The 47723-nt window shown below is 73.3% G+C and carries 42 protein-coding genes; 19 read left to right on the plus strand and 23 right to left on the minus strand.

Annotated features, from left to right (window positions below; translation table 11 throughout):
- Nucleotides 1-21 precede the first annotated feature (21 nt).
- From ABD841_RS26765 to ABD841_RS26800, 8 genes are all read right to left on the minus strand, one after another.
- A complete protein-coding gene (locus tag ABD841_RS26765; RefSeq protein WP_344977550.1) occupies nucleotides 22-1278 on the minus strand; it encodes a glycerate kinase in 1257 nt (418 codons plus the stop codon).
- Between the two features lie 270 nt (nucleotides 1279-1548).
- Nucleotides 1549-3888: a xanthine dehydrogenase subunit D gene (gene pucD / locus ABD841_RS26770; RefSeq protein ID WP_344977715.1), complete on the minus strand. Its 2340-nt coding sequence runs from the start codon at nucleotides 3886-3888 to the stop codon at nucleotides 1549-1551.
- Nucleotides 3888-5276 (minus strand): 8-oxoguanine deaminase, encoded by a 1389-nt coding sequence (locus tag ABD841_RS26775; protein ID WP_344977553.1) that lies wholly within the window; start codon nucleotides 5274-5276, stop codon nucleotides 3888-3890. The genes pucD and ABD841_RS26775 overlap by 1 nt, the downstream gene beginning before the upstream one ends.
- A gap of 124 nt (nucleotides 5277-5400) precedes the next feature.
- The gene (locus ABD841_RS26780) at nucleotides 5401-5874 is read right to left on the minus strand and encodes a (2Fe-2S)-binding protein (protein ID WP_344977556.1); all 474 of its coding nucleotides are present in this window, start codon (nucleotides 5872-5874) and stop codon (nucleotides 5401-5403) included.
- Nucleotides 5874-6749 carry an FAD binding domain-containing protein gene (locus ABD841_RS26785; RefSeq protein WP_344977559.1) on the minus strand — a complete coding sequence of 292 codons (876 nt, stop codon included), beginning with the start codon at nucleotides 6747-6749 and terminating at the stop codon, nucleotides 5874-5876. The genes ABD841_RS26780 and ABD841_RS26785 overlap by 1 nt, the downstream gene beginning before the upstream one ends.
- 2 nt (nucleotides 6750-6751) lie before the next feature.
- A complete protein-coding gene (pucL, locus tag ABD841_RS26790) occupies nucleotides 6752-7648 on the minus strand; it encodes a factor-independent urate hydroxylase (RefSeq protein ID WP_344977562.1) in 897 nt (298 codons plus the stop codon).
- Between the two features lies 1 nt (nucleotide 7649).
- Nucleotides 7650-7994 (minus strand): hydroxyisourate hydrolase, encoded by a 345-nt coding sequence (gene uraH, locus ABD841_RS26795; RefSeq protein ID WP_344977565.1) that lies wholly within the window; start codon nucleotides 7992-7994, stop codon nucleotides 7650-7652.
- Nucleotides 7991-8728 (minus strand): 2-oxo-4-hydroxy-4-carboxy-5-ureidoimidazoline decarboxylase, encoded by a 738-nt coding sequence (locus ABD841_RS26800; RefSeq protein WP_344977568.1) that lies wholly within the window; start codon nucleotides 8726-8728, stop codon nucleotides 7991-7993. The genes uraH and ABD841_RS26800 overlap by 4 nt, the downstream gene beginning before the upstream one ends.
- A 131-nt stretch (nucleotides 8729-8859) precedes the next feature.
- Here ABD841_RS26800 and ABD841_RS26805 point away from each other — a divergent pair, with 131 nt between their 5' ends.
- Both ABD841_RS26805 and ABD841_RS26810 read left to right on the plus strand, forming a co-directional pair.
- Nucleotides 8860-10386, plus strand: coding sequence for a PucR family transcriptional regulator (locus tag ABD841_RS26805; RefSeq protein ID WP_344977571.1), 1527 nt, complete (start codon nucleotides 8860-8862; stop codon nucleotides 10384-10386).
- A gap of 114 nt (nucleotides 10387-10500) precedes the next feature.
- Nucleotides 10501-11340 (plus strand): deoxyribonuclease IV, encoded by an 840-nt coding sequence (locus tag ABD841_RS26810; RefSeq protein ID WP_344977574.1) that lies wholly within the window; start codon nucleotides 10501-10503, stop codon nucleotides 11338-11340.
- 808 nt (nucleotides 11341-12148) lie between these two features.
- Here the strand turns inward: ABD841_RS26810 and ABD841_RS26815 are convergent.
- The 3 genes from ABD841_RS26815 to ABD841_RS26825 all read right to left on the minus strand — a co-directional run bounded on the left by ABD841_RS26815 (nucleotide 12149) and on the right by ABD841_RS26825 (nucleotide 14867).
- On the minus strand, nucleotides 12149-12937 hold the full coding sequence (locus ABD841_RS26815; RefSeq protein WP_344977576.1) for a LytR/AlgR family response regulator transcription factor: 789 nt from the start codon (nucleotides 12935-12937) through the stop codon (nucleotides 12149-12151).
- 79 nt (nucleotides 12938-13016) lie between these two features.
- Entirely contained in the window at nucleotides 13017-14198 is a 1182-nt protein-coding gene (locus ABD841_RS26820) for a histidine kinase (RefSeq protein ID WP_344977579.1), read from the minus strand.
- Nucleotides 14199-14246: 48 nt separating this feature from the next.
- The gene (locus ABD841_RS26825; RefSeq protein WP_344977582.1) at nucleotides 14247-14867 is read right to left on the minus strand and encodes a molybdopterin-dependent oxidoreductase; all 621 of its coding nucleotides are present in this window, start codon (nucleotides 14865-14867) and stop codon (nucleotides 14247-14249) included.
- Between the two features lie 512 nt (nucleotides 14868-15379).
- On the opposite strand from ABD841_RS26825, the gene aroF reads away from it, so the two are divergent.
- Nucleotides 15380-16417, plus strand: coding sequence for a 3-deoxy-7-phosphoheptulonate synthase (gene aroF, locus ABD841_RS26830; protein WP_344977585.1), 1038 nt, complete (start codon nucleotides 15380-15382; stop codon nucleotides 16415-16417).
- A gap of 214 nt (nucleotides 16418-16631) precedes the next feature.
- On the opposite strand, the gene thiI is transcribed toward aroF, so the two are convergent.
- The 5 genes from thiI to ABD841_RS26855 form a co-directional block, all read right to left on the minus strand.
- Complete coding sequence (thiI, locus tag ABD841_RS26835; protein WP_344977588.1) at nucleotides 16632-17834, minus strand: tRNA uracil 4-sulfurtransferase ThiI; 1203 nt, start codon at nucleotides 17832-17834, stop codon at nucleotides 16632-16634.
- 102 nt (nucleotides 17835-17936) lie between these two features.
- Nucleotides 17937-18566, minus strand: a complete 630-nt coding sequence (locus tag ABD841_RS26840) for a response regulator (protein ID WP_344977717.1) — start codon at nucleotides 18564-18566, stop codon at nucleotides 17937-17939.
- A gap of 30 nt (nucleotides 18567-18596) precedes the next feature.
- A complete protein-coding gene (macS, locus tag ABD841_RS26845) occupies nucleotides 18597-19724 on the minus strand; it encodes a MacS family sensor histidine kinase (RefSeq protein WP_344977591.1) in 1128 nt (375 codons plus the stop codon).
- A gap of 122 nt (nucleotides 19725-19846) precedes the next feature.
- Entirely contained in the window at nucleotides 19847-20872 is a 1026-nt protein-coding gene (locus ABD841_RS26850) for a 6-phosphofructokinase (RefSeq protein WP_344977594.1), read from the minus strand.
- 335 nt (nucleotides 20873-21207) lie between these two features.
- A complete protein-coding gene (locus ABD841_RS26855) occupies nucleotides 21208-22176 on the minus strand; it encodes a lactonase family protein (protein WP_344977597.1) in 969 nt (322 codons plus the stop codon).
- 167 nt (nucleotides 22177-22343) lie between these two features.
- On the opposite strand from ABD841_RS26855, the gene ABD841_RS26860 reads away from it, so the two are divergent.
- From ABD841_RS26860 to ABD841_RS26870, 3 genes are read left to right on the plus strand one after another with little or no spacing between them, the layout of a single operon-like run.
- Nucleotides 22344-23246 (plus strand): bifunctional helix-turn-helix transcriptional regulator/GNAT family N-acetyltransferase, encoded by a 903-nt coding sequence (locus ABD841_RS26860; RefSeq protein WP_344977600.1) that lies wholly within the window; start codon nucleotides 22344-22346, stop codon nucleotides 23244-23246.
- Between the two features lie 42 nt (nucleotides 23247-23288).
- Nucleotides 23289-23678 (plus strand): helix-turn-helix domain-containing protein, encoded by a 390-nt coding sequence (locus ABD841_RS26865; RefSeq protein WP_344977603.1) that lies wholly within the window; start codon nucleotides 23289-23291, stop codon nucleotides 23676-23678.
- 7 nt (nucleotides 23679-23685) lie between these two features.
- Complete coding sequence (locus ABD841_RS26870) at nucleotides 23686-24768, plus strand: LLM class flavin-dependent oxidoreductase (RefSeq protein WP_344977606.1); 1083 nt, start codon at nucleotides 23686-23688, stop codon at nucleotides 24766-24768.
- Between the two features lie 138 nt (nucleotides 24769-24906).
- On the opposite strand, the gene ABD841_RS26875 is transcribed toward ABD841_RS26870, so the two are convergent.
- Nucleotides 24907-26040: an alkaline phosphatase PhoX gene (locus ABD841_RS26875; RefSeq protein ID WP_344977609.1), complete on the minus strand. Its 1134-nt coding sequence runs from the start codon at nucleotides 26038-26040 to the stop codon at nucleotides 24907-24909.
- 198 nt (nucleotides 26041-26238) lie between these two features.
- Here ABD841_RS26875 and ABD841_RS26880 point away from each other — a divergent pair, with 198 nt between their 5' ends.
- Nucleotides 26239-29418, plus strand: a complete 3180-nt coding sequence (locus ABD841_RS26880; protein ID WP_344977612.1) for a P-loop NTPase fold protein — start codon at nucleotides 26239-26241, stop codon at nucleotides 29416-29418.
- A 71-nt stretch (nucleotides 29419-29489) separates the two neighbouring features.
- Here ABD841_RS26880 and ABD841_RS26885 read toward each other — a convergent pair whose 3' ends face one another.
- A complete protein-coding gene (locus tag ABD841_RS26885) occupies nucleotides 29490-29957 on the minus strand; it encodes a Dps family protein (protein ID WP_344977615.1) in 468 nt (155 codons plus the stop codon).
- 136 nt (nucleotides 29958-30093) lie between these two features.
- Here ABD841_RS26885 and ABD841_RS26890 point away from each other — a divergent pair, with 136 nt between their 5' ends.
- The 7 genes from ABD841_RS26890 to ABD841_RS26920 all read left to right on the plus strand — a co-directional run bounded on the left by ABD841_RS26890 (nucleotide 30094) and on the right by ABD841_RS26920 (nucleotide 38954).
- A complete protein-coding gene (locus ABD841_RS26890; protein WP_344977618.1) occupies nucleotides 30094-30945 on the plus strand; it encodes a MerR family transcriptional regulator in 852 nt (283 codons plus the stop codon).
- Entirely contained in the window at nucleotides 30939-33320 is a 2382-nt protein-coding gene (locus ABD841_RS26895) for a VIT domain-containing protein (RefSeq protein WP_344977621.1), read from the plus strand. The genes ABD841_RS26890 and ABD841_RS26895 overlap by 7 nt, the downstream gene beginning before the upstream one ends.
- A gap of 141 nt (nucleotides 33321-33461) precedes the next feature.
- On the plus strand, nucleotides 33462-34334 hold the full coding sequence (gene mmuM, locus ABD841_RS26900) for a homocysteine S-methyltransferase (RefSeq protein ID WP_344977623.1): 873 nt from the start codon (nucleotides 33462-33464) through the stop codon (nucleotides 34332-34334).
- Between the two features lie 420 nt (nucleotides 34335-34754).
- A complete protein-coding gene (locus ABD841_RS26905) occupies nucleotides 34755-35723 on the plus strand; it encodes an acetylxylan esterase (RefSeq protein WP_344977626.1) in 969 nt (322 codons plus the stop codon).
- 173 nt (nucleotides 35724-35896) lie between these two features.
- A complete protein-coding gene (locus ABD841_RS26910; protein WP_344977629.1) occupies nucleotides 35897-36904 on the plus strand; it encodes a LacI family DNA-binding transcriptional regulator in 1008 nt (335 codons plus the stop codon).
- 94 nt (nucleotides 36905-36998) lie between these two features.
- Nucleotides 36999-38489 (plus strand): RtcB family protein, encoded by a 1491-nt coding sequence (locus ABD841_RS26915; protein WP_344977632.1) that lies wholly within the window; start codon nucleotides 36999-37001, stop codon nucleotides 38487-38489.
- 45 nt (nucleotides 38490-38534) lie between these two features.
- The gene (locus tag ABD841_RS26920) at nucleotides 38535-38954 is read left to right on the plus strand and encodes an archease (RefSeq protein WP_344977635.1); all 420 of its coding nucleotides are present in this window, start codon (nucleotides 38535-38537) and stop codon (nucleotides 38952-38954) included.
- 404 nt (nucleotides 38955-39358) lie between these two features.
- Here ABD841_RS26920 and ABD841_RS26925 read toward each other — a convergent pair whose 3' ends face one another.
- Nucleotides 39359-40087, minus strand: coding sequence for a lysophospholipid acyltransferase family protein (locus tag ABD841_RS26925; protein ID WP_344977638.1), 729 nt, complete (start codon nucleotides 40085-40087; stop codon nucleotides 39359-39361).
- 149 nt (nucleotides 40088-40236) lie between these two features.
- Here ABD841_RS26925 and ABD841_RS26930 point away from each other — a divergent pair, with 149 nt between their 5' ends.
- Both ABD841_RS26930 and ABD841_RS26935 read left to right on the plus strand, forming a co-directional pair.
- Nucleotides 40237-41001: an alpha/beta hydrolase gene (locus ABD841_RS26930; protein ID WP_344977641.1), complete on the plus strand. Its 765-nt coding sequence runs from the start codon at nucleotides 40237-40239 to the stop codon at nucleotides 40999-41001.
- A 66-nt stretch (nucleotides 41002-41067) separates the two neighbouring features.
- Nucleotides 41068-41544 carry a hypothetical protein gene (locus tag ABD841_RS26935; RefSeq protein WP_344977644.1) on the plus strand — a complete coding sequence of 159 codons (477 nt, stop codon included), beginning with the start codon at nucleotides 41068-41070 and terminating at the stop codon, nucleotides 41542-41544.
- 244 nt (nucleotides 41545-41788) lie between these two features.
- Here the strand turns inward: ABD841_RS26935 and ABD841_RS26940 are convergent, their stop codons facing one another.
- Nucleotides 41789-42907: a hypothetical protein gene (locus ABD841_RS26940; protein WP_344977646.1), complete on the minus strand. Its 1119-nt coding sequence runs from the start codon at nucleotides 42905-42907 to the stop codon at nucleotides 41789-41791.
- A gap of 356 nt (nucleotides 42908-43263) precedes the next feature.
- On the opposite strand from ABD841_RS26940, the gene ABD841_RS26945 reads away from it, so the two are divergent.
- The 3 genes from ABD841_RS26945 to ABD841_RS26955 are packed head-to-tail and all read left to right on the plus strand — an operon-like array spanning nucleotide 43264 to nucleotide 45001.
- Nucleotides 43264-43605, plus strand: a complete 342-nt coding sequence (locus ABD841_RS26945; protein WP_344977649.1) for an ArsR/SmtB family transcription factor — start codon at nucleotides 43264-43266, stop codon at nucleotides 43603-43605.
- Nucleotides 43605-44348, plus strand: a complete 744-nt coding sequence (locus ABD841_RS26950) for a cation efflux transmembrane domain-containing protein (RefSeq protein ID WP_344977652.1) — start codon at nucleotides 43605-43607, stop codon at nucleotides 44346-44348. The genes ABD841_RS26945 and ABD841_RS26950 overlap by 1 nt, the downstream gene beginning before the upstream one ends.
- Nucleotides 44349-44350: 2 nt before the next feature.
- Nucleotides 44351-45001, plus strand: a complete 651-nt coding sequence (locus ABD841_RS26955) for a methyltransferase family protein (protein ID WP_344977655.1) — start codon at nucleotides 44351-44353, stop codon at nucleotides 44999-45001.
- Nucleotides 45002-45139: 138 nt separating this feature from the next.
- Here ABD841_RS26955 and ABD841_RS26960 read toward each other — a convergent pair whose 3' ends face one another.
- From ABD841_RS26960 to ABD841_RS26970, 3 genes are all read right to left on the minus strand, one after another.
- Entirely contained in the window at nucleotides 45140-45829 is a 690-nt protein-coding gene (locus ABD841_RS26960) for an endonuclease/exonuclease/phosphatase family protein (protein ID WP_344977658.1), read from the minus strand.
- 257 nt (nucleotides 45830-46086) lie between these two features.
- Nucleotides 46087-47031, minus strand: coding sequence for an ROK family glucokinase (locus ABD841_RS26965; RefSeq protein ID WP_344977661.1), 945 nt, complete (start codon nucleotides 47029-47031; stop codon nucleotides 46087-46089).
- A 26-nt stretch (nucleotides 47032-47057) separates the two neighbouring features.
- Nucleotides 47058-47723: DUF5304 family protein (locus tag ABD841_RS26970; protein WP_344977664.1), on the minus strand; the 666-nt coding region annotated here is incomplete at its 5' end.

Below are 47723 nucleotides of genomic sequence, written 5' to 3' on the forward strand. Positions count from 1 at the left end.
GGCGCGGCCAGGGGGCGCCGGTCACGGGTGGTTCTCCGCCCGCGGGTGGTCCCCCGCGCCCAGGTGGTTCTCCGCGACCGTGCGGGCGAGCCGTTCGAGCAGCGGGCCCGCCTGGGCCATGCACACGGCGGGGTCGGGCTCGATGTCGGTGAGCGCGTACGCCGCCGTGATGCCCGCGGCGGCGAGCTCGGCGTCGCCGAGGGTGCGCCGCCCGCAGACCGCGACGACCGGGACGCCGGCCTCGGCGGCGGCGCGGGCGACCCCGGCCGGGGCCTTGCCGCGCAGCGTCTGCTCGTCCAGCGAGCCCTCGCCGGTGATGACGAGGCGGGCGCCGGCCAGTCGGTCGCGGAAGCCGAGGAGGTCGAGCAGGTAGTCGATCCCGGGCCGGAACTCGGCCGCCAGGAAGGCCAGCGCGGCGAAGCCGACCCCGCCCGCGGCGCCCGCGCCGGGCTGCCCGGCCACGCCCATCGCCCGCACGACGCCGTCGTGCTCCACGGCGCCGACCAGGCCGTGGGTGTGGGCGGCGACGGCGGCGAGCCGGGCCAGGGCGGTGTCGAGCAGCTTCACGTCCTGCGGGCTCGCGCCCTTCTGCGGCCCGTAGACGGCGGCGGCGCCGTTCGGGCCGAGCAGCGGATTGTCCACGTCGCCCGCGACGACGAACTCGATCCCGTCGAGCGGGATGAGCCCGGAGGTGTCGATCTTCTCCAGGTCGCGCAGGGCGGCTCCGCCGAACGGGAGCTCCTGCCCGGCGGCGTCCAGGAAACGGACGCCGAGCGCCCGCATCATGCCCGAACCGCCGTCGGTGCAGGCGCTGCCCCCGAGGCCTAGCACGACGCGCCGGGCACCGCGCCGTACGGCGTGGGCGATGAGCTCGCCGGTGCCGTGGCTGGTCGCGGTGAGCGGGGCGAGCGCGACGCCCCGGTGCGCGGGCGAGCCCGCGTCCCCGGCGGCCGGGTCGGCGGCCGGGAGCCGTCGCAGACCCGAGGCCTCGGCCAGCTCGACGACCGCCGTCGGGACGTCCCCCTCGGCGCCGGCGTCGCGCCAGGCGTAGGCGGCCGTGACCGGCTTCCCGACGGGGCCGGTGACCTCGACCTCGACCCGGGTGAACCCGCAGGCCACGACCGCGTCCACGGTGCCGTCACCGCCGTCGGCGACCGGCAGCGCGACCGTGGCGGCCCCGGGTCCGAGGCCCGCGGCCACCCGCGCGGCGACCTCCGCGCCGGTCAGCGACCCCTTGAACTTGTCCGGAGCGATCACGACATGTCCCGACTCAAACAACCCTGCTCCCTGGTGAAGGATCGGCGGGCACGCCTCCCCCGCCGGTGTGGGCGGTCCGGGACGCGTGCCGGAACCCGGTGCGATGGACGACCATCATCACATCCGCCCGCGATCCTCCCGGACGGCCGGGCCCCCTGCCGGGCCGTCCCGCGCGACGGCCCGCGGCGGGACGGCCGGGAACCCGGCGACGGGACGGCCGGGCGGAGTAGGGCGGGGCGACCGGACGAGGCGGGCGAGCCCCTCCGCCGGGACCGCCGGACGGGGAACCGGTCATGCGATTCCGGTGACGTGCTCGGGACGGAGCGGCACCCGGGTCAGCGGCAGGCCCGTGGCGGCGCGGACGGCCGCGACGACGGCCGGGGTCGAGGAGAGCGTGGGCGGCTCCCCGGCGCCGCGGAGCCCGTACGGGGCGCGCGGGTCGGCGTTCTCCAGGATGTCCAGGCGCATCGGCGGCATGTCGAGGATCGTGGGGATGAGGTAGTCGGTGAACGACGGGTTGCGCACCCGGCCGTCGGTGATCACGATCTCCTCCATCAGCGCCAGGCCGAGCCCCTGGGCGCTGCCGCCGTGGATCTGCCCCTCCAGCGACAGGCGGTTGAGGATCCTCCCCACGTCCTGGACGGCCGCCAGCTCGACCACCTTGACCAGGCCCAGCTCGACGTCGACGTCCACGACGGCCCGGTGCACGCACAAAGCGAGCTGGGTGTGCGAGTTCCCCCTCCCGGTGACCGGGTCCATGCGCTCGGTCGGCGCGTGGTGGTACTCGCGGACCTCCTCGACGACGGCGTCGCCGAGCACCTCCTCGATGGCCGCGAGCGCGCCCTCGCTCGCGGAGACGACCTTGCCGCCGCTCAGCGAGAGATCGTCGTACGCGCGGCCGAACCGCGCGGCGGCCAGCGCGAACACCCGCTCCCGCACGGCCCGGCAGGCCGTCATCACCGCACCGCCCGTCATGTAGGACTGGCGGGAGGCCGAGCTGGAGCCCGCGTCGCCGACCCCGTTGTCCGCCGGGTGGATGACGACCTGCTCGACGCCCAGCTCGGTGCGGGCGATCTGCGCCTGGAGGGTGACGAGCCCCTGGCCGACCTCGGCGGCCGCGGTGTGCACCAGCGCGGTGGCCCGCCCGCCGACGACCTCCAGGCGGACCCGGGCGGTGGAGTAGTCGTCGAAGCCCTCCGAGAAGCAGATGTTCTTCAGCCCCACCGCGTACCCGACACCGCGCCGCACGCCCTCGCCCCGGGTGGTCTGCGACACGCCGCCGGGCAGGTCGCGGATGTCGGAGGCGTCCAGCGGGAGGGGCATCGGCAGGTCGGCGGCCCGCTGGAGCATCTCGGCCATCGGCAGCGGGGCGGCGACCACCTGCCCGGTGGCCAGCGCGCTGCCCTGGGAGACGGCGTTGATCTGCCGGACCGTGATCGGGTCCAGCCCGCAGGCCTCGGCCAGCCGGTCCATCATCGACTCGTAGGCGAAGCACGCCTGGACCGCGCCGAAGCCGCGCATCGCGCCGCACGGCGGGTTGTTGGTGTAGACGCCGTACGCGTCGATCCTGATGTTGGGGATGACGTACGGCCCCACGCCGAGCGAGGCGGCGTTGGCGACCACGTTCATGGTCGAGGAGGTGTAGGCGCCGCCGTCCAGGAGGATCTCCACGTCGGCGTAGAGGAGCCTGCCCCCGCGCGTCGCGCCGTACTCGTAGCGCATCTCGGCGGGGTGCCGGTGCACGTGGCCGAAGAACGACTCCTGCCGGTTGTAGACCATCTTGACGGGTCTGCCGGTGCGCAGCGCGAGCATGGCCGCGTGGATCTGCATGGACAGGTCCTCGCGCCCGCCGAAGGCGCCGCCCACGCCGGACAGCGTCATGCGGATCCTCTCCTCGGGCAGGCCGAGGCAGGGCGCGATCTGCTTGAGGTCGTTGTGCACCCACTGGGTGGCCACGTACAGGTCGACGCCGCCGTCCTCGGCCGGTACGGCCAGGCCGGACTCCGGGCCGAGGAACGCCTGGTCCTGGACGCCGACCCGGTACTCGCCGGAGACGACCACCTCTGCAGCCTCCTTGGCCGCGTCCACGTCGCCCACCCGGACCGGCTGGTGGCGGACGAGGTTGCCGCGCGGCTGGACCGGCGGGCAGGACGGGTCGAAGGCCGCGCGGCGGGCGTCGGTCAGCGGCTCCAGCACCTCGTACTCGACCCGGATCCGCTCCATCGCCCGGCGTGCCGTCTCCGGGTGGTCGGCCGCGACCAGCGCGACCGGCTCGCCCTGGTGGCGCACCTCACCGAAGGCCAGCACCGGCTGGTCCGCGGTGTGGTCCAGGCCGAAGTGCCTGCGGCCGGGCACGTCCTCGTGGGTGAGGACGGCCGCCACCCCCGGATGGGCGAGGGCCGCGGCGACGTCGATCGAGACGATGCGGGCCCGGGGGTGCGGGCTGCGCAGGGTGGCGCCCCACAGCATGCCGTCCGCCCACAGGTCGGAGGAGTACGCGAACTCGCCCCTGACCTTGAGCGTCCCGTCCGGCCGCGGCGGGCTGTCGCCCACTCCCCCGGTGCCGGGCGCCGTGATCTCCCGCGGTGCCCGGTCCGGTACGGTGCCCTGCCGGAGCGTGTTCCGCTCGATCAATGTCCGACCTCCTTGGCCGCGGTGAATCCCTGCTCCTCGGCCAGGCGTACGAGGCGGCGGTGGGCCTCGCCGCCCGCGCGGCCGAGCTCGTCCTGGGCGATCGTGCGCAGCTCGTCGTCCTCGACGACGGTCTCGCCGCCGACCAGCAGCCGGGCCAGCGGCGGCTGCCGGGTGCCGAAGACCAGGGCGCAGACCGGGTCGGCGACCGCGGAGGCGAAGGCCTCACCGGTCCGCCACAGGGCGATGTCGGCGAGCTTGCCGGGCTCCAGGGAGCCGAGCTCGTCCTGGCGGCCCAGGTTCCGTGCCCCGCCGAGGGTGGCCATCCGGAGGGCCTGGCGGGCGGTGAGCGCGGTGGGCCCGTACCTCGCCCGCTGGAACAGCAGCGCCTGCCGCATCTCGCCGGAGAGCGAGGTCAGCTCGGCCGAGGCGCTGCCGTCCACGCCGAGCCCGACGGTCGCGCCCCGGCGGAGCATCTCGGAGACACGGGCGATGCCGGCGCCGAGGCGGCCGTTGGAGCTGGGGCAGTGCGCGGAGCCGGTGCCGGTCTGGGCGAAGACGTCGATGTCGGCGTCGCTCAGGTGGACCGCGTGGGCGAACCACACGTCCGGGCCGAGCCAGCCGAGTTTCTCCATGTAGTCGACCGGCCGCAGGCCGAACTGCGCCAGGCAGTGCTCCTCCTCGTCGACGGTCTCGGCGAGGTGGGTGTGCAGGCGCACGCCCTTGGACCTGGCCAGGGCCGCCGCCTCGGTCATCAGGTCGGCGCTGACGGAGAACGGCGAGCACGGGGCGACGGCGACGCGCAGCTTCGAGGAGAAGGACGGGTCGTGGTAGGCGTCGACGGCCTGGGCCGTCGCCTCCAGGATCTCGTCGAGCCGCTCCACCACGACGTCCGGCGGCAGGCCGCCCTGGGAGGCGCCCCGGTCCATCGAGCCGCGGGCGGGGTGGAAGCGGATGCCGACCTCGCGGGCCGCCTCGATCTCCGCGGCGAACAGGTCGCCGCGCCCGGAGGGGAAGATGTAGTGGTGGTCGCTGGAGGTGGTGCAGCCCGACAGGGCCAGGTAGCCCAGGCCCGCGCCCGCCGCGCCCCTGACGACCTCGGCGTCCATGGCCGCCCAGACCTCGTACAGCGCCACCAGCCACTCGAAGAGGGTGGCGTCCTGGGCCAGCCCCTGGGAGGCCCACTGGTAGAGGTGGTGGTGGGTGTTGACCAGGCCGGGGGTGGCCAGGCAGCCGGTGCCGTCGACCCGGACGGCACCGGGCACGTCCGGGGCCGGGCCCTGGCCGACCGCGGCGATCCTGTCGCCCTCGACGTGGATGTGCCCGGAGGGTATCTCGGGCCCCGAGACCGGGGCGATGTAGACGTTCTCGATCAGGATGGCGCTCATCCGTTCTCCTCTCCGGGGATGCCGCGGCCGGTCCGGGAAGTGCCGCGACCGGCCACGGAGGCGACACGGCCGGTCCGGGAAGCGTCACGACCGGCGGCCGGGGCGGCGCGGGCGGCTCTCTCGCTCACGGGGCCGCGGCCTTGCGCGCCGCGGCGAGCCGCACGGCGTCGAGGATCTTCTCGTAGCCGGTGCATCGGCACAGGTTGCCCGCCAGCGCCTCACGGATCTCCGCGTCGGAGGGCTGCGGAACCCGTTCGACCAGGTCGTGGGCCTGGACGACGAGGCCGGGCGTGCAGAAGCCGCACTGGACGGCCCCGCACTCCACGAACGCCTCCTGGACCGGGTGGAGCCGGTCCCCGTCCGCCAGGCCCTCGACGGTGCGGACCTGCCGGCCCTCGACCTGCCCCGCCGCGACCAGGCAGGCGCACACGGGGACGCCGTCGAGGTAGACCGTGCAGGAGCCGCACTCGCCCTGCTCGCACGCGTTCTTGGAACCCGGCAGGCCCACCCGCTCGCGCAGGACGTACAGCAGGCTCTCGCCCTCCCAGACGTCGTCGGCGGTCTCCTGCCGGCCGTTGACGGTGAAGGTGACGCGCATCAGCTGGCCCTCCTTTCGAAGCGCCCGGAGCGCAGGTCGTTCCACGCCCAGGTGAGGGTGCGCCGCGCCATCACGGCGATGGCGTGGCGCCGGTAGTCGGCGGTGCCGCGGACGTCGTCGATCGGCGAGGCGGCCCCGGCGGCCAGTTCGCCGAAGCGCGCGAGGACCGCGGGGTCGAGCCGCGCGTCCCAGTCGAGTTCGGCGGCGAGGAACTCCTCGGCCGCGACGGCGCGGCGGGGCGTCGGCGCGGCCGAGCCGATGCCGGTGCCCACCCGGCGCTCGCCGGGGTGGAGCGCGACGGCGAACGAGCAGACGGCGATCACCATGGCGTTGCGGGTGCCGACCTTGGAGAAGTACTGCGGGCCGCTCGCCGGGCTCATCCAGAACGCCCGGATCAGCTCGTCGGGCTCCAGCGCGCTGCGCTTGACCCCGAGGTAGAACTCTGCGGCGGGGATCATCCGCACCCCCCGGGCCGCGGACTCGACCTCGACGACCGCGTCCCCGGCGAGCAGCGGCGGGTGACTGTCTCCGGCGGGCGAGGCCGCGCCGAGGTTGCCGCCCACCGTGCCCCGGTTGCGGATCTGCGGCGAGCCGACCGTGCGTGCGGCCTGGGCGAGACCGGGCAGCCGGTCGCCGAGTTCGGCGATCAACCGGGCGTACGTCACGCCCGCGCCGACCCGGAGCCTGCCGTCCGGCTCGGCGGTCCACGCGGCGAGCTCGGCGACCCGGTTGAGGTCGAGCAGCGCGGCGGGGCGGCGGGTGTCGAAGTTGAGTTCGACCATCACGTCGGTGCCGCCCTGGACGGGCAGCGCCTCCGGCCGGTCGGCCTTGGCCGCCAGGGCCTCCGCCCAGATGCCGGGCCGTAGGAAATCCATCGTCACTCCCAGGCGAAGCGGGCGGCGGGGGCGTCGTCGCGGAGCACGGTGCCCTCGATCAGCCCGTAGGGACGGTCGGCGGCGTAGAACACCTCGTTCGGGTTGTCCAGCCCGAACGGTGTCAGGTCCACCGGGAAGTGGTGCTTGTTCGGCATCGCCAGGCGCACCTCGCAGACCTCCTCGCGGGTGTTCAGCACCCGCTCGCCCATCGCGTAGAGCGTCTGCTGCAGCGACAGGCTGTGGGTCTCGGCGAACGCGCCGAGCAGGCAGCGCCGCACCTCCCCGTACGACTCCCGGTACGGGGACGCCGCGGAGAGGTGCCGCCAGCGGGCGGTGACGGCGGTGGCCAGGACGCGGTCCTTGGTGGGCCGGAGGGTGGTGTACTCGTCCTGGATGAAGCCGGAGAACTCCGAGCCGGTGGAGTTGAGCACCACCAGGTCCGTCAGCCCGGAGACCACGGTGGTGGTGCCGTCGCGGTCGTGGTGGACGGCGCAGGTGCGCACCTCCCGGCCGGAGCGCACGAACGAGTGCTGCCGCTCCTCGGCCCCGGGGGCAGGGTCGGCGCCCGCCGGGATCCGATCCCAGAAGTACTCCTCGATCTCCACGCGGGCGTGGTGGATCGTGGGCTGCGACTCCACGAAGTGGCGGGCCAGCAGGATCGCGAAGTCCTCGATCTCCGCCACCCCGTGTTTCCTGGCGAAGGCGTAGACGGTGTTCTTCTGCGTGTCCGTCGGCAGGACGGCGGCGTTGTCGCCGGTCAGGTGGACGTCGTCCATCTGACCGGACAGCGCGGTGCTGACGGTCACGTCCTTGATGTGGTGGACGCCGCCGTCCCTGACGACGCGGACCAGGCGGGTCTCCGCCTTGCCGTAACGGTTGGGGCCGAGAACGACGGGCATGTTAGCTCCCTCGGTACGTCGAGTAGGCGAACGGGCTCAGGAGCAGCGGGACGTGGTGGTGCTCTCCCGGATCCCGCACCGTGAAGTCGATCGAGACGCGCGGGTAGAAGGCGTCCACCTCCCGGGCGGCGAAGTAGGCCCCCGTGTCGAAGACCAGCCGGTGGACACCCGGGCCGCAGCTCCAGCCCTTGATCCGGCCGTCGGCGTCGGTGACGCCCTCGGCGAGCACCCGGCCGTCCTTCTCCAGCCGTACGGCGACGCCCGCCGCGGGCCTGCCCAGGGCGGCGTCGAGCACGTGGGTGGACAGGCTGCTGCGCTCGTCGGCTCGCTCGCCCCGCTCGCTCACGCCTCCTCCCCCGCCGGACGCGCTCGCCGGGCCGCCGAGCCCACCGGTTCCCCCGCCCCGTCCGGCCGCTCGGCGCCTCCCAGCAGCTTGGCCAGCCGCAAGCGGGTGATCCTGGCGAGCTCGGCCCTGACGACGCCGCGCTCGGTCTCCTCGTCGTTGCCGAGCCGCTCCCGGAGGCGGGCCAGCATCTCCTCGGCCGACAGGCCGGTGGCGCAGACCAGGTAGACGTGGCCGAAGCGCTCCTCGTAGGCCCGGTTGCCCTCGGCCAGCCGGTCGAGGACGTCCTGACCGGCCGCGCCGACCCCGGCCTGCTCCTGGCTTGACCAGGCGGCTTCCCGCGCGGAGAGTCCCGGCGGACCCTCCACGCCGTCCGCACCGTCCGCACCGGACGCACCGGACGCACCGGACGCACCGGACGAGTCCACCGGGTTCGGCGAGTCCGACGGACCGGCCGCGCCGGGGACGGCGGAGGGCGGGGACGGGCGGGGACGCTCACCGATCCGGGGGTGGGCGGCCAGCGCCTCGCTCACGTCGGGCCACCCCAGACCACGTACGACGGCCTCCGCCGTCTCGGCCAGCCGGCCGGGATCGGGGAAGGGGCGCAGCGCGGCCACCTCGCGGGCGAAGGTCCGGGACGCGCAGCAGGTCAGCAGCTCGGCTTCGGCCGCACCGGCACCCAGCGCGTTGAAGGCGGCCAGCCCTTCCTCCGGCGCCACGGAGTTCACGTTCGGCATGGGAGCAGTACACACAGCGCCGCCGTACGCGGTCCAGCAACAGGAACTCCGAACTGGGCCAAGGGTTTGCCATGGTTTTTCGTAACATGCTCCAAACCCGCAGGTATTCATGGCTCGGTTACCCTCACGGCATGCGGCTGAGGGCACTGCTGGAGATGACGGAGCTGGGCCTGACACTGCTCACCGGTGGCGAGAAGGCGGATCGGACGGTCCGCTGGGTCGTCACCACCGATCTGCTCGATCCCGGCCGCTACCTCAGCGGCGGCGAGCTGGTGCTCACCGGGCTGGTCTGGCGGCAGGACTCGGGCGACAGCGAGCGGTTCGTCGGCTGCCTGGCCGCGGCGGGAGTGTCGGCGCTGGGCGCGGGGGACCCGGAGCAGGGCGGGCTCCCGTCCGACCTCGTCGAGGCCTGCGAGCGGCACGGCATCCCGCTGTTCCACGTACCGGCCGCGGTGTCCTTCGCCGAGCTCACCGAGCTGGTCGTGCGCCGGCTCTCGACCGCCAGGGCCTCCGACATGGCGGCCGTCCTCGACCGGCACCGGCGGCTCGTCGCCGGGGCCACCGCGGGCGCCGGCCTCGACCCGGTGCTCCACCTGATAGGCCACGACCTGGGCATGCCCTGCTGGGTGCTGACCCCGGCCGGGCGGGTGGTCGCCGGTTCGCACCCGCTGCCCGCGGAGACCGCCCCGCTGCTGGCCCGCGGCTTCCTGACCGCCAAGCGGATGCCGTGCGCCCCGCCGGGCGCGGAACGCTACTCCGTGCTGCCGGTGGACGAGCAGACGACCTCGCGGGTCGCCGACTGGTTCCTCGCCTTCGAGGGCGCGTGGGACGACTGGTCTCGGGAGCGGCGGGCGCTGGCCGCCGAGCTGGCCGCCGTGGTCGCGCTGGAGCGCGCCCGCATGGACGACCGGCTGAGCCCGGAGGGACGCGTCTCCCAGGAACTGGTCCGGCTCGTGCTCTCCGACGGCAGACCCGGCGACATCCTGCCCCGGCTCCAGGTCACCGGCCTGCTGTCCGAACGCGGTTACGTGGCGGTCGCCGCGACCTCGCACGGAGGGCTGCGCCCCGGCGAGCTGCGCGTGGTGGTCAAGGAGCTCCTGAACGGGTCGTGCGCCTCGCCCGCGGTCGGCGTGGCCGGAGAGGAGGTCATCGCGCTCATCCCGGCCCCGGAGACCGACATCACCGGTGAGGTCCGCGAAGCCGCCCGGGCGCTGGCCCCCGGGCTGGGCCGCGGCAGGCTCACCGTCGGGGTCAGCGGCGTCGCCCCGGTGGAGGGGCTGCGCGGCGCGGTCGAGGAGGCCCGCCACGCCCGTCGGATGGCCGAGGGACGCTCCGGGCCCGACGCCGTCGTGGGCCACGACGAGCTGGCCACCCACCTGCTGCTGCTCGCCTCGGTCCCCGACGACGTGCGGCAGGTGTTCCGGGCCCGGCTGCTGGACCCGCTGCGCGGCTACGACCGCGAGCACCGGGCCGACCTGGTCGGGACCCTGGAGGCGTTCCTGCGGGTGTCCGGGTCGTGGACCCGGTGCGCCGAGATCCTCCACGTCCACGTCAACACGCTGCGCTACCGGATCCAGCGGATCGAGGACCTGACCGGCCGGGACCTGTCCCGCCTGGAGGACCGCGTGGACTTCTTCCTGGCGCTGCGGCTCGGCTAGGCCCCGGCGCCGGGGCCTGCGGAAAGGGCCTGCCGGGGCCCGCGGAAAGGGCTCCCGGGCCGCCGCGCGCGGCGTCGGGAAACGGTCGTGCGCAGCGCCTACACTGGCGTCACCATGACTTCTCTCTCCCCCATCGGCGGACACGTCTCCGTCACCGGTGGCCTGGCCAAGGGCGGGCTGCAGTACGCCTCGGACATCGGTGCCGAGATGATCCAGGTCTTCGTCACCAACCCCCGCGGCTGGGCACTCGCCGCGGGCAACCCCGCGCAGGACACCAAGCTGCTCGAATCGGGCGTGCTGTCCTTCGTGCACGCGCCGTACCTGGTCAACATGGGCTCGCCCAGCGCCGACACGCTGGAGAAGTCGGTGGCCACCGTGCGGCACAACCTGCTGCGCGGCCACGCGATCGGCGCCAGGGGAGTGGTGGTCCACACCGGGTCGGCGGTCAGCCAGTCCCGCGACGACGCCCTGCGCCAGCTCCACGAGCACCTCCTGCCGCTGCTGGAGGAGATCCCCGACGACGGCCCCGACCTGCTGCTGGAGCCGATGGCGGGCCAGGGCGGCATGCTCTGCGCGACCGTTCAGGACCTGGAGCCCTACCTGGAGGCTCTGGAGTGGCACCCCAAGGCGGGTGTCTGCCTCGACACCTGCCACGCCTTCGCCGCCGGGCACGACCTGTCGACCCCCGAGGGGATCGTGGAGACCCTCGACGCCCTGCACGCGATCGCGCCGGGGCGCCTGAAGCTGATCCACGCCAACGACTCCAAGGACGTGTGCGACTCCAGGAAGGACCGGCACGAGAACATCGGCGCGGGTCACATCGGCGCGCAGTCCTTCGCCGACCTGATGCGCCATCCGGTGGTCGCGGGAATCCCGCTCTGCATCGAGACGCCGGGCGGCGCCGAAAAACACCGTGAGGACATCGAGCTGCTCAAGAAGCTCCGTGACGCCTGACCCCTCGGTTCGGTGACACCCGGCGCGTCTCCGAGGCGCGCCCCGGCCGCGCGGCCCGGATGGCGGACGGGACGCCCGCCCTCGTGATCCGACCGCCCCCGTGTGGCCGGATCACGGTCTGGCCTCGCGGGCTGACGCGGGCGTCCCGTCACATCGGAGATCGCCGGGCCCTACCCCCCGGTCAGGGCCCGACGGTGGGGCGGCCACGTGTCGACGGCCACCCGGTCCCCGCGCACCAGGTCATATGCGAGCCTTCCGGCTCTGTCCCCCCCGATGCGGTGGGTCTCGCTCTCCGATGAAGGAACACTAAAGGCGCGCCCGGACGCATGAGCGCCGCTTTCGGAGCAGCGCGATTAACGGTCCGTAGTTGTCGATGTGCGGAGAGTGCTCGCGCGACGAGCGGCGTCCACCGGACGACGAACGGTCCCGCGGGGGGCTCGAAGCCCGCGAATGTCTTCCACCCGAGATCGGAAAGCGGGGTTACGCCGGTTCGGGGGTCAGGCCGGCCCGGGTGTCGAAGCCTTCCGGGCAGCCGAGGCGGCACCGCGCCCGCTTCCCGGTCGCACGGGCACGCAAGAAGATCACCGAGGCTCAGCGGTGTCCGAGCTCGAACCGGCGGGTTCCGGTGCCGTCCCCGCGCCCGGCGACGACAAACCGACATACACCGGTTTCCGGGAGAACAACCGGCCCCCGATCAGCAGGCTCGGCGAAGGAGCCGAGCGTACCGACCCCACCGGAAACCGCCGCCCGGCCCCGACCCCGGTCGCGGTGCCCGTCCGGCCGGGCCCGAGAGCGAGCCGCGCCGGGCCTACCTGGAGGCGCCCGAGGGCACGGGGCGGCCCTTGGCCGGGCCCGGAACGGCCGTACGGTCGCGGAACTGGCGGACGAGCTGCTCGCGGACCTGCCGGGTGTGGCGCCGGCTGACCGGGAGGGTCTCGGTGCCGACCTGGAGCGTCACCCGGCCGCCGTCGAAACGGAGTTCGCTGACGTGCCGCACCGAGACCAGGGTGCTGCGGTGCACCCGGATGAAGCCGGAGCCGGCCCAGCGCTTCTCCAGCGCGGCCAGGGGCATCCGCACCAGATAGCTGCCCTCGACGGTGTGCAGGCGGACGTAGTCGCCCTTCGCCTCGGCGAACCAGACGGCCTGCTGGGGCACGAACCTGGTGCGGCCGGCCAGCTCGACCGGGATGACGTCCTCCGGAGCGGGATCGGCGGCGGCGGGGATCGCGGCCTCCAGGCGGCGCACCGCCTCGGCCAGCCGACCGGCCCTGACCGGCTTGAGGAGGTAGTCGACCGCCTCCAGTTCGAAGGCCTGCACCGCGCAGTCCTCGTGGGCGGTGACGAACACCAGCCGGGGCGGGTGGGGAAAGCCCGCGACGAGCCTGGCCAGGTCGAGACCGTCCAGGCCGGGCATGCGGATGTCGAGGAACACCCCGTCGAGCCGCTCGCCCCTGCCGATCATCTGGACCATGTCCTGGAGCGCGGTGACGCCGCCGACGGCGGTGGCGACGTGCTCGATGCGGGGGTCCTGGCGGAGGAGATAGGCGATCTCCTCCAGCGCGGGGACCTCGTCGTCAACGGCCAGGACTCGCAACATGACCCCACGCTGCCTCGCGAACCACACCCGCCGCAAGCGTCATGGCAACTTCAGGTAATAGTTTGACTACAAATAGCTATTACCAGGGGGGAGCCTTGGGCACCCGGAGCCGCACCGTGGTGCCCTCGTCCGGCGCCGTCTCCACGACGAGGCCGTAGTCCTCCCCGTAGATCTGGCGCAGCCGCACGTCCACGTTGGCCAGGCCGAACCCGCCCTCGTCGCGTCCCTGGCGAGGATCGCCGTCGAGCAGTCCCCTGGCCCGTTCGGGTGGCATGCCGAGCCCGTCGTCCTCCACACTGATGTGGGCCTCGGGCCCGGCGTCCCGGACGACCACGCGAACCTCGCCGCGGCGGCCGGCACCGGCCACGCCGTGCTTGACGGCGTTCTCGACCAGCGGCTGCAGGCACAGGAACGGCACGGGGACGGAGAGCACCTCCGGCGCGGCCCGGACGGTGAAGCGCAGCCGCTCACCGAACCTGGCGCGTTCCAGCAGCAGGTAGCGGTCGACGCAGTGGAGCTCCTCGGCGAGGGTGGTGAAGTCCCTGGCCCGGCGCAGCGCGTACCGGTTGAGGTCGGCGAAGTCCACCAGCAGTTCCCTGGCCCGCTCGGGATCGGTGCGGACGAGCGAGGCGATGGTGGTCAGCGCGTTGTAGACGAAGTGCGGGGACATCTGGGCCCGCAGCGCCCGCATCTCCGCCTCCATGGCGCGCCTCCGGGAGGAGTCGAGCTCGGCCAGCTCCAGCTGGCTGGAGACCCAGCGGGCGACCTCGGTGACGGTCCGCACCAGCGCCGCGCTGACCACGGCGTCGTACGCGGCGAGCGCGCCGACCACCCGCCCGTCGACGGTGAGCGGCACGACGACCCCGCCCCGGATCGCGCAGCCCGGCCGGTCGCAGGGGAACGCGTCGCCGGCGACCACGTGGGGGCGCGCCGTGGCGAGAGCGGTCCGGGCGTGCTCGGGCGCGTCGTCGCGGTGGCAGCCGGCGGCGCCGTCCCAGGCCAGCACCTCGTCGGCGTCGGCCAGGGCGAGGGCGCTGGTGCCCAGCAGCGTGCGCAGGTGACGGACCGCCTTGCGGGCGGAGTCGCGGGTGAGCCCGGCCCGGAGCGAGGGAGCCGCCATCGCCGCGATGTGCAGGGTGACGAAGGTGGCCTCGTCCGGTGGGCCGCCCGAATCCCGGTGGCGGCCCTGCCGCCGCCGGGGCAGAACGAAGCCGATGAGGGTGCTGAATGCGCAGAGCAGCGCCCATCCGCTGGTCGACATGCGGGAAACCGTAGTCAACCGTCCGGCGAGATCAGGGGAGAACGCCGATCACGGCGGGCCGTCGCCCGGTTCCTCCTGGTAGGAGTAGCGCTGCTCGCGCCAGGGGTCGGCGATGTTGTGGTAGCCGCGCTCCTCCCAGAAGCCGCGCCGGTCCTCCAGCATGTACTCCACGGCACGCACCCACTTGACGCTCTTCCAGGCGTACAGGTGCGGGACGATCATCCGGACGGGGAAGCCCCGTTCCGGAGAGATGGGCTTCTCATCCAGTTCCAGGGCGAAGAGCGTGTGCGGGCGGGCGAAGTCGCTCATGCGCATGTTGGCGCTGTATCCGTACTCGCCCCAGATCATCACGTGCTGCACGCCCGGGGCGGGCGGGGCGAGCTCCATCAGCGTCGCCGTGGACACCCCGCCCCACTCGTTGCCCATGATCGAGAACTTGGTGACGCAGTGGAAGTCGGCCACGACCGTGGTGCGCGGCAGCGCGGAGAACTCGGGCCAGGTGAAACGGTGCTGCCCGCCCGAGGCGGTCGCCCCCATGACGTGCAGCTCCCAGGTGGCCGGGCGGAACGTGGGCACCCGGCCGTAGTGGATGACCGGACGTCCACGAGGGACGTACTGGCCCGGAGGCAGGCGGTTCTCCTCCCCCGCAGGTTCGGGCTGCTCCACCATCACTCCCCTCGCCGGCTGGCCGATGGCACGGGGCAATCCTGCCATCGCGCATCTGCCGCCGTGGCAGCGGCCACCGGATAACGCCCCGGACAGCGCCTTCGCCGCCCCACCGTACGCCGCCCGGCCGTACCGGGGTCCACCCCCACCGCCCGGCCGTACCGGGTCCACCCCGCGCCACCCCCCGCCACCCGGCCGCACCGGAACCCACCCCCACCGCCGGGCCGTACCGGGTCCGCCCCCACCGCCCGGCCGCGCCGGGACCCCGCGCCGTACCGGGATCCCGCGCCGCCGGGGCGGACGCGCCCCGGCGGTGCGCTACTATTTGCGCCATGCGTACTGCGTTCTGGTTTTGGTATGGCGACGGACCCTCGGGTGGGACCGTTCGCCACCAGATGCTGCGCTGACAGCCTGGCGAACGCAAAGGCCCCGGGTCCGGTTTTCGGACCCGGGGCCTTCTGCATTTGCGGGCACTTTCCATCCGGACCGTCGAAGTCATCGAAAGAAGGAGAGACATGGTCATCGTCATGAGTCCCCACGCCACGCGGGCGGACGTCGAAGCGATCGTGGAGACCATCGGCGCGGCAGGTGGTGACGCGTTCGTCAGCCGGGGCGTGAGCCGCACGATCATCGGCGTGATCGGCGACGTCGAGCAGTTCGCGACGCTCGACCTGCGCGGGATGACAGGCGTGGCCGACGTGATGCGGGTGAGCGCCCCGTACAAGCTGGTGAGCCGTGACAACCACCCGGAGCGGTCGACCGTGCGGGTCGGCGGCGTGCCGATCGGACCGGAGACGGTCACGCTGATCGCCGGTCCGTGCGCGGTGGAGACGCCGCAGCAGACCCTTCAGGCCGCCCTGATGGCCAAGGCCGCCGGGGCCACCCTGCTGCGCGGCGGCGCCTACAAGCCCCGCACCTCCCCGTACGCCTTCCAGGGCCTGGGCGAGGCGGGCCTGCGCATCCTGGCCGACGTGCGTGAGGAGACGGGACTCCCGGTCGTCACCGAGGTCGTCGACGCCCACGACGTGGACCTGGTCGCCTCCTACGCCGACATGCTGCAGATCGGCACCCGCAACGCGCAGAACTTCGCGCTGCTGCAGGCCGTCGGCGGCGTCGGCAAGCCGGTCATGCTCAAGCGCGGCATGAACGCCACCATCGAGGAGTGGCTGATGGCCGCCGAGTACATCGCCCAGCGCGGCAACCTCGACATCGTGCTGTGCGAGCGCGGCATCCGCACCTTCGAGACCGCCACCCGCAACACGCTGGACGTCTCCGCGGTCCCGGTCGCCCAGCGGCTCTCGCACCTGCCGGTGATCATCGACCCGTCGCACTCGGGTGGCAAGCGCGACCTGGTGCTCCCGCTGACCCGCGCGGCCATCGCCGTCGGCGCCGACGGTGTGATCATCGACGTCCACCCGCACCCCGAGCAGGCTCTCTGTGACGGCCCCCAGGCACTGGTCGACGGCGACCTGGAGGAGCTGGCCCGGGTGATGGCCCAGTTCCCGCCGCTGCTGGGCAAGACCGCGGCCGGCGACGTCCTGGCCCCCGCCTGAGCTCTCCGCCCCCGCGGGGCGGGGCCGCCCGCACCGCTCCGGGGACGTCCTCTCGGTGCTCGTCACCGGGCGCCGGTGAGGGCTCCCCGCCATGACCGGCCGGCGGGCGAGGAGGCCCGACGGTTCCCCGCCGCGGCGGGCGCGGGTGATCCGGACCCCGCGCCCGTGGCGCTCCCGGACGATCGGTCGTCCGGCCGCGGCCGGTCGCCAGCGGTCAGGCGTCGAACCGGTACTCCTGCAGGGAGCCGGCCAGCTGCACGGCGAGTTCCTCGGCGTCCAGGCGGCGCTCGATCTGCTTCAGATCTGCGATCTTGGCGGCGGTCTCGGCGCGGCGCGGGGCCAGGAGGGTGCAGCAGTCCTCGTCGGGGAGCTCGGAGATCTCCAGGGTGCCGATGCGGCGGGCCTCGGCCATGATCTCGGTCTTGTCGAGGCCGATGAGCGGGCGCAGGATCGGCATGTCGACCGCGTCGTCCTGGGCGGTGATGTTCTGCAGCGTCTGCGAGGAGACCTGGCCCAGCGAGTCGCCGGTGACCAGGGCTCCGGCGCGCAGGCGGCGGGCGACCTCCTCGGCCGTCTTGAGCATCAGGCGGCGCTGGGCGATGACCGCGAGGCGGTCCTGGCCCGAGGCCTTGATGGACTGCTGCGCCTTGCCGAAGGGGACCACCCACAGCCGGGACTTGCCCTGGAACCTGTCGAGCGCCCTGACCAGCGCGTACGCCTTGTAGATCGACTCGGAGGTGGTGAAGGGGATGCCGGAGAAGTGCAGGAAGTCGACCCGCAGGCCGCGGCGCATCATCCGGTAGGCCGCCACCGGCGAGTCGATGCCGCCGGACATCAGCACCAGGCCCCGGCCGCTGGAGCCGACCGGCAGCCCGCCCTGGCCCGGCTGCCCGCCGGTGAAGACGAACACCTCGTCGCGGTCGACCTCGATGGAGACCACCAGCTCGGGGTTCTTCAGGTCGACCGGCAGGCCGTAGATGTCGTTGAGCTCCCCGCCGACCGAGCGGTCCAGTTGCGTCGAGGTGAGGGGGAAACGCTTGTCGCGGCGGCGCGAACGGACCGCGAAGGAGACGCCGCGCCGGACGTCGTCACGGTCGGCCAGCAGCTCGATCGCCGCCTTGGTGATGGCCGAGGGGTCCTTGGCCACCCGCCAGGCGCGGTGGATCCAGACGAGCCCGGGAACGTACGAGACCCGCTCGGCCACGGCGTCGGCGACCTCGGCCCCGGTGCCGTCCGGCAGGAGGAGCGCGATGACGCCGTGGCGCTGCCGCAGGTCGACCTTGACGCCGACGTCCTTCAGGGCGGCCTTGATGTTGCCCTGAAGCCTCCGTTCAAAAAGCTCCCGGTTGTTTCCCTTGAGGACGACCTCGCCCAGTTTGAGCAGAACGCATGGCTCGCCCAGGGCGGACATGGTCATGGTGCAACCTCCGGTGGAGCTTCGAGGAGAACGTAGGGGTACGTCAAGTGTCGCGCGCGGCCGCACAAAGACAACGTCTCGACCTTGTCACTTTAGTCGGGCCTATGACTCGTCGAGTCCTTGCTCGATGGCGTAGCGGACCAGCTCGACGCGGTTGTGGAGCTGAAGCTTGTTCAACGTGTTCTGGACATGATTCTGCACGGTGCGGTGGGACAGCGTGAGACGCTCGGCGATCTGCTTGTACGACAGGCCCTTGGCGACCAGGCGTAGCACCTCCGTCTCCCGCTCGGTCAGGCGCGGCGTCGCCTCGGGGGCGGGCTGGGCCGCCAGCCTGCGGTACTCCCCCAGCACGAGCCCGGCCAGGCCGGGGGTGAAGACGGCGTCGCCCGCCCCGGTGCGGCGGACCGCGTCGAGGAACTCCTCCTTGCTCGCCGATTTCAGCAGGTATCCGGACGCGCCCGCCTTGACGGCCTCCAGCACGTCGTCCTGCTCGCCGCTGGCCGACAGCACCAGCACCCGGGGCGGCGGCTGCGCCGCGGCCAGCCTCCGGGCCACCTCCACACCGGACAGATCAGGCAGCTGCAGATCGAGCACGACCACCTCGGGCCGGACCGCGGGGGCCACCCGGACCGCCTGCCGCCCCTCCCCGAGCGTCGCCACGACCTCGTACCCCGCCTCGGCCAGGTCCCTGGCCACCGCGTCCCGCCACATCGGGTGGTCGTCCACCACCATCACACGCACGCGCCAACTTTAGGCGTTTTACTAAGGAACGTCCGCGTTTCTCGCGGCGGGGACGGACATCTCGACCTCGGTGCCCCGGCCGGGAGCGGAGACCACCGTGACCGTACCGCCCAGGTCGGCGATGCGGCCCCGGATCGACTGGGCGACGCCGAGGCGCCCGTCGGCGGCGGCCTGCTCCAGGCGGCCCGGCGGGATGCCCGGCCCCTCGTCCCTGACGGTCACGGTGACCGTCCCGTCGTCGCTCTCGGCGAAGACCCACGCGGGAGCCTGCGCCCCGCAGTGCCGGGTGACGTTGTCCAGTGCGGCGCCGACCGCGGCGGCCATCTCCCACGCGACGGCGACCGGCAGGGTCAGCGGGGTCGCCGGGACCGAGACGGTGACCGTGGTCGAGCCGTACCTCTGGAGCAGGGCGCGCAGGTCGGCGGTGCCCGCGGCGGGCGTCACGGGACGGAGCCTGATCAGCTCGCGCAGCGCCGCCTCCTGCTCGCCCGCGAGCCTGCCCAGCTCGGCCGCCTCCCCGCCGATCTCCTGCCCGCGCCGCTGGACCAGGGCGAGCACCTGGAGCACCGAGTCGTGGATGCCCCGGGCGAGCCGCTCCCGCTCCCGGCCGGCGGCCTCCATCTCGATCGCCTGCTGCATGCGCTCCTCGGCCTTCTTCGCCAGCCGGGCGGTGTGCCCGACCAGCACTCCGGCGAGGAAGAGCAGGACGGTCCCGTTGATCGGGAGCGTCTCCACGTCCATCTCGCCGAGGCCGCGCAGCCACAGGTCGGCCAGCGAGACGATCAGAGCGGCCAGGGCGCCCAGCCGCCGCCCGCCGTGGACGCCCCACGCGAGCACCGCGCCGCCCATCCAGGTTCCGGTGACGGGGAGGCTGCCCTCCTGGTAGGGGCCCTGGACGAACGGCGTGGCGAGCAGGCAGCCCACGGTCACGAGCATGTCGGCGGCGAGCAGCGGGCGCCCGCGGAGCTCCTCGACGGAGTAGGCGAAGACCGTCACCACGGTCCACAGCGCCATGACGCCGATCACCAGCCAGCCGGCCACCGGGTGGGCGTACCCTCCGGCGCGGATGAGCAGGGCCACCGCGTAGACGACGGAGGCGACACGGAAGACCGCGATCGCCCGCCAGAACGGGCCCTCGATTCCCGTCACCGGACGACCTTACCGTCCGGTGAAGCCCGCGGGCCGCGCACCGGGAAGCACCGGAACCATCGGGAACCACCGGGAACACGGTGAGGACGCGACGGGGCCGTGACCCCGCCGCGTCCTCGCCGTCAGCCGAAGAAGACCTCGGCCTCCTCGTAGCGTCCGGCCGGCACGGTCTTGATTTCCTCGGTCGCCTCGTCGAGGCCGACCCGGACGATCTCGGTGCCCCGCAGGGAGACCATCGTGCCGAAGTCGCCGGAGTGGACGGCGTCGATGGCCTGCAGGCCGAAGCGGGTGGCCAGCACCCGGTCGAAGGCCGTGGGTGTGCCGCCGCGCTGGATGTGGCCCAGTACGGTAGTGCGGGCCTCCTTGCCGGTGCGCTTCTCGATCTCCTTGGCGAGCGTCTCGCCGATGCCGCCCAGCCGGACGTGCCCGAAGGCGTCCAGCTCGCCCGTCTGCAGCGCCATCTGCCCCTCGATCGGGTGCGCGCCCTCGGCCACCACGATGATGGGCGCGTACCTGGTCTTGAAGCGGGACTCCACATAGGCGCAGACGCGGTCGATGTCGAAGGGCTTCTCCGGGATGAGGATGACGTTGGCGCCGCCGGCCATGCCCGCGTGCAGCGCGATCCAGCCCGCGTGACGGCCCATGACCTCGCAGATCAGCGCGCGGTGGTGCGACTCGGCGGTGGTGTGCAGCCGGTCGATCGCCTCGACGGCGATGTTGACGGCCGTGTCGAAGCCGAAGGTGTAGTCGGTCGCGTTGAGGTCGTTGTCGATCGTCTTGGGCACGCCGACGACGTGCACGCCCCTGTCGAAGAGCTGCTTGGCCACCCCGAGAGTGTCTTCGCCGCCGATCGCGATCAGCGCGTCGATCCCGCCCGACGCCAGATTGTCCTTGATCTTCTCGACGCCACCGTCGATCTTCATGGGGTTGGTCCGCGACGAGCCCAGGATCGTCCCGCCCCGGGGCAGGATGCCGCGCACGGCCTCGACGTCGAGGGGCATGGTGTCGCCCTCCAGGGGCCCGCGCCAGCCGTCGCGGAATCCGACGAATTCATGTCCGTAGACGGTCACGCCCTTGCGCACGACGGCGCGGATCACAGCGTTCAAGCCGGGGCAGTCTCCGCCCCCTGTCAGCACTCCGATACGCATGGCATCCTCCGGTGGTGGTTCCGAGGCAAGATGGCCAGACTAAGTGGGGTAGTGCGGCCGGCGACGGATTTCCACCGCCGACGCAACGCATTCTGCCTCCCGATCGGGCCAATGGTCTAGACCAAGCAAAAGGAGTCCTCACATCTCATTTTCGGCGGTTGACGGGAAATTTTCACGGGTAAAAACAAAGGTCGCGGCGGGGGTTAAGGCCGCCGCGGGCGAGCCGGAGGCTCGGCCCGCGGGACCGGGCGCGATACGCCGGAACGGACGCGCGGCGCTCACGACGGGCGCGGTACGCCGGAACGGACGCGGTGCGTCACGACGGGCGCGGCGGGTCAGGCCGGGGCGGTCCGGGACCGCTCCCGGAGGGGCAGCACGCAGGAGGGCGTGCCGACGGTGAAGCGCTCACCCTCGGCGTGGGGGATCCCGTCCTTCAACCGCAGGACGGCGACCTCTCCCGAACGCTGGTTGGCCACGTACATGCGGCCGCCCGCGATGGCGAAGTGGCGCGGCCAGGCGCCGCCGCAGGGGACCTCCGCGATCCGTTCCAGGCCGGGCAGGGAGAAGACCGAGATGGTGTCGGGGCCCCGGTTGGCGACGTAGCCGAACCCGTCCCGCACCTCCAGGTGGGAGGGGTGGTTCTCACCCGCCGCGTCGCTGGCGGGGACGGCCAGCAGCTCGCGCCAGCCGGCGTCGTAGGCGCGGACCGTGCCGTCCAGTTCACCGGCCACGTACCAGCGGTCGCCCGCGTGGGCCATGTGCCGGGGGCCCATGCCGGGGGCGAGCCGGACCGGGCCGTCGGGGTGCGGGACCACCCGGTCCCCGACCAGGTAGCGGCGGACCTCGTCGGCGCCCAGGTCGGTCACGTACAGCACGCCGTCGGGCCCGAAGACCGCCTGGTGGGCGTGGGCGCCCTCGCGGTAGGGGAAGATCCACACGTCGGTGAGGAGACCGGCGGCGTCGATGCCGTGGACGCTGACCGTGCCGTCGCCGTAGTTGGCGACCGCCAGCCACGTGCCGGTGGGGTCGACGGCCAGGTGGCAGGGGGACGAGCCCTCGCTGGAGCGCCGCGCGAGCGGGCTGAGCGCGCCGCCGGCGGTGCGGGCGAAGACACTGACCGTGCCCTGCCCGCTCTCCCCCACCGCGTACAGGACCGGGAGGCGGGGGTGGGCGGCGAGGAACGACGCCCCGGAGGCCGGTGTCTCGCCGAGCCGCGCCAGGCTTCCCAGCTCGACCTGGGTGATCCCCGGCCCGGACCCGTCGGTGTCCGGGGTGTATCCGCCGATGTAAGCAAGCTCAGCCATCATGCTCCCGCCGCCGTCACGGGCGGCGTACGCCGCCCTCTGCCTTCTCATCCGTTCTGGGCCAGTCTGCGAAATTAGCGCAGCCCGACGGCGGCCCCCACCTCCCACCCCGGGACACCCGCCGATTTTCATTGACTACGTCAACGAAATAGTTGACTCTGTCAGACATGGAGAAACATGTGGCGCAGGTCCGCGCGTTCAACCGCTTCTACACCGGGGTCATCGGGGTGCTCCACCAGGGTGTGCTGGACACCCCCTACTCGCTCACCGAGGTGAGAGTGTTGTTCGAACTGGACCGTAACGGCCGCATGGAGGCCGGGGAGCTGCGGCGGCTGCTCGGGCTCGACGCCGGGTACCTCAGCCGGATCCTCGGCAGGTTCGAGATCGACGGGCTGGTCATGCGGGAGCGGTCCGCCTCGGACGCCCGGCGGCAGGTGATCGAGCTGACCGAGGCGGGGCGGGCCGCGTTCGCGATCCTGGACGAGCGGGCGGCGACGGAGATCCGGGAGCTGCTCGACGGGGTGAACGAGGAGGACCGCGAGCGGCTGGTCATGAGCATGCGGACGATCCAGGAGCTCCTCGGCCGGGAGCCGGTGGCCCACCGCCCGTACGTCCTGCGCCCGCCGCGGCCGGGCGACCTCGGCTGGGTGGTGCACCGGCACGGCGTGCTCTACAGCCGGGAGCAGGGCTGGGGGATGGATTTCGAGGCGCTGGTCGCCAGGATCGTGGCCGACTACGCGGACGGCCACGACCCCCGGCGCGAGGCGGGCTGGATCGCCGAGGTGGACGGCGAGCGGGTCGGATGCGTCTTCTGCGTCCGCAGGGACGACGAGACGGCGCAGCTCAGGATGCTGCTGGTGGAGCCGGCGGCGCGGGGCATGGGGATCGGCGCGCGGCTGGTGGACGAGTGCGTGCGCTTCGCCAGAGCCGCCGGCTACCGGCGGATGGTGCTGTGGACCAGGGACGTGCTGCTGGGCGCCCGGCGCATCTACCGGGCGGCGGGCTTCGAGCTGGTCGAGAAGGAGGAGGGCGACGGGTTCACCGAGGAGATCTGGGCTCGCGACCTGTGATCCCCGCCGGGCGGGAGCCCTCCGGCGGGGACGGATACCACCGTGGCCTTGAGCGGGATCAGCACGCTGCCCGTCATCACGAAGAGCACCGCGAAGGTGATCGCCCGGGTCGGCCACGCCGGCATGACCACCAACGCGGTGGCCGAGCGGGCCGGGATGTCACCGGGATCGCCGTACCGGTTCTCCCGCGACAAGGAGGAGATCCCGGACGGTCCGGTCGCCCGGCTCACCGAGGGGCGCGCACCGGGCGGCGCCGGCGGCGGCCGCCGAGCTGAAGGCGCTGCTCGCCGGCTACCTGACCCCCGTCCCGTGAAGCGGCGGGCCTCCGGCCCGGAGGCCGTACTCGCGGGCCGGCCACCTCCCACCATAATCCCCACTTTACAGATAGGTATTATCCGATTATTGTCGACGGCACCACCTCCTCACGCGTGAGGCGACGATGCGCTTCCACTGGTTCCTGCCGACCACCGGCGACGGTCACCACGTCAGGCCCGCCACGACCACGGTCGCGGCCGGTCCCGCCGCGGCCCGGCCCGCCACCCTCGACTACCTGACCCAGGTGGCCGGGGCGGCCGAGGCCGCCGGTTTCGAGGCCGCCCTGACCCCCGTCGGCTCCGGCTGCCCCGACCCGCTGGTGGCCTGCAGCGCGATCGCCGCGCGCACCGAACGGCTCCGGCTGCTCGTGGCCTTCCGCCCCGGCTTCACACTGCCCACCCTCCTCGCCCAGCAGGCGCAGACCTTCCAGGAGATCAGCGGGGGGCGGCTGCTGCTCAACGCGGTCACCGGCGGCGACCCGCGGGAGCAGCGCGCCTACGGCGACTTCCTGGACCACGACGCCCGCTACGAGCGGACCGGGGAGTTCATCGCCGTGCTCCGGCGAGCCTGGGCCGGCGAGCCCTTCGACCACCGGGGCGCCCATTACCGCGTGTCGGAGGGCGGCCTCGCCGCGCCGCTCCTCGACACCCCGGACGTCTACTTCGGCGGGGCCTCCCCCGCCGCCGAGCGGGTCGCCGCCGCCCACGCGGACGTGTACCTGATGTGGGGTGAGCCCCCGGCCGCGATCGCCGAGCGGGTCACCCGGATGCGCGCGCTCGCCGCCGAGGCGGGCCGGGAGCTCCGGTTCGGCATCCGGTTGCACGTCATCGCCCGCGACACCGCCGAGGAGGCCTGGGCGCACGCCCGGCGCCTGCTCGACGGGATGGACCCCGGCCGGATCGCCGCCGCCCAGGCGCGTTTCGCCCGGATGGACTCCGTGGGTCAGCGCCGCATGGCCGAGCTCCACGGGGGTTCCGCGGATGCGCTCGAGATATCACCCAATCTCTGGGCGGGAGTCGGGTTGGTCCGCGAAGGTGCCGGTACCGCGCTGGTCGGCAGCTACGCGGAGGTGTCCGAGCGCATCCGCGAGTACTCGGAGCTGGGCCTGTCGGAGTTCATCCTCTCCGGCTGGCCGCACCTGGAGGAGGCGTGGCGGGTGGGCGACTTCGTCCTGCCCAGGCTGGGCGCCCCCGTCCTCGTGGCCTGAGCACCGCGGAGCCGCGCGCCGGGCGCGTCTTCCGGTGGGCCCTCGCGCCGCGGGGGCCGCGGACGCCGCCGGGGTTCCCCGCGACCGCTCTGACGCCGCCCCGGGCATCGGCCGGTGTCGCCCGGTCGGCGGTCCCGCTCAGCGGCGGAAAGGCCCGGTGACCTCGTAGGTGACGCCGTCGGTGCCGGCGGCCTCGCCGCGGGCACCGCGCCGGGAGGAGAAGTAGAGGCGGTCGCCGCGCGGGGAGAAGGCGGGGCCGGTGATCTCCGACCGGGGGTGCCCGGAGATCCGCAGGAACGGGGTGACGACCCGGTCCGGGGTGATCAGGTCGATCTCCATGTCGCCGCCGTCCACGGTGACGTACAGGTCACCCCAGAGGGTGCCGGCGATGTCGTCGGCACCGGCCGGCGGGGCGCCGGCGTCGTAGACGACCCGCAGGCACTCGTTCCCGGCGTCGTAGGCCCACACCCGGTTGTCGCCCTTGGTGGTGAAGAAGCAGACACCGTCCGCGTAGTGGCAGCCCGCACCGCCCCGGAAGCGCCCGGCCCCGGCGACCTGCTCGCGCGTCGGCTCCAGCGACGCGCCCGGGTCGGGCACCCGCCGCCAGGTCACCGGCCCGGCGCCGGAGCCGGCGCAGAGCACCTCCAGCGTGCCCGACGTCAGGTCACCCCAGTGGACCGGCCGGAACCGGTAGAAGCAGCCGTCCGGCTCGTCCTCGGTCAGGTAGACGACCTGCCGCTCCGGGTCGCAGGCCGCGGCCTCGTGCCGGAAGCGGCCCATGGCCAGGCGCGGCATCGCGGCGCGCGAACCGTGGGGGTCGCACTCGAAGACCCGGCCGCGGAAGATCTCCTCGCACGACAGCCAGGTGTCCCAGGGGGTGCGCCCGCCGGCGCGGTTCAGGTCGGTGCCCGACAGGATCCGGTACGCGTCGACGACCTCGCCGCCGGGGCCGAACCTGATGGCCGACGCCCCGCCCAGCAGCGGGACCTCCGAGTTGGAGACGTAGATCCAGCCGTCACCGGCGGGGAAGCACGCGCCGCCGTCCGGCGCCGGGTGCCACAGCACGCCGCCGACCCGGCGGCCGCTGCGGGCGACGATCCGGCTGGTGAACCCCTCGGGCAGCGCGACCCCGTCGGCGTCGGGCGCGCGCAGTGGCCCGTACGGGCCGGCCGAGCCGCGTGCGGCGGCGTACGCGGCCCCCCGCCACAGTGACCCGGCGAGAACCCCACCGCCGGTCAGGCCCCCGGTGCGCACCAACGTCCGGCGAAGCATGGCTCCTCCTCGTCGCCCTCACGGTACGTCGCAAGTCGATCGAACTCACATGAACGCCAAGGCTGCGCGTACCCAAACTTTGCACAAACCCCAGAGCAAACATCCGTCAAAACAGGTCGGCCTATCACCAAGATCGCCATCTGCCGGGACGGGCCCGTCCACAGTGGGATCGACACCACCGTCAGACCGGGAGAAACGTTGAGCGAGGGACTCGCGTTCGCGAATCCGACCTGTGACACCGCGCCCGGGGTGAGCGCCCGGAGGGCCCTGGTCTTCCTCGACTCGTCACCGTCCGTGGCCCCGGCGCCCGCCTCCGCGCGGGCCGGGGACGGCGGGCCGGGCGAGCGCCTGGCGAGCGCCCTGCGGGCCGAGGGGTTCGCCGTCGACGTCCGCGGCGGGCGGGGGACCGAGGCGGACGGTGAGCGGGTGTGGGAGTTCCTGCGGTCGGCGCGGGAGGGGGACCTCCTGGTGATCAGGCTGCCCGCCGACGGAGGCTGGACCTCGGGACGGCTGGGGTCGCTGATCGGCGCCTTCGGGCGGCAGGTCGGCGAGTCACTGGCGGCGGCCGTGCTGCTGGTCACGGACTTCGGCTGGAGCGCGCTGGACGGCTCCGCCGAACCGGTCAGGCAACTGGCCGTGGCCGGGGAGCCGAGGGTGGCCGCGGCGGCGCTGACGCTGACCCTGAGGTTCGGCGAGGCGGTGCCCGGCCCCGCGCCCGCGCTGACCGACGTCCTCGCCGAGGGCCTGGCGACCCGGGCCGCCGACTCCGACGGGGACGGCACGGTCACGGTGGGCGACCTGCACGCGTACGCGCTCGCCCGCTACGCGGCGACCTCGGCCGCCCGCACCCCGATCCTGATCGCGTACGGCGCCGTCGCGGGTGTCGCCCTGACCCCGGCGCGGGGTCTCGCGTCCGCGCCGCACCCCGCCTTCGCCCGCGCCCTGGCCCGGCTGGGCGAGCCCGCTCCCCCGGCCTCGGGTACCGAGATCGTCCGGCGGGTCTACGAGCTCCACCTGAGCGAGGCGGCCAGGGAGACGCTGCGCCGGGCGTCCCTGCTCGACGCGGACGAGCCGATCGACGAGGTCTTCGGCGACACCGCCGAGCTGCGGCGGTGGGGCCTGCTGGACGAGGCGGGCGCGTTCGCCCACCCGGATGTCCGGGCGTTCGGCTACTCCCGGCTGCCGGCGGACGAGCGGGCCCGGACCTCCGCGCTGCTCCGCCTCCGGCGGGCCGGGCGACGGGCCGTACGGCCGCGGGCCAGGCTCGCCGCCGACCGCTGGACCATCGAGGACCAGCTCGGGCACCGGGTCTACGCCGAGGCCATCGCCGCTTTCGTCCGCCACCCCGAGACCCGCCCGCCACTGACGATCGGCGTCAAAGGGCCGTGGGGCGCGGGCAAGACCTCGCTGATGCGGATGATCCAGGACCTTCTGGACCCCGGGGCCGCCGGGGACGCCCCGATCCCGGTCCACCTGCCGGGCTCGCGGGCGGAGCGGGCGCCGACCAACGCCGAGGTGCTGGCCAGGGCGAACCGGCGGCCCCGGGAGAGCGCCGGGCACGCCGAACCGGACACGCCGGCCCTGCGGCCGGCGGACTGGCGGCCGACGGTCTGGTTCAACCCGTGGATGTACCAGAGCGGCGAGCAGGTATGGGCCGGGCTCGCCCACGAGATCATCAGCCAGGTCACCCGGCGACTGCCCCGCGCCGAGCGGGAGCGGTTCTGGCTGGAGCTCAACCTGGCCAGGATCGACCGGGAGGCGGTCCGCCGCCGCGCCTACCACCTGGCGGTGACCCGGCTGGCGCCGGTGGCCCTGGGCCTGGTGGCCACCCTGCTCCTCACCGGGGCCCTGCTGACCGCGGCCACGCTGCTGCCCGCGTTCGGCGCCGCCCTGACGGACGCCGCGGCCGCCGTCGGCTCCGCCGGGTCCGCGGCCGTGGTGGGCGCGGGCGCGGTCCGGCTGGCGCGGTTCTTCGGCGAGTCGGCGGACAGCGCGTTCGGCGGCCTGGTCAGGCAGCCGGACCTGTTCGGCCCCGGCCCGGCCGACGGGTTCGTCACCGAGGTCGCGGGCGACCCCGGGTACCGTGCCAGGACCGGCTTCCTGCACCTGGTGCAGACCGACATGCGCCAGGTGCTCGACCTGGTCGCCACCGAGGAGCGGCCGCTGGTGGTGTTCGTGGACGACCTGGACCGGTGTTCGCCTGGGACGGTGGCCCAGGTCATCGAAGCGATCAACCTGTTTCTCGCCGGGGAGTTCCCGAACTGCGTGTTCGTGCTGGCCATGGAACCCGAGGCGGTCGTCGCGCACGTGGAGGCCGCCTACCCGGAACTGGCCGGGACGCTGCCCGCGGACGGGCGCTCCGGGCTGGGCTGGCGGTTCCTGGAGAAGATCGTGCAGCTTCCGCTGAGCGTGCCCCTCCTGGACGACGCCGACCGGCTGCCGGCCTTCGTCCGGGCGCTCCTCGGCGTGCCGGAGGCCGCCTCCCCCGCCGGGCCGCCTCCCCCGGAGGGAGAGGCGGCGCGGGAGGCGGCCGGCACCCCCGCCGGCACCGCCCCCCGGCGGCGTCCGGCACACCCGGCGGACGGCGCCGTCGCGACAGGCAGGACCGTCGCGGAACCGGCCGGTACCGGACCGCGACCGGGCAGTACCGAGCCACGGCCGGGCGGTACCGGACCGCGACCGGGCGGTACCCGGCCACGACCGGGCGCGCGCGTGCCGGGATCGCGTACCCCGGCCGACGCGCCGCTCGCCCGGACCGGACCGGGACCGGCGGAAGCGCCCGACCCGGTCCAGGTGAGCCGGTTGCAGGACGCGATCCGGGCGCTGCGGCCGACGGCGGCGACCCTGGACGAGGCCGCGCGGCGGGCTCAGGAGGCCCTGGGCATCGAGGGGTCCGGCGAGATCGGCGGACTGGCCGCGGCGACGCGCGAGGCAGCCGACCGGGTCTTCGACGACCTCTACAGCGACGAGAACGCCTACCGGGCGATCGAGTTCGTGCTCCCCGCGCTGGCGTTCTTCAACCCGCGCGAGATCAAGCGCTACGTGAACGTCTTCCGCTTCTACTCGTTCCTGACGTACCGGCGGACGCTCGCCGGGGCGGCCCCCGCCTCGGACGCCGAGGTCGCCAAGCTGGCCGCGCTGACCGTCCAGTGGCCGCACCTGCTGTCGGCGCTGGCCAGGGAGTCCGCGGGGGTGAGCGTGCTGCAACGTCTCGAACGCGCCGCGGGCACCGACGGGGGCTGGGAGCGGGCCCTCCAGGAGACCGGCCTCACCGGCCCCGACGGCCCGGACAGCCCCGGCGGCCCGTACCTGGACGCCCTGCGCGACCTGCTCTCCCGCCCCCATCCCATCGCCGACCTCGCCCGCCATCTCCTGTGAGGGCGTGAGGGCCGCTCCAGGGCATGGCCGGCCGAGAGTCCACGGCCGGGGCTCGTCCGCGGTGCGCGGGATCAGCGCTGGGCCTGGAGCATCCAGTGGTGCTTCTCCAGGTCCTGGGTGATCTCGATGAGGATGTCCTGGGTCACCGGGTCCGGCTCGTCGGTGGCGGCGATGCGCTCGCGCATCCTGCGGACGATGGATTCCAGGATGTCCGTCAGGGCGGCGACGACCTTGCCGTCGTTGACGTAGCCCGCCTCCAGCTGGGGCACCTCGGTCGTCCTTGCCAGCGTGGACGACCGGCCGTCGGGGTTGGAGCCGATGGCGACGGCGCGCTCGGCGACGGTGTCCGCGTGCTCCCTGGCCGCGGCGACGACCTCGTCGAGCTGCAGGTGCAGCGAGCGGAAGTTGTGGCCGATCACGTTCCAGTGGGCCTGCTTGGCCAGGAGCGACAGGTCGAGCAGGTCGACGAGGGCTCCCTGGAGGGCGGTGGCGACGGTCTTCCGGGCTTCGGGGTTGAGCGGGCTCGTGATTGCGGACATGAGGTATGCCTCCCCCTGGTTCGGCATCAGTTCTCTCGTTGTGATGACCCCCCCCTACCCGTCGGCTTCTTCCCTATTACCCCCAATGCCGCATTCCTAATTGACACTGTCATTATGACAGTGTCACTATGAGGGCATGGAATGGACCATCGGTGAACTGGTCGAGCGGGCCTCCGCGGCGCTGGCCCCCACCGCCCAGCTCAACGGGCGGGTGCGGGACGTGCCCAACGAGCGCCTGATCCGGTGGTACTCCACGATCGGCCTGCTCGACCCGCCCCTGGCCCGGCGGGGCCGCGTCGCCCTGTACGGCAGGCGGCACCTGCTGCAGCTCATCGCCGTCAAGCGCCGCCAGGCCGACGGCCGGACCATCGCCGAGATCCAGGCCGAGCTCGCCGGAGCCACCGATCGGCTGCTGGAGTCGATCGCCGGCCTCCCTGCCCTCGCGACCGGCCCGATCCCGACCGGCCCGATCCCAATCGGCCCGATCCCGGTCGGCCCGCCGAACACCACCGACCCCATCGGCCCGGCACGCGCGTCCGGGCCCGCCGGATCCGGGGACACGATCGGCGCCTCGGACGTCGCCGACCCCGTCCACCCGCCCGGCGCATCCGTCGCCGAACCCACCGAACCCGCCGCGCCGGCCCCACCCGCCGGCGTCGCCGAAGCCCTCGCGTCGACCGCGGCCGGGGCTCCTCGGGCCCGCTTCTGGACCGAGGCGCCGGCTACCTCGATCGCTCCGATCACCCCTGCCACCCCGGTCGCGTCGACCGGCCCCGTGCCACCGGCACCGGCGGGCACGCCACCCGGCGCCCCGGCCGCCGTGCTCGTGCACGGTGTCCGGCTCGCGGCCGGGGTGACGTTGATGCTCGACGGCGGCCGTCCCCCGGCGCCCGACGACCTCGCCGAGATCGTCGCCGCGTCGGAGGCACTCCTGACGCTCCTCCGCGAACGCGGCCTGACACCTCCGGAAGGAAAGCACCCATGTTGAGTTCGATCACCACGCTGCGGCCGGAGGAGTGCCGGCCCGTCCCGGACGCCGGGCTGGGCGCGCTCTCCACCGAGCGCGGCAACCTGCCGCTGGAGAGCGTGGACGTCACCGCCGCCGTGTCCGGCCTGGTCGCCGGCGTCGAGGTGGTCCAGGGGTTCCGCAACCCGCACGACGTGGCGCTGGAGGCGACGTACGTCTTCCCGCTGCCCGACCGCGCCGCCGTGACCGCCTTCAGGATGGAGGCCGACGGGCGGGTCGTCGAGGGCGTGCTGAAGGAACGCGGCCAGGCCAGGGCCGACTACGACCGGGCGCTCGCCCAGGGCAGGCGGGCCGCGATCGCCGAGGAGGACCGGCCGGACGTCTTCACCATCAGGGTCGGCAACATCGTGCCGGGCGAGCGCGTGACTGTGCACCTGACGCTGAACCAGCCGCTCCCGTACGAGGACGGCGCGGCCACCTTCCGCTTCCCGCTGGTCGTGGCCCCCCGCTACATCCCCGGCGCGCCACTGGACGGCGAGCAGGCGGGCGACGGCTGGGCACCCGACACCGACGCGGTCCCCGACGCCTCCCGGATCACTCCCCCGGTGCTGCTGCCCGGCTTCCCCAGCCCGGTCCGGCTCTCGCTGGCCGTCTCCGTCGACCCGGCCGGGCTGGTGCTGCGCGAGATGCGTTCCAGCCTGCACGTGGTCCAGGAGGAGGGCACGACGGTCCGGCTCCGGCCGGGCGAGCGGCTGGACCGCGACTTCATCCTGCGCCTGTCCTTCGACGCCTCGACCTCGCTGGCGCTGACGCCCGACGGCGACGAGGGGACGTTCGCGCTGACCGTCGTCCCCGACCCGGCGCAGACCGCCGCCACCCCCAAGGACGTCGTGCTCGTGCTCGACCGCTCGGGCAGCATGAGCGGCTGGAAGATGGTGGCCGCCCGGCGCGCCGCCGCCCGGATCGTCGACACGCTCACCTCGCGGGACCGGTTCGCGGTGCTCTCGTTCGACACGGTGGTCGAGCAGCCCGAGGGGCTCGGCGAGGGCCTGTCCCAGGCGTCCGACCGGAACCGCTACCGTGCCGTGGAGCACCTGACGAGGCTGGAGGCGCGCGGCGGCACCGAGATGCTGGCCCCGCTGGAGCGGGCCGCCGCCCTGCTGGCCGGTTCCGCCGGCGACCGGGTGCTGGTGCTCGTCACCGACGGGCAGGTCGGCAACGAGGACCAGATCCTGAAGCGGCTCGACGCCCGGCTGCGTGGGGTACGGGTGCACACGGTCGGCATCGACCGGGCGGTCAACGCCGGTTTCCTGGGCCGGCTCGCCGGGCTGGGCGGCGGCCGGTGCGAGCTGGTGGAGTCCGAGGACCGGCTGGACGAGGCGATGGAGCACATCCACCGCCGGATCGGCGCCCCCCTGGTCACCGATCTCTCCCTCAAGGCCGACGGGCTCGACGTGATCCCGGAGACGGTCAGCCACGTCGGCTCGATCTACCCGGGCGTCCCCCTCACCGTCCTGGGCCGCTACCGGGGCGCGGGCGGCGGGGCCCTGACCGTGCGCGGTCTGGACGCCGCGGGACAGCCGTGGGAGCGCCGGGTCACCGCGAAGGTCGCGGCCAACCCCGCGACCCGGGCCATCTGGGCGCGGGCCCGGCTGCGCGCGCTGGAAGACAGCTACGCGATCGGCGACCACTCGCTGGAGGAGAAGATCGTCGAGACGTCGCTGCGGTACGGGGTGCTCTGCCGCTTCACCGCGTTCGTCGCGGTCGACACGCGGACGGTGACCGAGGGCGGCCCCGAGCACCGGGTGATCCAGCCGGTGGAGCTGCCCAGCGGCTGGGAGAGCCCGATCGTCGCGGCGGCCCCGATGATGATGGCGGCCTCGGCGTACGGCGGTGCTCCGGCGCAGATGCCCGCGCACATCCCGAGGCCGGCCCCCGCGAGGCCGCCCGTCGCTCCCCCGGCCGGCCCGCCCGGGCTCGCGCCTCCGGGGTCGGTGCCGGCGTTCGGGGCGAGCGGGGCGGGCCCGGGCATGGCCCAGGAGGCGGCGGCCGGCGGCTTCGACGACCGCGCCCGGATGCTCCCCCGCTCCGCGCCGGTCGCGCCGCCGCTGCGGCAGGGCACGCCGAAGGAGCCGCCGCGGGAGCAGCTCGCCGAGGAGCTGGCGCGGCTGCGCGCCGCGGCGTCCCTGCCGGACGCCGAGCGGCTGCTGATGCTGCGGGACCTGGGCAGCCGCCTGGCGGCCCTGGCCGTCCACCTCGGCGGCCACGCCGAGCTTGAGGCCCTGGCCAGGGAGCTGCAGGGCGGCGGGGACGTGGAGACGCTGTGGCGACGGGCCGTGGAGGGCCTGGAAGCCCTGGTCCGCCCCGCCAAGCGCCGCCCGTTCTGGAAGAGGTGAGCCGGTCTCCGGCGTGGCGCCGGCCCTCGCCGACGCCACGCCGGAGATGCGCCCGGCAGCCGGGACCGCACGACGGAACCCCGGCGGCCGCTGCGGCGGGAAGCGGACCGCAAGCCCGGCCGTTGCACATAAAGTAGCGGGATGGTGATTCTGGACGGCGGCCTGGCGACCCATCTGGAGGCCCTGGGGGCGGACCTCCGTGACGAGCTGTGGTCGGCGAAACTGCTGCTGGAGAATCCCGCGGTGATCCGGCAGGCGCATCTCGACTACTTCGCCGCCGGCGCCGAGGTGGCGATCACGGCGAGTTACCAGGCGAACATCCCCGCGTTCCTCCGGCGTGGTCTGACGGCGGCCGAGGCGGAGGATCTCATCCTCCTCTCGGTGCACCTGGCGGCCCAGGCGCGCGACGCCCACGGGTCGGGCACGGTGGCCGCCAGCGTCGGGCCCTACGGGGCCTCTCTGGCCAACGGCGCGGAGTACACCGGCGACTACGACCTGGACGAGGACGGGCTGACCGACTGGCACCGCGACCGCTGGCACATCCTGGCCGACAGCGAGGCCGACCTGCTGGCGTGCGAGACGATCCCCTCCTACGCCGAGGCCCGCGCGCTGAAGCGGTTGCTCGCCGAGACGCCGGGGATGCGGGCGTGGGTGAGCTTCTCCTGCCGCGACGGCGAGCACATCAACGACGGCACCCCGCTGCGCGAGGCCGCCGCCCTGTTCACCGGCGATCCCCAGGTGATAGCCGTCGGCGTCAACTGCACCGCCCCACGCCACGTGCCCAGCCTGATCTCCCGGATCGAGGGCAAGCCCGCCATGGCGTATCCCAACTCCGGCGAGACCTGGGACGCCGGGAGCCGCCGCTGGCTGGGGCTGGCCGACCCGGTGGAGTTCGGCGAGGCCGCGGTCGGGTGGACCGCGGCCGGCTCGGCCTTCGTCGGCGGCTGCTGCCGCACCACCCCCGAGCACATCCGCCAGATCCGCGCCCACCTCACCGGGTCGCACGCCGGCTGACCGCGGACGCGCTCCCGCCCGAGATCGCCCCGGCCGCCCACGCTCTGCCCGGCCCTCCCCGTGAGATCGCCCCGGCCGGGGCATCCGCGCGTGTGCGGGATGCGCGTATCCCCGGGGCAGCCGTGGCGAGCGCCCGGGACGTGCGCGCGTGGTTTCCGGGGAGCACGTGCCCGCGAGGCGGCCACGGCAGGGCGTCCGGGACGCGCACGCGTGCTCCCGGAGCGGCCGGGGCGAGCGCCCGGGACGTGCGTGTGATCTCCGGGGGGTGCCGTGGCGGAGCATCCGGGGAGTCGCCACAATGAGGCCGGTGCCCCCGACCGCGTCATGCCGTACCAGTCGCGCCGGGGGCCGGGTACGTCCGGCGGCGGGCGGCCTGTCCGCCGGCCGCCGCCGGAGAACGTCTCGACCTCGGGAGATCATTTGTTCATCGACATGCCCCTCGACCAGCTCAGGGAGTACCGGCCGGAGCGCCGGGAGCCCGCCGAGTTCGACGCGTTCTGGGCGAAGACGCTGGCCGAGGCCCGCGAGCACGATCTGGACGCCGTCTTCACCGAGGTGGAGACCGACCTGGCGCTGGTGCGCTGCTTCGACGTCCGCTTCGCGGGGTTCGGCGGGCACGAGATCAGGGGCTGGTTCCTGGTGCCCGCCGCGGCCGAGGAGCCACTTCCGTGCGTGGTGCAGTACATCGGCTACAACGGGGGCCGGGGCCGGCCGCACGACTGGCTCACCTGGCCGGTGGCCGGCTGGGCGACCTTCGTGATGGACTCCCGCGGCCAGGGCGGCGGCTGGCGCTCCGGTGACACCGCCGACCCGGTGGGCGGTACCGGGCCCCAGGTCAGCGGCAAGCTCACCCAGGGCGTGTCCGACCCGCACGACTACTACTACCGGCGCCTGTACACCGACGGCGTCCGCGCCGTCGAGGCGGCCCGCGCGCACCCCCTGGTGGACGCCTCCCGCATCGTCGTCTCCGGCGGCAGCCAGGGCGGCGCGATCGCGCAGGCCGTCAGCGCGCTGGTCCCCGGCCTGCTGTTCGCCTTCATCGACGTGCCGTTCATGACGCACATCCGCCGCGCCGCCGAGATCACCGACGAGGACCCATACGGGGAACTCGGCCGGTTCTTCAAGGGGAACCGCCACCGCGTCGACCAGGTCTTCGAAACCCTCGACCACTTCGACGGCCTGAACTTCGCCGCCCGCAACGTCACCCCCGCGCTCTTCTCGGTGGGTCTGCGCGACGGCGTCACGCCGGCCTCCACCGTCTTCGCGGCCTACAACCACCACGCGGGCCCCAAGGACATCCGGGTCTGGCCCTTCAACGGCCACGAGGGCGGCGAGTCCCACCAGCTCGCCGAACAGCTCCGGACCGCCAGGAAGCTCCTGGCCGGTTAGGCCCGGGGCCCGGGCCGGCGCCGCCGGTCCGGGCCTCCTTGCGGCCATCCGGGAAATCGACGACATTCTTATCGAATCGATTTACTTCCTGCCCGGGACGGTTACCCTCACCGCACCAGAAATCGGCGCGATTTAGTGGCGCAGGAACGGTTATTACGTTTTAATCTGGGGCCATGAGTTCGGTGAGCATCAAGGAAGTCGCAGCCCGGGCCGGAGTGTCGCCGGGGACGGTGTCCAACGTGCTCAACCGCCCGGAGAAGGTCGCCGAATCCACGCGCCGCCGGGTCGAGGAGGCCATCCGGGAACTCGGGTTCGTCCGGCACGGCTCGGCCTCCAGCCTGCGCGCCGGGCACAGCCGCACCGTCGGGCTGTCGGTGATCGACATCGCCAACCCGTTCTTCACCGACGTGGCGGCCGGCGTGGAGGAGGTGGCCAGCGAGCGCGGGTACGCCGTGATCCTGGGCAACTCCTCGGGCGACCGGCTCAAGGAGGAGCGCAACCTGCTGGTCTTCGCCGAGCAGCGGGTCCGCGGGGTGCTCATCACCCCGGCCGGGGAGAACCTCGCCAAGGTCGACCAGCTCAGGGAGCGCGGAATCAGCGTCGTCCTGGTGGACCACCCGGCCGAGCGGCCCGACCAGTGCTCGGTGGCGGTCAACGACGTCACCGGCGGCGCGATGGCCGTCTCCCACCTGCTGACCGCCGGCGCCGACCGGATCGCGTACGTCACCGGGCCCCTCACCGTCCGCCAGTGCGCCGACCGGCTGATCGGCGCCGAGCGGGCACTGGCCGCCGCCGGCCGCGACCCCCGGGCGGTCCTGGAGGAGATCCCCATGGGCGCGATGAACGCCAGGTGCGGCCAGCAGGCGGCGGAGAAGCTGCTCGCCGAGGGCCGCCTGCCGGACGCCGTGTTCTGCGCCAACGACCTGCTGGCCCTGGGCATGCTGCGTGGGCTGCTCCAGGCGGGCGTCCGCGTCCCCCAGGACGTCTCCCTCATCGGCTACGACGACATCGACTTCGCCTCGGCCTCGGCGGTCTCGCTCAGCTCGATCCGCCAGCCGACCCACCGGCTCGGCCGGGTCGCCACCGAGCTGCTGCTGGACGAGTGCGACAACCCCGAGACACACGCTCACCAGCAGGTCATCTTCCAGCCGGAGCTGGTCGTCCGCGAGTCGACGCGCTGACGGTTTCCCGCCGCCGGACACGGCGATCACGACCGCCCCACAGGGACTTTCGCCTCTGGCGCACGACCATGGAGCAGGCCAGGCTTGAGGCGCCGTGTCGAAGGGCGACGTCGACGGAGCCGGCCGGCGGACCATCATGGGCTGCCTCATCGAGGTCTGCACGATGGGGGCGGAAATGGGACACACGATCCAACTCATCGAGGAGACGCCCTATCGCTTCCGCATCGAGCGGCACGGATCGATGCGGGTGCCCGGCGTCGTACTGGCCTCCCGCGTGCTGCTTCCGGAGGACCAGGCGCTGCAGCAGGTCGTCAACGTGGCCACCCTGCCGGGCATCGTCCGGGCCTCCTACGCCATGCCCGACCTGCACTGGGGGTACGGATTCCCGATCGGCGGCGTGGCCGCCACCGACATCGCGGCCGGAGGCGTGGTCTCCCCCGGCGGGGTCGGCTTCGACATCTCCTGCGGGGTGCGGCTGCTCGCGGCCGACATCGATCGCGACCGGCTGGCGCCCCGGCTGAACCGGCTCCTGGACCGCCTCGATCATGCCATCCCCCGGGGTGCCGGGCCCGGCGCCGTCTGGCACCTGACCGGGCGGTCACAGCTCGAAAAGGTCCTGTGCGACGGCGCCCGGTACGCCGTCGAGCAGGGCCACGGCGTGGCGCGGGATCTGGAGCGCTGCGAGGACTTCGGTGGGGTCGCCGACGCCGATGTCTCCCAGGTCGGTTCCCGAGCCGTGGAACGGGGGCTGAACCAGGTGGGCAGCCTCGGCTCCGGCAACCACTTCCTGGAGATCCAGGCGGTGGAGGAGGTGTACGACGAGGTGGTGACGGCCGCGTTCGGCCTGAGCCGTGGCCAGGTGTGCGTGATGATCCACTGTGGCTCCCGCGGGCTCGGCCACCAGATCTGCACCGACCACGTACGCGTGATGGAAAAGGCGATGCCGTACTACGGCATAACCGTGCCCGACCGGCAACTCGCCTGTGCCCCGGTCGATTCTCCCGAAGGCCGCGCGTACCTCGGCGCCATGGCCGCCGCGGCCAACTACGGGCGCGCCAACCGGCAACTGCTCGGCGAGGCCACGCGGCGGGCCTTCGCGGACATCGCCGACGGCGGCCTGGATCTGGTGTACGACGTCTCGCACAACCTGGCCAAGATCGAAACACACGACGGCACGCGACTGTGCGTCCACCGTAAGGGCGCCACCCGGGCGCTGCCGCCGTATCATCCCGGCCTACCGGCCGATCTGGCCCCGGTGGGCCAGCCCGTGCTGATCCCGGGCACCATGGGCACCGCCTCCTACGTGCTCACCGGCGTTTCCGGCGGTGAGGCGTTCCACTCCACCTGCCACGGCGCGGGCCGTACCCAGAGCCGCCACCGGGCGGCGCGTTCCGTCAGCGGCCGGCGGCTGCGCGACCGCCTGGAGGCGCAGGGCATCGTCGTACGCGGTGTGACCTGGCGCGGGCTGGCCGAGGAGACGCCCGCCGCCTACAAGGACATCGACGCCGTGATCACCGCCAGTGAGGGGGCGGGGCTGTGCCGCAGGATCGCCCGCCTGGTCCCCCTCGGCGTCGTCAAAGGCTGAACGGGCAGGTCGTCAGAGGCCGGACGGGGAAAGAGGGAGAAGCCGATGAGCACCGATGCCGGCCACCGTGCCCTTCCCCACACCGCCGACACCCGTATCCAGGCCTGGGCACCGACGACGGGGGAATGCATCGCCCAGGCGGTGCTCGGCATGGCGGAGAGCTTCCTCGATCTGAGCGGCGCCGCCGCCACCGGTGAGTACGACCTTCGCGTCGAGCCCGGTGAACCTCAGGATCAGTTGGTGGCCGTCCTGGACGAGGTCGTCTACCTGATGGACACCACCGGACGGATCCCGATCGGCGTGGCAGCCGTACAGGATCAGGACCGTCTGAGCCTCCAGCTGACCATGGCCGATCTGACGGCCGTGCCCCAGACCGGGGCGGTGCCCAAGGCCGTCGCCCTGCATCAGCTGACCTTCGAACACCACGCGGGCCGGTGGACCTGCACGGTGACCCTGGACGTGTGACGCCGTCGGGCGCGATCGGGCTTTTGACCGGTACGGATACGGCGAGATCATCAAGGCGGGAGCACGCGACGGAAGACGTGAACGTGACTCGGACCGTTGGTCCCGGAACGGAAGGACTTTCGTCCCTGGCAACGCGACCCCTGCGGCGGGAGGTTGGTATCAGGCCTGTGAGACGAGCGAGGGAGTCCGACCGGAGAGCCTCCACGGAGGAACGACGGAAGGGCTGAGAGGCCGGAAAGCCGAAAGGCGGACCGACGACCCCTAGCCACCTGATCCGGACAATACCGGCGAAGGGAGAGCGCCTCACAGGTCTTCTTGTTGTGTGCACACTGTTTTGCCGTGTGCACACCGGCGCCCCGGAAGGCCCGCCGGGCCCGCCGGGGACGGAGGCCCCGGGGCGGACGTCAGGAGCGCTTGCGGGCCTCCTTGGCGGCCTGCTTGGCCTCCATCGCCGCGCGGGCGGCCTCGACCTTGGCGCTGGCGGCGTACTTGTCGACGTACTCCTGACCGGACAGCTCCATCAGCGCGTACATGATCTCATCGGTGACGGCGCGCAGAACGAGGCGGTCCTCCTCCATCCCGTAGTAGCGGGAGAAGTCGAGCGGCTTGCCGAACTTCACCCCCGGGCGGATGCCCAGCTTGGGCAGGGGGCTGCCGGGAGGCATCATCTCGAAGGTGTTGATCATCGCCCACGGGACGACCTGGACGCGCGCCTCCAGCGCCAGCCGGGCCACGCCGGTCTTGCCCTTGTAGAGGCGGCCGTCATGCGAGCGGGTGCCCTCCGGGTAGATGGCGAGCACCTGGCCCTCGGCGAGGATGCGCTTGCCGGTGCGCAGCGCCGCCTCGCTCGCCTTGCCTCCGGAGCGGTCGATGGGGACGGTGCCGACCCCGCTGAAGAAGGCCCTGCTGATCATGCCCTTGAGGCCGCGGCCCGTGAAGTAGTCGGACTTGCCGAGAGAGATCACCTTTCGCCGCAGGAAGAGCGCGCCGAAGAAGTGGTCGGCGAACGACAGGTGGTTTCCGGCCAGGATCACCGGTCCTTGCTTGGGAACGTTGTCCAAGCCCTCCACCCAGGGCCGGAAAATCAGATGGAGGAAGGGCGAGAGGATGGCCTTCACCACCCAGTAGAACACTCGATGCTCCTTCGGTTGACGGGCGGGGACCTGGAATTATCCTCCCACTTCCCGTGACAGCCACCTACCCTACGGAAGCGCCCAAAACGACCTCTCGCAAAACACGTCCCAGTCGTGCGACGATCGGTCGAACCTGACAAGGAGCCGCGATGCCAGTCATGCCCGGTGCGGAACCGTATCACCATGAGGGAGGACGGGTCGGTGTCCTGCTCTGCCATGGATTCACCGGGTCACCGCAGTCGCTGCGCCCCTGGGGTGAGCACCTGGCCGGGGCGGGCATGACCGTGGCGCTCCCCCGCCTGCCCGGTCACGGCACCACCTGGCAGGAGATGAGCCGCACCCGCTGGGAAGACTGGTACGCCGAACTGGACCGGTCCCTGGGGAACCTGCGGGGCGGCTGCGACGAGGTCTTCGTCATGGGCCTGTCGCTCGGAGGCTGCATGGCGCTGCGGCTGGCCGAGGTCCACGGCAGGGGGATCAAGGGGGTGGTGGTCGTCAACCCCTCGATCGCCAACGACGTGCCGCTGCTGAAGCTGGCACCGTTGCTGAAGTTCGTGATCGCGTCGGTGCCGGGCGTGGCCGGGGACATCAAGAAGGAAGGGGCGACCGAACTCGGCTACACTCGCACGCCGGTCAGGGCCGCAGCCTCCCTTCCCCGGTTGTGGGCGCTGACCCAGGCGGAACTGGGAAAGATCACCCAACCCGTGCTGGTCTTTCACAGCCCGCAGGATCATGTGGTGAAACCGACGAGTGTGCGTATTCTGCGGGAAAGGCTGACCGGGGGGAATCTGAATGTGGTGGAGCTCGCCGACAGCTACCACGTCGCGACGCTTGACAACGATGCCGATCGGATCTTTGCCGGGAGCCTGGAGTTCATCCAGACGTACGCGTCTGTACCCTTGCAGAGAGACTGATCGCGAGCGGGGGATGCGCGGTCTCCGGGAGAAAGAGATCGGCCGATGAGCAACGGGCCCAGCTAAGTGACACCTCAAAGCGATGAGGACGAGGTCTGGCGTCAGATCGTCGCCTCCTTCAACGACACCGCCGAGCGTGACTCGGGTGATCAGCCGTGGCCGGACAGCGAGAACCTGCCGGCCGAACCTCCGCGACGGGTGATCAAGCAGTCGGACGAGGAAGAACTCCTCCGGGAGGACGACTTCCTCGATCCCGAGCGCGACACCGGGGGCGAACAGGCCGATCCGGACGACGAGGGGCACTACGTGCCCCCGCCGCCGCCTCCGCTGCCCAAGACCGACGCCACCACCAAGATCGCTTGGCTGGCTCTGTTCGGCGGTCCCGCCTACCTGCTGCTCAGCGCCGCGCTGAACTGGCACCTGGAAGGCTGGATGCTGTTCACCGCCGTCGCCGCGTTCATCGGCGGTTTCGTGGCACTGGTGGTCCGCATGGGCGACGGCCCGCCCGGCGACTCCGGCTGGGACGACGGCGCCGTCGTCTGAACGCCGCCGCCCCGGTCGCCGCCGACCGGCCCCGCTCACCGGGCGGGACGCCTCGCACGTCCGCGGACGGGGCACCTCGCGCGTCCACGGACTGGGCGCCTCGCGCGTCCACGGGCGGAGCACCTCGCGCGGCCGCGGGCGGGCCGGTCCGAGCACGGGGACGCGAACCGCGCGCCGGAACCTGCCCGACGCGGACGGAGGACGCGAGCCGCGGCGGGCGAAGCGCGGAACCGGGGCGCCGGAGCTACGGCTTCGGGACGCCGAAGCGCTCGATCACATCGGTGTACCGGCCGGAGGCGTCGACCACGTGGCCGACGGTCCACACGGTGCCGGTGCCCGGCAGGTAGGCCACGGACTGCAGGCGCACCGTCCGGGAGGTCTCGGCTTCGGGGCCGCGCAGCGTCCTGACCGTGCGGCCGTCGTAGCGGAGCAGGAACGCCTCGCCGGGCTGCGACAGGTCGACCCCGGAGATCCAGAAGTGGCCCTTGCGGTCGCCGGTCACCCCGTACAGGCGGACGTCGCCGGCGGGCGGGGCCACGCGGGACCACCTCTTCCCGTTCCACGACAGGATCAGCGGGACGACCTCGCCGGAGCTCTGGTGGACGCCGCCGACGGCCAGCGCCCGCCTGGGCCCGTCGAGGTGGACGTCACGCAGGTAACCGCCGGGAATGTCGGGGGCCTTGAAAGTCTTCCAGCGCCCGCCGGACTGCTTCATGATCAACGGCTTGCCGTCGGCGTCGCCCACCGCCCAGCCGTCGCCCTTGGCGGACAGCGACACCCCGTACAGCGTGCCCCTGTCGGGGAGCTGCGTGAGCTTCCACTTCCCGCCGGTGCCGGTCACCACCAGCGGCTGCCTGTCGCGGCGGCCGACGGCGACCATCCGGCCCGGCACGGCCGCGACGCCGCCCAGCCAGTCGCCGACGTGCAGCTTGTCGACGATGACCCGGTCGAAGGAGGAGCCGTCTCCCCGGGCCAGGTACGGCAGGCCGTCGTGGCCCTCGCCGACCGCCCACAGCTCGCCCGCCGAGGCCGCCGCGACGGAACGGAGCAGTCCGGCCCCGGTGGGGTCGTTGCGGATACCCACCTCGTTCCAGGACGAACCGTCCCAGTGGGCGATCGCGCCGCGGCTCTGCCAGACGTCCCAGACGCTCTGCTGGCCGACCGCCCAGACGCTCGTGGCGGAGATCGCCGCCACGTCGGACAGCGATCCGTCCTTGCTGAGCCCCGCGCTGGCCGGAGCCTGCCAGGCCTCCGCCGTGGGCGGGCTGACGGGGTCGGCATGCGCGACGGACGGGTGCGAGGACAGCAGGAGCAGGCCTCCCGCGCAGAGAGCCAGCGCACGCCGCGGAAGGCGACGGGTCATATACCAAATGGTACGGGGGACGCCCCATCCCCGTGTGCAGCTCCGGCCAGTTGATGGTCACGATCGGGAAAGGCGCGCTACCGATTCTCGCGGAAGGCGCGTTTCGGATCGTCACCCGCGCCGGGATCCCGGTCGCCGATGTCGAGCGCCGGGTTGTTGCCAGTGGATGCGCCCGGTTGTTGCCAGCGGATGCGCCCGGGTTGTTGTCGGTGACCCTGTGCCCGGTTGTTCATCGGGCGGACGCAGAGGGCGGCGGGTCTTCGCTGACAGCGGCCGGGCGCTCACCACCACGACCAGGCAGATCACGCTGAATGTACACGCCTTTCTGAATTCAGGATCTCGTGTACTCTGAGGATGTGTTGACGATCGCCCCCGAGATCGAGGTCCTCGCCCGCTTCGGCCGCGCGCTGGCCGACCCGATCCGCTGCCGCATCCTGCTGGCCCTGCGCCAGGCGCCCGCCCACCCGGCCGAGCTGGCCGAGGCCCTGGGCATCTCCCGCACCCGGTTGAGCAACCATCTGGCCTGCCTGCGCGACTGCGGCCTGGTGGTGGCCGTGCCGGTCGGCCGGCGCACCCGCTATGAGCTGGCTGACGCCCGGCTCGGCCACGCCCTGGACGACCTGCGCACCGCCGTCGTCGCGGTGGCCGCCGACGCCGAGCGCACCTGCGCCGACGCCGAGCAGGAGGGCTGCTGCTGATGGCCACGATCTCCCTTGGTCCCGCCCCGGCCCGCCACGCCGTCCTGACCCGGCGCATCCGGATGCTGGTGGCCGCCACCATCACCTACAACCTCATCGAGGCCGCCGTGGCCATCACCGCCGGCTCCCTGGCCTCCTCGGCGGCGCTGATCGGCTTCGGCCTGGACTCCGTCGTGGAGGTCACCTCGGCCGCCGCGGTGACCTGGCAGTTCTCCGCCGCCGGCCACGAGCGGCGGGAGAAGACGGCGCTGCGCGTCATCGCGGTCTCGTTCTTCGCACTGGCGGCCTACGTCAGCGTCGAGGCCGTCCGGGCCCTGCTCGGCGCCGACCAGGCCGAGCACTCCACGCCCGGTCTGGTCCTGGCCGCGCTCAGCTTGGCGATCATGCCGCTGCTGTCGTATGCCCAGCGCCGTACCGGCCGCGAGCTCGGCTCGGCCTCGGCGGTGGCCGACTCCAAGCAGACCCTGCTGTGCACCTACCTGTCGGCGGTCCTGCTGGCCGGCCTGGCGCTCAACAGCGCCTTCGGCTGGTGGTGGGCCGACCCGATCGCCGCCCTGGTCATCGCCGCGGTGGCGGTCAAGGAGGGCCGCGAGGCCTGGCGCGGGGACACCTGCTGCGCCCCGGCCGCCGCCCCGACCCCCGCCGCCGCCCTAACCCCCGCCTCCGCCGCCCTGGTCCCCGCCTCCGCCGTCGCATCCGGCTCCGGGTGCGGCGACGGCCGCTGCACCACCGGAAAGGAATGATCGTGGCCGTTGCCGCGCTCGTGCTGTACCTGGCCGCCCTGACGTTGGCCTTCGGCTGGCGCACCGTGGTGCACTGGCGCCGCACCGGTGACAGCGGCCTGCGCCTGGACGCCGGTCCGGCCGGATCGGTCGCCTGGTGGGCCAAACTGGCGTTCCTGACCGCTCTCGCCCTGGGCCTGGCCGGCCCGGTCGCCGCCATGGCCGGCCTGGCGAACCTGGCCGCCCTCGACCACCCGCCGGTAGCGGGCGCCGGAGTGGTGATCGCCCTTTCCGGCACCGCGGCCACGCTGGCCGCTCAGCTGGCCATGGGCGCCTCCTGGCGGATCGGCGTGGACGCCGGCGAGCGCACCACGCTGGTCACCGGCGGGCCGTTCGCCCTGGCCCGCAACCCGATCTTCACCGCGATGATCACCACCAGTGCCGGGCTGACGCTGATGGTGCCCAACCCGGCCGCGTTCCTCGCTCCGGTGGCGCTGCTGGCCGCCATCGAGCTGCAGGTACGCGCCGTGGAAGAGCCCTACCTGCTGGCCGCCCACGGCCACGCCTACCAGGGGTACGCCGCGCGGGTGGGCCGGTTCGTGCCCGGCCTGGGCCGCCTGCCCGGCCCCACCGCCGCGCGAGCGGCCGGATCACCGCCGCATCCCGGCCGCTGACAGCATTCCGCCCCACAGCGAAGGAGGACCTCGCGGGCAGCGACCACGCACCCGGTCACGGACAGGTCAGCACCACCGGCCGGCACCGCAACCACATGATCGGCGTGCTGGTCAGCTCCGCTGACGACAACCGTGCGCTCAACAGTCGAGATCGGCGACCACCGGGAGGTGGTCCGTGGCGGCCGCCAGGTCGGCGGGGTCGGCGTCGACTCCACCGCAGGAGATCACCGGCAGGCCCGGCATCGCGAAGATCGCGTCGATGCGCTTGTGCGGGCCCCTGGCCGGGAAGGTGAAGCCGTCGCCGCGCGGCGAGACCGGATAGCAGTCGGTCAGCCGCTCGGTGAGGTGCTGCCAGCTGGGCCGGTCCGACTGCTCGTTGATGTCCCCGGCCAGCACCGGCAGCGCGCCGAATCGGTCGGCCGTGGCCTGCAGGAGCGCCAGCGCCTCGGCCGCGTGACACCGCCGGGCGGTCTCGTCCAGGTCCAGGTGGATGGAACCCACCGCGACCCGCCGCCCGCCGGCCTCCACCACGGCGATCGCGATGGCGCGCCGCTCCAGGCCGAAGAAGGACTCCAGCAGGTGCCCCTCGCCGTGTAGCACCTTCACCCCGGGTCCGGCCAGCACGGCGACGCCGCCCCTGCGGCGACCCGCCGCCACGGTCAACCCGCCGAATGCCGCCAGCCTCCCGCGTCTGCGGCGCCAGCACAGGAAGCGGGGCGCCTCCTGCACGCAGAGCACGTCGGCGCGGAGGGCGGCGACGACCCGCCCCAACGCCGCGACGTCGTCCCTCATCGAGCGGACGTTGTAGCTGGCGACCCTGAGCACCACGGAGGGTTGCCTCTCTTCGGGAAGCGTGCCGTGACGTAACCGCGCGGTACCCACCCCACCGGCTCCCACACCTGACCCGCAGGGGAGGGTGCCCCACGCGCCCCGGCCTTCCGGAGCCCGGGACGGCGGCCGGATCGCCGCCCATGCGGCCCGCGCCACGGCCCCGGCGTACCCGCCACCAGGCCGGCACCCCGGACCGGGTCGGCGTCTGCGGGCCGGGTCAGCGCCTACGGGTCGGGTCGGCCTCGCGGGCCGGGTCAGCGCCTACGGGCCAGGTCAGCCGCGCCGACCAGACCGGCGGAGGCGCCGAGCTCGGCCAGGCGGATATCGGCCAGCGGGCGGTGTCCTCGCCCGGTCAGGGAACGGGCGAAGGACTCGCGGGCCTGGTCGATCCAGACGTCGGAGGCGTTCGACACGCCGCCGCCGAGGATGAAGCAGCCCGGGTCGAGGACGGCGGCGAGGTCGGCCAGGCCCTGGCCGATCCAGCGGGCGATCCAGGAGAACGCGGCCAGCGCCACCGGATCACCCTGCCGGGCGGCCTCGGTGACCTCGTTGCCCTCGATCCGGTCGGGGGTGCCTCCGGCGATCTCCAGCAGCGTGGCGGCTCGCTCCGGATCGGTCCGGGCCATCCTCCTGGCCTCCTCGACCAGGGCGCTGCCGCTGGCGTACTGCTCCCAGCAGCCGACGTTGCCGCAGCCGCACAGGCGCCCGTCGGGGACCGTCTGCATGTGGCCGAGCTCGGCGCCCATGCCCCAGCGGCCCCGGTAGAGCAAGCCGTCGAGGACGATGCCGCCGCCGATGCCGGTACCGACGGTCACGCACACCACGTGGCTCTCGCCGCGACCGGCACCGAACCTGGCCTCGCCCCACGCCATCGCGTTGGCGTCGTTCTCCACCACCACGGGCAGGCCGACGAGGTCGGACACCTTCTTCTGCAGGGGTTCCTCACGCCAGGCGAGGTTGGGAGCGAACCGCACCACGGACCGGGTCTCGTCGACGAACCCGGCGGCGCCCAGGCCCACGGCCTCGATCTCCCGGCTCTTGGCGAGCTCCAGGATCGCGTCGGCGATCGTGTGGGCGACCTGATCGGGATTCTCGGCGGGGGTCGGCCGCAGAAGATGCTCGACGATCCGGCCGTCCTCGTCGACGACCCCTGCCGCGACCTTCGTACCGCCGATGTCAACACCGATGGTCAGCGCCATTGTCCATTCACCCTTTCCCCCTGGGCTCACCCCAGGTCGATGTGCTCCACGGGGGTTTCCTCTCGTCCGCGCTCCCGTTCCCGGCGGTCCGGCGAGGATTTGTTCAGCCCGTCGACGGCCGACTTGAACGCGGCGAGCAGCTCGGTCCCGGCCTGCATGAGATGGTCGGCGACGGCACCGCCCGACTCGCGCTGGGCGGCCATGGCGCGGCAGACGGGACAGGCCCGGCAGATGTACTCCTCATGCTCGGAGACCGCCTCCTCCCACACGTCCCGGCTTCGCTCGCGACCGCCCCCGGAGAACGCGCTGCCGAGTCCGGTCATCGTGCCTTTGATCAGGTTTTTGCGCAGCTCCCTGGCGGCTTTGCGCTGGAGGGTGTCGAAGAGTTTGAACGCCTCCTCGGTGGCGGTGCCCAGCGGGTCGTTCACGCCCGCCGTCCGCTCGCCGCCCGGAGACCGCCGGCCGTGGCCGGCGCGCTCCTCGGTTCGCGGCCGCTCGGCGCGCTCGGACCGCCCCGCGTGCTCGGGCCGTTCGGCGCGAGGCGGCCGTCCGGCGGGCTCGGTGCGGGGAGACCTCGCGGTGCGCCACGACCTCGTCTCGCGCGCCGCCCGCTCGGCGCGCTCGAACCACGCGGCACGCGCCGCGCGCTCCGCCTCATCACGCTGAGCCTGCGCCACACGCTCCGCCTCATC

This window comes from Streptosporangium fragile (genome assembly GCF_039534445.1).
Lineage (GTDB): Bacteria > Actinomycetota > Actinomycetes > Streptosporangiales > Streptosporangiaceae > Streptosporangium > Streptosporangium fragile.

Coding starts and splice junctions, on each gene's coding strand:
- ABD841_RS26930 (WP_344977641.1), top strand. CDS start 40,237: ATGCCAGTCATGCCCGGTGCGGAACCGTATCACCATGAGGGAGGACGG.
- ABD841_RS26895 (WP_344977621.1), top strand. CDS start 30,939: ATGTTGAGTTCGATCACCACGCTGCGGCCGGAGGAGTGCCGGCCCGTC.
- ABD841_RS26965 (WP_344977661.1), bottom strand. CDS start 47,031: ATGGCGCTGACCATCGGTGTTGACATCGGCGGTACGAAGGTCGCGGCA.
- ABD841_RS26820 (WP_344977579.1), bottom strand. CDS start 14,198: ATGTCGACCAGCGGATGGGCGCTGCTCTGCGCATTCAGCACCCTCATC.
- ABD841_RS26850 (WP_344977594.1), bottom strand. CDS start 20,872: ATGCGTATCGGAGTGCTGACAGGGGGCGGAGACTGCCCCGGCTTGAAC.
- ABD841_RS26775 (WP_344977553.1), bottom strand. CDS start 5,276: ATGAGCGCCATCCTGATCGAGAACGTCTACATCGCCCCGGTCTCGGGG.
- ABD841_RS26950 (WP_344977652.1), top strand. CDS start 43,605: ATGGCCACGATCTCCCTTGGTCCCGCCCCGGCCCGCCACGCCGTCCTG.
- ABD841_RS26890 (WP_344977618.1), top strand. CDS start 30,094: ATGGAATGGACCATCGGTGAACTGGTCGAGCGGGCCTCCGCGGCGCTG.
- ABD841_RS26940 (WP_344977646.1), bottom strand. CDS start 42,907: ATGACCCGTCGCCTTCCGCGGCGTGCGCTGGCTCTCTGCGCGGGAGGC.
- ABD841_RS26860 (WP_344977600.1), top strand. CDS start 22,344: ATGGAGAAACATGTGGCGCAGGTCCGCGCGTTCAACCGCTTCTACACC.
- ABD841_RS26810 (WP_344977574.1), top strand. CDS start 10,501: ATGACTTCTCTCTCCCCCATCGGCGGACACGTCTCCGTCACCGGTGGC.
- ABD841_RS26840 (WP_344977717.1), bottom strand. CDS start 18,566: ATGGTGGTGGACGACCACCCGATGTGGCGGGACGCGGTGGCCAGGGAC.
- ABD841_RS26870 (WP_344977606.1), top strand. CDS start 23,686: ATGCGCTTCCACTGGTTCCTGCCGACCACCGGCGACGGTCACCACGTC.
- mmuM (WP_344977623.1), top strand. CDS start 33,462: ATGGTGATTCTGGACGGCGGCCTGGCGACCCATCTGGAGGCCCTGGGG.
- ABD841_RS26875 (WP_344977609.1), bottom strand. CDS start 26,040: ATGCTTCGCCGGACGTTGGTGCGCACCGGGGGCCTGACCGGCGGTGGG.
- ABD841_RS26815 (WP_344977576.1), bottom strand. CDS start 12,937: ATGTTGCGAGTCCTGGCCGTTGACGACGAGGTCCCCGCGCTGGAGGAG.
- thiI (WP_344977588.1), bottom strand. CDS start 17,834: ATGACCATGTCCGCCCTGGGCGAGCCATGCGTTCTGCTCAAACTGGGC.
- ABD841_RS26825 (WP_344977582.1), bottom strand. CDS start 14,867: ATGGTGGAGCAGCCCGAACCTGCGGGGGAGGAGAACCGCCTGCCTCCG.
- ABD841_RS26800 (WP_344977568.1), bottom strand. CDS start 8,728: ATGCCGAACGTGAACTCCGTGGCGCCGGAGGAAGGGCTGGCCGCCTTC.
- ABD841_RS26855 (WP_344977597.1), bottom strand. CDS start 22,176: ATGGCTGAGCTTGCTTACATCGGCGGATACACCCCGGACACCGACGGG.
- pucL (WP_344977562.1), bottom strand. CDS start 7,648: ATGCCCGTCGTTCTCGGCCCCAACCGTTACGGCAAGGCGGAGACCCGC.
- ABD841_RS26785 (WP_344977559.1), bottom strand. CDS start 6,749: ATGGATTTCCTACGGCCCGGCATCTGGGCGGAGGCCCTGGCGGCCAAG.
- ABD841_RS26910 (WP_344977629.1), top strand. CDS start 35,897: ATGAGTTCGGTGAGCATCAAGGAAGTCGCAGCCCGGGCCGGAGTGTCG.
- ABD841_RS26780 (WP_344977556.1), bottom strand. CDS start 5,874: ATGCGCGTCACCTTCACCGTCAACGGCCGGCAGGAGACCGCCGACGAC.
- ABD841_RS26885 (WP_344977615.1), bottom strand. CDS start 29,957: ATGTCCGCAATCACGAGCCCGCTCAACCCCGAAGCCCGGAAGACCGTC.
- ABD841_RS26920 (WP_344977635.1), top strand. CDS start 38,535: ATGAGCACCGATGCCGGCCACCGTGCCCTTCCCCACACCGCCGACACC.
- ABD841_RS26805 (WP_344977571.1), top strand. CDS start 8,860: ATGCGGCTGAGGGCACTGCTGGAGATGACGGAGCTGGGCCTGACACTG.
- aroF (WP_344977585.1), top strand. CDS start 15,380: ATGGTCATCGTCATGAGTCCCCACGCCACGCGGGCGGACGTCGAAGCG.